This is a genomic window from Armatimonadota bacterium (assembly GCA_016223145.1).
Taxonomy (GTDB): Bacteria; Armatimonadota; Fimbriimonadia; order Fimbriimonadales; family Fimbriimonadaceae; genus Nitrosymbiomonas.
Map to the genome: position 1 here is coordinate 115344 of JACRPN010000012.1, position 55910 is coordinate 171253.

A 55910-nucleotide genomic window follows, 5' to 3' on the forward strand; every position below is an offset into this window, starting at 1 on the left:
TGAAGGGATGAGGAGAAGTGGCAATGATGGGGTGAAGCGATGAGGAGATGAGGGGATCCCGGACTTGAGCCAGGGCACTCTGTTCCCCGGCCCTCAGACCTCAGACCTTGCCCCTCATCGCTTCACCCCTTCATCCTTTCACTGGTCCCCCTACTCCGCGTCTTCGCGGGGCAGATAGGAGAACTTGGTGAACCACGCCCGGGCCACGAAGAGCAGCACCGCCGTCAGCACTCCGATCGTCACCCATCCCGTCGTCGGCGAGATGTAATCCAGGCCATTGTCGCCCGTCATCGCGCCCAACATGTTCTGGCCCCCTGTCGAGGGCTTTTCGGCGATCGCCTTCAGATAGGTGAACACCGACAGCTTGTAGATGTTGCCGGTCATGTTCGTGACCGCCGTTTCCCACCCAAAGCAGAAGATCAGGTTCGCGAGCATCGAGCGGTTCATCAGCAGGCTGGTGAACGTGAACAGCGTTGAATAGGCCACCGCGCCCGCCAGAATCCCCTTGACATCGCGGAAGAAGTAGGGGTTGGCGAATGCGTCCGCGCCATAGATCGCCAAGGAAATCGCCAGCAGCGCGAGGATCGAAACCGCCGCAACCACGATCCACACCGCGATCAGGCGGCTCGTGAGGAGCGTTGCCCTCGGGATCGGGCGCGTCAGCAGGTACACGATGGTCTTCTGCTCGATCTCCTGCGCAATGATCGATGCGCTGAAGATCGCCGCCGCCAGCATCATCGCCCGATACACGAGCAAGCTCGAGAGGCTGTTGTAGGCGTCCGCGGGCACGCCGTTGGGCAGCACGCCGAAATACACCTTGCTCAGGCCGAAAAGCGCGATCACGAGTGCCGTCCAGCCCAGCGCGCGCGGCAGCCGAAGCAGGTCTTTTAGGGTGGCCGAAATCAAATAACCTTCCATCATCCACCCACCAGATAAGCGAACACCGACTCCAGGTTGTTGTCGGGCGAGCTGAAGCCCTCAATTCGCAGTCCATGCTCCATGACGAGTTGCGGAAGGTAAAGGTAAAAGCTCTCAGCCTCTCGGGTCTGGAGCTCGAGCGCCCTTCCACCCGGGTCAAATTGAATGTTCACCACAAACGGCATCCCTGCGAGCCTCGCGGCGACCTCGCGCGGCTGGTCCGATTCGATGCGAATGCGGTGCGGGTGCTTGTCGATCAGTTCGCGGATGACCCTAAGGTCGCCTGCGGCCATCAATCGTCCGCGATGCAAAAGGAGCAGGTTGCGGGTCATCTGCTCGACCTCGAAGAGGATGTGGCTGCTGACAAGCACCGACTTGCCGCGATCGCCGTATTCGGCGAGCACGTCCATGAACTCGCGCCGCCCTACGGGGTCGAGGCCGTTCAGCGGCTCGTCGAGCAGGATGATTTCGGGTTCGTGGAGCATCGCCTGGGCGAGCTTTACCCTCTGCCGCATGCCTTTGGAGTAGCCGCCGATGTGGCGGTCGATGGCGGGGGTCATGCCGACACGGTCGAGCATGGTCTTGGCGCGGTCCTCGGCTTCCGATTTGCCAAAGCCCGACATCCGCGCCATGAGGCTCACGAACTCGAATCCGGTCTGGTGCTCATAGAAGTTGTCGACATCCGGGCAGTAGCCGAGCAGCTTATAGACGTCCGGGTTGGCGAAGGGGTCGTGGCCGAGCACCCTTACGGTGCCAGTCGTCGGGCGCATCTGGCCGGTGACCAGCCGCATCATCGTGGTTTTGCCCGCGCCGTTCATGCCCAGCAGCGCGGTGATGCCGGGTCCGAGCGTGCAGGTGACGTCGTTGAGCCCGATCACCTGGCCGTACCAGCGGGAGGCGTTCACGAACTCGATCATCCGACCACCTCCACCGGCCTGATCTGTCGCCAAGCGATGAACAGGAATCCGGCGGACAGTACCGTCATTACGAGGATCATCAACCAGAACGAAGGCGCCGGGATTTCGGCGATGCCCCTTGCCTGAATGCCAAAGGGAAGCGATCCATCGGTCCCCAGCACCGACTTCGCCATGCCGATCTGCACGCCGTCCACGCTGGCGTAGTAGAGCTTGCCCATCGTCGCGCGGGCGGCCGCCGGCGCGCCATGAGCCTCCCGATAGGCGATCTCCATGCCCTTTGTGAAGAAGCTGGTCAGGAAGTAGATCGCCGCAAGGACCGCACCGGCGATGCGCCCCTGCTTGAACATCGAGCTCACGCCGATGATCAGGCTGCTATAGAACGCCGCGCCAAGGGGCAGCATGAGCAAAAGCTTGAAGAAAAGCAGCCGATCCTGGGAGAAGAACCCGAACTCCGCGTAGCTGAGCGCCGCGTAGCCGAAGAAAAAGAACGTCGGCACGGCCATCACCAGCAACAGGGTCATGAACACGCCGAACCACTTGCCCAGGAGGTAGTCGCGCTTATCGCAGGGCTTGCTGAGATACACCAGCAAGGCGTTGGCCCTCATGTCGTTGGCGATGACGCCCGCCCCCACGAGGAGCGCGAGCATGAAGAGCCAGAGCTGGCCCATGGACCATCCGTGGAGGAACTGGTCCTTCCACACGATGCCCTTCATGAACTGATTGACCATCGGCTGGCCCTGCGGCCCCATAAGGGTCGAGGACTGCTGGTCCATGAAATAGAGCACAAAGATCATCGCCACGTAATAGCCGCTGGAAATGATCGTCAGCCACCAAAACTGCTTGCGCTTGATGCCGAGCAGAAAGGTCTGCTTCGCGATCACCCACCACCGGTAGAGCGGCGGGGCCAGTGGCCCATCGTAGTTGCGATAGCTCAGGTCGGCAATAGGACTAGCCATGGACGGCCTCCAGGAAAGCGTCTTCCAAAGACCGTTCCGCCACGCCATAGCCTCGAATCTGAGCATTCGACATGGCTGCAATCTCGAAGAGCTTTTTCAGAATCTCATCCGGGGTGCCGGGGCCTTTCAGCCGGTAGCTCGCGTGCTTGCTGCTGAGCAGCTCGTAGCCGGCCATCGTCACGCCGTTGATGAAGGCGCCGCTCGGCTCGCGAAGCTCCACGTCCACCGGGTGGCCTTCGATCTTCTTGAGCTCTTGAATGGGTCCGGCGGCTCGCAGCTTCCCGCGTACGACGACCATCGCGTGGTCGCAGACGCGCTCCACGTCTGGCAACAGGTGGCTGCTGAGGATGACGTTCAGGCCCTTGCCGTGCGTGATCGAGCGGATCAGCTCCAGCATGTCTTCGCGGCCGGCTGGGTCAAGGCCGTTCGTGGGTTCATCGAGGAGAAGCAGCTTGGGCCCGTGGACCAGCGCCTGCGCCAGCTTGATGCGCTGCTTCATGCCGGTGGAATAGGTCTCCACATTCCGGTATCGCGCTTCGCCGAGGCCGCAGTATTCCAGCACCTCGTGGGCGCGCCGCAGCGCCTGCTCAGAGGGCATTCCCGCCAGCTCGCCCGCATAGGAGACAAACTGTACGGCGGTCAGGCCAGGTATGTGGCAGTCCTGCTCGGGCATCAGCCCGACCCTCTGCCGGATCTCCTTTGACTGCCGGCCGACCGTGAGCCCGAGCACATGGCCCGAACCCTCCGCGGCGTCGAGGAACCCAAGCATCGTCTTGAGCAGGGTGGTTTTGCCGGCGCCGTTGGGTCCCAGCAGCCCGACGCAGCCTTCCGGGACCTCGACGCTGAAGTTGTCGAGGGCTGTGAAATGGCCGTATCGAACCGTGAGGTTCTGGACTGCTGCGACAGACAAGGGGAGACTCCTTCTCGCTATTCGGCGAGGCCTTCGGAGAACCAGAGCGCCAGTTCGCGCGCGGCCGCCTCGGGGTCGCTGCTGCTGTGGGTGAGGTTGTCTTCGATGCTAAGGGCCAGGTCGCCGCGAATGGTGCCGGGCTCGGCCTCTAGCGGGTTCGTAGCGCCCATCATCGTGCGGATCGCCTTGACGGCGTTGGTACCGCGCACGGCGACGACGGCCACCGGGCCGCTGCAGAGGTAGCTGACGACGTCCTCGAAGAACCCCTTGCCACGGTGTTCGGAGTAGTGTTCCTCGACGAGCGAGCGTTGAGGGACGATGAGCTTGAGGCCGACGATCTTAAGGTCTCGGGCTTCGATGCGGCGGAGGATTTCGCCGTTCAGGTTTCGGCGGACGCCGCCGGGCTTGATCAATACGAGCGTGGTTTCCATGCGTTCGGGGAGTTCCTTAGGGCATGGAGGATACCGGAACTGGGCTGACGCCGATCCGGAGGGCTGGGACCAGAGGTACCGTTGTGCCTAGGACTATGGATTTGGAGCAACACCGTTACGCTCCGTCATTCGTGGCGACGGATGGCAACGCGTAGGTTGCGGTGGGTGAGGTTGGTGAGGGTGGTAAGGATGGAGGCGATCCTGCTGTAGACTGGAGCCACCATGTTCACGGGCATTATTCAAGCCTTGGGTGCCGTCAAGAGCCTGAACGGGTTCTTGCTTACCCTTGAGACCCCTACGGGCGCCTGGGAGGACGAGGTCAAGATCGGCGAGAGCATCGCCGTGAACGGCTGCTGCCTGACCGTCGCCTCGATGGACGGAGGCCTTCAGTTCGCATTGAGCGATGAAACCTTCAAGCGGACAAACCTCGGAGGGCTAGCGCCTGGTTCCAGGGTCAACCTGGAACGTGCCCTGCGGGCGGCGGACCGCATGGGCGGGCATATCGTCCAGGGGCACGTGGACGGCGTCGGAGAGTGCCTGAACATCCGCCAAGAGGAGGAATGCAAGGTGTTTCGCTTCGGCACGCCCGGAGGTGGGTCGGACCGGTACTTGGCGGACAAATGCTCGATCGCGGTGGATGGGATTTCGTTGACCGTGGTCCGGCCAAGCGCGGGCGCCTTCGACGCCTGGATCATCCCGCACACGCTACAGAACACGAACCTCGGCACGATGCAGGTGGGCCAGGCCGTGAACATGGAGTTCGACATCCTCTACAAGTACGTCGAGCGGTTGATTGGGAACCGATAGTTTGGGCGTGGCTGCTGCAGAAGCTCGGTGGGCCCGCTAATAGCTTGGTTCGACCGTAGAGAAACGACCTCGGAGAGGTCAAAGACCGTTAGCCGGTGGTCGAGCGAAGCGAGACCCCGGGTTCGCGGGCACCCCAGCTTCCGCTCCCCGGAGGGGTGTCAGAAGGAGGAGCCGCGCATCCTCTACTCAACTGAAGCGCTGCACCCCATAAAGAAAAGCGCCCCCAAGCCGGGAGGCTCGGGGGCGACGAGATTGGCCTAAGGCAAGAATTACTTGCGTCGGCGAATCAGCGCGAGCGCGCCAAGACCGAGAACCGCGATGGAAGCGGGCTCGGGAACAGGATTGGCTTCGAGCTGCATGTAGAAGTTGGCAAGGAAGGTGCCGCCACCGAAAGATCGGACATCGCCTGAAGTGAACACACCATCGTTTGCGACATCTCGGAAGTAGTTGTCGGCGGAAGAGCCGATCGTTACCCCGCCGCCCGCGAAGAGCGCAGTCGCCCCCGAGGCGAGAAGGGTGTTCGTTCCCGTGGCAACAAAGGCCAGCTCGACGCCACCGGTTCCATCCGCCCAGGCAAAGCCGGAACCGAGGTTCAACATGCCAGTCTCATAGGCGCCGTCGGCCAGGGCTCCGAAGGAAACCCTATACGCCGCCAGAGCGCCGCTAAAGATGTTGACGGTGTTGGTCGTGTCCAAGCCATCGTAGAACGTTACGAGCACATCGAACCCGTTGTTGGCACCTTGGACCGCAAAGCCCATGTTGTAGCCAACAATCTGACGATTCGTGCCGCCCAAGTTGATACCGTCACCAACGTGCGTGCGAGGGGTGCTACCGGTGGTGAACAGAGTTCCAGCGCGATTGTCGTAGACCAGTTCAGCCTGAGATATTGCTGCAACAAAGAGCAGCGAAAGAACTAGAAGCTTTTTCATTTCTCCTCCAAAAAGACAAATGCCAACCGAGAATGCTATTCACGCCTCAGGCGGCACTGGACACATGATAATCGCTAATAGGACAAATACCAGCATTTACCCAAAGAAGTCAGGTACAAATACGTGTCACGAGGAGCACTTTTCCTGCTCTTCGCGCGAGTGGGCAAGCAATATTACCAGGCTACTCTATGGTTTAGCGATCAGAGGTAAAGCTCTTTGATGCCAATCACCGAACCTAAAGCCAGGAGTATCGCTTCCCAAGCCGCCCGCCCAATCCACTCCGCCCGGCGCTTGTTCTCTTGAGCGATGCTTGCGGCAACATCGGCGGGGTTCCCAGAGAGTTCTTCTCGCTTGGTCGTGCCAAAGCGGGGCCCTTTCGCCTCACCGCCAAAAACCTTGCCGTCGATGAGCAGCTTGTTTCCAGGCACATCGAGAAGCCAGAGTCGAACCTTGACCTTCGTGTTGCTTGCAGCCCCACTTAGGTTCGCGAGTACCGCACTAGCCTCGTAGTTTTGCTGGGAGGCGTCGGAGATCGTGGCCAAGATAACGAAGTTGGCTCCAAGCTCATCGCCCAGCTTCTTGAGACCCCGCTGGCCACGGTCTTTGGCTTTTGTCAAATCCAGTTGCAGCTTCTGGATCGCCGCTCTGACGTCGTCCTCGGCGAATCCCTCATAGCGCACCTCCCGGATTGCCTGATGAAGCTTCTCTCGGACCACCCTTGCAGCTTCAGCTCGTACGCTCTCCTTGTCGGCATTGGGAAAGCGAGGCTCAAAAGTGCTCTGGATGCCGGCCACCGCGACACGAATCCGGTCGTCCTGTGCCTTTGCCGCAGGCAAGAGGGCCAAAGTGATGCAGAGAAGTGCGAAGATCTTGCTCAGGGCCATCGCAGTTCAGACGCGCGGCCGATGCGCCGCGTTCCGCCCCGAGACGAGAGAAGCGGAGGCTCGACTGGCATACGGGTGGCCTCTTTTTGGGGCATGTCGGGAGGGGTCCGTCCGGTAACCTGCCCGCATGGCCCAACTCCCCGACCACGTCCTAAGGAACCGTCAGTTCTGGTCGGATATGGCCGGGAACTGGGTCGCCCCAGGAAGGCGCGCCTGGGAGCAAAAGGAGATCACGTGGGGCTGTTTCGAGGTCCCCGAGCGAACGGTTGGTGCGCTTGGCGACCTATCCCAATGGGCCGATAGGGACGTCATCGAGCTCGGCTGCGGCACCGCGTACTTCTCTTCCTGGTTCGCGCGGCTGGGGGCCAGACCCGTCGGCATCGACATCACCCCTCCGCAACTCGAATCGGCCCGCGCTTTTCAGCAGGAGTTCGGCCTGGAGTTTCCCTTAATCGAAGGGAGCGCCGAGGAGGTGCCATATCCCGATGCGAGCTTCGATCTTGCATTCAGCGAGTTCGGGGCAAGCATCTGGTGCGACCCGGCGAAGTGGATTCCTGAGGCGGCCAGGCTCTTGAGGCCCGGCGGCAAGCTTGTCTTTCTGCGGAACTCGACCCTCTCGATCTTGTGCACGGCCCTAACTGGCCCGACGACTGACGGCATGAAACGCGATCAGTTCGGCATGTACCGGTTGGAATGGGACGACGACGACTCGGTCGAATTCCATCCGCCGACCGGAGCGATGCTCAGAATCCTGAGGTCTGCCGGGTTCGAGGTTGAGGACCTGATCGAGCTTGAGCCGCCACCCGATGCACCGGAAACCCGCCACGAGTACATCAGCCTGGATTGGGCTCGACGCTGGCCGGCCGAAGAGATCTGGGTCGGGCGGAAGAAGGAGTGTTAGGGCAGGACTACTGCGCATCTCAAATGTCGCTATTCCGCCCTTACAGGGCTCGATCGCAAACGGCCACCAGGTTCCAGGGCTTTACCCTTCGCTTCAACATTTCGGCCCGTTGGGCCTCCGGAAACGACTTCTGAGATGCGCTCTAGCCTCCACCCCGAAGGGGTGGAGACATCTATTCCTGGAGACTTATTTGAAGCTGCAGGCGACCGTGATCCTGAAGAACACGTTGTTCTTGGGTCCGCTGGAGAGCTTGGAGTCGCGGTAACTCACATACTCGATATTCGGGATCACCTTGACGTCCTGCGAGAGCTTGAACTCGATCCCAGCCACATAGAACGTCGGGATGGCGTCCGGCGAAAGCGCCAGATAGTTGATCTTGTCTGCGCCCGGAACGGGATCGCTCAGGAAGTCCACACGGATGAAGGGCCGGGCGGTCTCGCTGGCCTTGGAATCCAAGTAGAGCGAGGTCACCCTGACCTTGGTGTCCGGCCCGCTGGTGTTCTGCCGCCTCTGCTCCGCGAAGAGCACTCCGGCGCGCGAGGTCTTGCCGACGTACATGAGGTTGGCCTGCAAGGTCCGCCAGTCGGTGTGCCCCGGCTTATCCCATTGGTCCGCATAGGCGTCCAGAGTGACCTCATCGGTGAGCTTGTGGCTCAGGAGGAGGTAGGTCGCCAGACCCTTGGTGGCCTTGCCCTTGGTGCCGCTTCCGTTGCCGAGCATCAGCCAATAGGAGGTCTTCTTGTCGGCACTCAGCGCTCCTCGGAAGCTCACGCCCTGGTCGCGTGCCTCACCCATCTTGTAGAGGTCGAGCGGGGTCTTCTCGACGGGGCGATAGCCGAGCGCATTTTCGACCCCCTCCCAAGTGGGCGTCGGGATCAATCCAAACGCGATCGTGTGGCCGTTCTGGGTGTGGGCCAGGTAGACGTCCTTGAAGAAGGGCTGAAGCGTGGAGGTGCTGGTGAAGTCGCCCGGACTCCCGGCCTCAAGGCGCAGACGGGCCGAAAAACGATCGTCCATTTTCTTGTCGTAGGTCAGGTAGATGCGCCGGAACCAGAAGCCGTTCATTCCTTTGATCGCGGAGTTGTGGTGCTGGCTGACGTTGTAATAGTCGCCAAAGAACAGGCCCGAGATCTGGCCGGGGTCCTTGGCCTGGCCTAGAGAATGGGCGGCCAAAAGTGGGAGGAAGAGTGTGGCTGAGAGCCTGAGCCCTGGTTTCGATGTCTCGTATTTCATAAGTCCTTTCCTTTACTGAAAGACGGAGTTATCCTAACATAGTGGCCTTAAGAGTGGGTTAAGGCTGTGTCATTTGGGGCTGCCCGAAGTCGCCGAAGAGGCGGGCTATGGTGAGGACGCTCAGTCTCCGCCGATGCCCTCATCGAGCATGAACTCCATGTCGTCGGAGGCCTTGTCGTCGAGCGCGGCGCCCATCTCGCGGGCCAAGCGGCGCGCGCCGGAATAGCTCTCCGGCTCCCCAGAGACGTCTATCTGATCGGCAATCTCAGAGAGCCGCGCATCCTCATCGCGCCCCTGGGAAAAGCGGCTGACAAGCTTCTGCAGCCTCGCGGAGCCGCACTTGGGGCAGCGGCCCGCCTCGCTCTCGGCGGTCATGCCGACCAGCAGCTGGAACCGCTCGGAACACTCGATGCACTGGAACTCGTAGATCGGCACAATCCATTGTGGTCTGAAGTGCGGAAGGATGAGGTGGGGTGTCCCATTAGTCGTCGGGCCTCAACGCGCCGCCCCCTTTCCCGGTCCCGACTACATCGGGATCTTCGATTCGCTTCGCTCACCGGCCGCTCCCACGAGGGGCCAGGTGGGTACGGTGTCCCCGGTTTCAAGCTCAAATGAGTCGAGAACCCAGCAAAATCGCCTACAATAAGGCTGTCCTGAAGTCGCACGGATGCGCGGAGGGCTCATGAAAGGAATCGCCGTCGCCACCACCCTACTTGCCTGCGTTGCCATCGGCCGGCCGCAAAGCACCGCGCCGGGCCTCTTTTCGGACGACGAACGCAGCCAGATCCTCGCTTTCTGGAGCGCGCCAGGGCGGACATCGATCGCGCCTTGGTCCGACCCCGCAAGAGGGGGACCCTGGCAGGTTCGCTTGACCGCAGACGGATCGCTCTGGCTCTGGAACTACAACAAGGCGCGCGGCATCGGCAAGACACCGCCGAACCAGGTGCCCGGGGCACAGAATGAGGAGCAGAGGTCCTGGGAAGCCTGGATCGACGCCAAGGTGGCGCGCGACCGGTGGGAAGCGGGCAAGCTCGCCGAATCGATGAACGCCGCGCTTTCCGGAAGGCTGCCCGACGCCAACCCACTGGCCAACCCCGAACCGCCCATCCCCGGCCCCATACCGGATGGCCTCTTCGCCCTCGGAGGAAATCCGCCCAACATGGCTGTCGCCGTCGTGCCGCTGACCTATCAGATCGACCTCGGCGAAGGAAGGCGTTCGGTGCTCACCGATCATCCCGCCATGGCGCCGCGCTACGCCTACTACCGGTTTCCTCAAGGGGTGATGCTTGGCGGAAGGAGACTCAAGGACCTACCTCAAGCAGAACTGAACCGGCTCTTTGAGGCGGCCGGGGTCAGCGCCAAGGAGCGCAAGGCGATGGCGGCGGTGTCCTCGCTCGAGGGCGGATTCGAGTCGGTGAACACCTACGACACCGGGTTCGTTTCCGTTGGCTTTATCCAGTTTGCCTGCCTGCAGGGTGGGAGCGGATCCCTTGGAAAGCTGCTGCTTCAATACAAGGCGAACCAGCCCGAGGCGTTTCAGTCCGACTTCCACCGTTTTGGGGTCGATGTGAGCCCCGAGGGTTCTCTCGTCGTGGTCGATCCCGCCACCGGCGCCGAGGTTTCGGGCCAATCCGCAGCGCGCAAGATCATCGACGACAAGCGGCTCATCGCCGTGTTCCAGGTGGCTGGAGCTTCGAGCGAGCCCTTTCGCGTGGCGCAAATTGCCGCCGCGAAGGGGCAGTTCTTGCCCAGCGCAGACTCTGTGTCGCTCACGATCGGGTCAAAGACCTTATCAGGCAAGCTTTCCGACGTGTTCCGTTCGGAGGCTGGGCTCGCGACGCTGATGGATCGCAAAGTGAACACCGGCAATCTGGAGCCGATCACCGACCTGTTGGCAGTCTGCGCGGAGGAATGTGGCGCAGATAGCCTGGCAGACCTGGCGAAATACGAGCGCGACCTCTGCGTGGCGCTTCGCTACAGGAAGGACTTTCTCGCCGATGCGAGCCTGGGCCAGCCCGGACCGGCGGTCAACTCCGGCCGCGATTACAAGGCTCTGGCCTCGCGCCGCGCATCCCGCAATTCCCGCAAAGGCGGGGGATAAGTAATTTTGGGGATGAATGAGCCCCTCCCTTGTTTTTGCGCAGCGAAAATGAGGGAGGGGTTGGGGTGGGAGACACGGGGCCTTACTTCTGCGCCGGATTCAGCGGCCAAATCTGGATCTGATCGTTCCCATTGGCAGTCACCAGGTATTTGCCATCCCCCGTAAAGCAGATAGGCGCGGCGACCGGCGACTGGTCCTTGATCGTTGCGTCGCAGGCCCCGGTCGCGCAGTTGAAGACCCGCACCGTTCGGTCGATCGAGCTGGTCGCCGCATAGCGCCCGTTCGGCGATAGCCGGGCATGCACCACCCAGTCCTCGTGGCCGGAGAAGGTCTGGAGCTTAGCGCCGATGATGCTGAAGAGCATCGCCTTGCCATCGCGCCCCGCGCTCAGGACGCGGTTGGTCTTGGCGTTGAAGTCCACGTCAAACGAGCTCTTGTCCGAGTGGCCCTGAAGCTTGTAGACCGCGGGACCCTTGCGCACTTGCGGACAGAATCCCAGCGTGCCCACCACAAAGCCTCCAGGAACGAACGTCGCGCTGTAGAGATTCTGGCCCTTGCCCAGGACCGTTTTCTCAACCTTGCCATTGCCGATGTTGATCAGCTTCATCACGTCGTCTTTGCCGGTGCTCATGACACGCGAGCCGTCCTTGTTGAAGCACACGAACTGCACCCCCTTGGTATGCGGCCGGATCTCCTTGACCTTTTGCCCGTTGGCGGCATTCCAGATGATGATTCGGCCTGATTCGTCGCCGGTCGCCACCTGGGAGCCTTTTGCGTTGAAGGCGATCCCGTAGGCCGGCTGAGGCGTGGAGAACTTCCTCAGCGTCATGCCTGTCTTGGCGTCCATGATCCGGACCTCAGAGTTCTCGAATGTTGCTGCGATCCGCGAACCCGTAGACGCGCCAGTGACCGCCATCACGTGGGGGCCCTGGATGGTGCGGGGTGTGCCGAGGGAAAGGGCGAAGGGAACCGCCTCGCCCCCCGCGGGAGGGGCCGACGAGCGAAGCGAGTCGGGTGAGGGGGCAAGCGAAGACGCTGTAGCGACGGCAAGAACTGCGGACAGAAACATGGCTCCTCCATGAGCGGCCCCGTATGGGACGGCTCCCTATTGTGATACGCGTGGGCCGGCAGATCGCATCCCCCTGTGCAACAATTCGGTTACCTTGCCTACGCCCCCGCGATTCATCACCGACTGGACCGTCGACTATGGCCAGGGTCCGATCCCGGTCTCCGTACCCCACGCCTGGCGGCAGGAGGTAGACGTGCGCTGGGAAGGTCCGGCCATCTACGAGACGACGATCGAGGTCCCTCAAGGCAATTGGTGGCTGGTGTTTCATGGGGTCAGCTACTCGGCGAAGGTGTTCCTCGATGGCGAGTTGGCGTACGAGCATCACGGGATCTGGGATGCGTTTTCAGTTCCGCTCCCCAGAACCTCCACCCCCCACCCCCCTCCTCCTCCGGGGCAGGAGGAGGGGGAGGCATCTCGCGTCGCTCTCCGCGTCGAGGTCACCAAGAACGGCGGCGCGACCTACCCGGTCCGAGACGTCGCCAGCGGCTTCTTGCCGTTCGTCTTCAACACCTTTGGTGGGATCTACAAGGAAGTCGAACTGATCGAATCGGTCGAGGATCCGATGCTGAGGATCTGGGGACAGTCTTCCTCACAACCCTCACCATCCTCACCATCCTCACCCTCTCACTCTCTCACCCTCTCATCCCCTCCCCCCTGCCGCGTCACGGTCAAGGGCACCAAGATCTTCGTCGATGGCAAGCCGTTCTACCTGCGCGCGCCGCTGACCTGGGGCTGGTACCCCGAATTCGGCCACACAAACCCCGATGAGGAGACCGTCCGCAAAGAGGTCCGGCAGATGAAGTCCATGGGCTTCAACACGGTGAAATTCTGCCTGTGGGTGCCGCACCACCGCTATTTCGAGATCCTGGAAGCGGAGGGCATGTTCGCTTGGCTCGAACTCCCCCTCTGGGACCCAACGCCCGATCCCGAAAAGCAAGAGGCGATGTTCGAGGAACTCCGGCGGATCGTTCTGGAGTACCGGCGGCACTCGAACATCATCGTGTGGACGTGCGGCTGCGAGCTGTCCTCGAACACCTCGGCCGAGTACCGCGAGCGGCTGTACAAGATGGTCAAGGAGCTGACCGGCGCGGCGCTGGTGAAGGACAACTCGGGCGGCTCGGAGATGTACGGCGGCGACCTGCGCGAGTTCGGCGACTTCTACGACTTCCACCCATATTGCGACCTGCCGTTCTATCCCCTGGTGCTGGATTCGCTGCTGGTCGGCCCTCGTAAGAAGATGCCGATCCTTCTGGGGGAGTTCAACGACTATGACGTGCACCGTGACCTGGCAAGACTGAAGCGGGAACGGCCGTATTGGACCTCTCAAGACCCCTATCTGAACGATCAGGGGGCGCGGTGGCAGCATGACTTGCCGGGGATTCTGGATACGTGCCGGTGGGCGGAGGAATCGGTTGGTGACCCTCTCGATTTCGGGGGAAGAACCAAGCACGAAGTTCTAATGTTCAACTCCCTTTGGCGTTCGGTTTTCATTCGCCACAGGGTTCAGGAGGCGGTTCGCAGCAAGAGCGACATTGCTGGCTACGTCATCACGAGCTGGAGAGAGACTCCGATCGCAAGCTCCGCTATGGTGGACGATTGGGGCGAACCTCGCAAGGAATTCCATCTTTGGAATTCCGAAGATGCTCTATTCTTGATTCCAGATCGTCGCCCGCCCTGGAAATGCGGTGGAAATCGAGCAGGCTGGACCGATCCTTTGAGCCACTTTGTTGGGCCAGTCCACGTTCGGATTGGACTACACAGTCCTATGCCGTTTCAAGGCGTCGTCAAGTGGCGTGCGGCATATCGTCCGTCAGAAGGAGAGAATGTAGTGAGGGAGGCTGGTGAATGGTCCGGCGTCTTGGTAGAAGCCAACGAATCCACGGAGGCGGGCTCGCTTGTTCTACAAGCTCCTTGGCCTGGACGCATCGACCTCAATGTCGTCTGGGGGAATCGAATTGCGGCTTCGTGGGAACTCGAAGTTTTCGGAAAGCCGAATTTCGGTAGCCATTCGACGTGGGGAATTGTGGATGGCCTGGGCCTGTTAGAAAGTGTGGAACTTCTTGGCGAGCCTAACTTGATTTGCACACACTGGCACTCCGAGTTCCTGGAACTACTTGGGCAAGGTTCAAACTGCGTTCTACTTCTTACACAGAAGCTAACAGCCCCAATGCCGTTTTGGCGCGAAGCAATTGAGGAGTTTCATCTTCTAAAGCGTGGTCTCGCAGAGGCGTTGCCTTTGCCGCCGCTGCCGAACAGCCGTGATCTTGAGGGTGTTAAGCGGTTCCGAGGCAAAATGCACGAATGGCAGTCCGGCACGTTTGGACCGCTCAAATGGCTCGCTGGGAACACCTCGGCTCTCCTCGCAGTCTCCCCGGACCGGGTCATCGACCTCGACGCCCTGCAGGAAGCCGTCGGGAAGCTCGAGGACCTCGAAATCCTCATCAACCGCATCGACACTCGGACCTACCGCGAAGACCCGATTCTGATCCGCGCCAAAGTCGGCAAAGGGACGCTCGTCGCCACCACGCTCCGACCCTACGGCGGTCTGGGAATTCAGCCCGTCGGCGTCATGAACAACCCCGCCGGAGCGGCGCTCCTCGAGTCGCTGATCAAGCTGGCGGAGGAGAGATAAGGCGAGAAGCGAGAGGCGAGGGGCGAACTGCTTTTGGACTGTGGCGACTTGTCGCCGCTATGCAGGAGGGAGGAAGTGTGAAAGGGTGGAGGAAAAAATGGGGCTCCATTCCCCTCATCCCTTCATCTCCTCATCTCTTCACTTCCGCTCTTCCACCCCTCCAAACTCCCCCTCCCGGGTACCTTTCACCCGTGCCCGAGACCCTCACCTTTCCCATTCGCTCCGACAAACTGACGATGTCGGTTCAGGTCAAGAGCCATCTGCTCCACGAGCAAAGCGCCTTTCAGACGATCGACTTCTACGACACGGAGGCCTTCGGCAAAATGCTCTTCCTCGACGGGCACGTTCAGCTCGCCGAGCTCGACGAGCACGTGTACCACGAGTGCCTGGTGCACATCCCACTGTTCAATGTCGTCGAACCGCGCCAGGCGCTCATCGTGGGGGGCGGCGATGGCGGCGTGCTGCGGGAACTGCTCAAATGGCCTCTCGAACGCGTGGACATGGTCGAAATCGACGAGCATGTCATTGCCGCCTCCAAAAGAGCCTGGCCCGAGCTCAGCGCCGGTGCTTTCGAGGACCCCCGCGCCAACGTGATGATCCAGGATGCGTTCGAGTTCGTGAAGACCTGCCGCGAGACCTACAACCTCGTTGTGATGGATTCCACCGATGTGTATGAAGAGGAAGACGCCTCGCTCTCGCAGATGCTGTTCACGCGAGAATTCTATGCCGACCTCTTGAGGCTGCTCTCCGACGATGGTTTCGTCGTGACCCAGGCCGACAACCTGGTGTTCTGCCCCTACTCGCTCCTAGCGATCCAGCAGGAGTTTGGCGCGGTGTTTGCGCGGACGGGCTCGTATCACGCGGTGATCCCGAGTTTCGGGGGCTACAGCGGCTATTGCTGGGCGAGCAGGGGGGCAGAGGTGTCACCCACTTTGCCAAAGGGAGCGGGCGTAGAGGGGCTCCGGTTTCTCAATCAGGCGCGCTATGCGGCGGCTTTTGAGGCGCTGCCGTTTCCTGCATTGGGATAGGCAGGCGTCAAGGCTGCATGTCTCGCTGACATGCTTGGCGCGCGTCCCTAGGCTCAGGTATGCAATCTTTGATTGCGGCGCCCCCTCCCCCCAAGTAAACTGTCCCCCACATCCCGGAGCAACCCACCATGCGCTATCACCGCCTAGGCCAACTTCCTAAAACCCGCCACTTGCAGTTCCGCAACCCCGAGGGCGGGCTCTACCCCGAGGAGCTCATCAGCACCATCGGCTTTTCCAGCATCTTCTCGTTGCTGCACACCCACTATCGCCCCACCGAAGTAAAAGGATTTGAAGACAAAGGGAGTGCGGAGGTCGAATTCTTACCCGAAGGGCCGCTGCACCACCGCCACTTCAAGACAGCGCGCCTGACCCCCAGGGGCGACGCCGTCAGCGGCCGCGTGCCGCTGATGGGCAACTCGGACTGCCTGTGGAACCAGGTCTACGCCGCCGAGCAAATGCCGACCTTCTACAAGAACGCCGAGGCCGACGAGATCGTGTTCGTCCACGACGGCGAGGGCGAGCTTCAGTCGAACTTCGGCACGGTGCCTTTCCGGCCGGGGGACTACCTGGTGGTTCCGCGCGGGGTCATCTGGCGGCTGGGGTTGTGGAATTTGCCGGTGCGCATGATCATCATGGAGAGCCATGGGCCGGTGGAGATCCCACGACGCTACCGCAACGAGTACGGCCAGATGCTGGAGCATGCGCCCTACTGCGAGCGCGACTTCCGGCCGCCGACAGAGCTGGTCACCCACTCCGAGCGCGAGGACCATCAGGTGCTGATCAAGGCGCGCAACCGCTACACGATGTACACCTACCCCTATCACCCGCTGCAGGTGGTCGGGTGGGACGGCTACGTGTATCCGTACGCGTTCAACATCCACGACTTCTGCCCGATCGTCGGCAAGGTGCACATGCCGCCGCCGATCCATCAGACCTTCCACACGCCGGGGTTCGTGGTGTGCTCGTTCTGCCCCAGGGTGCTGGACTTCCACCCCGAGGCGGTGCCGATCCCCTACAACCACTCGAACGTGGATTCGGACGAGGTGCTGTATTACTGCAACGACAAGTTCGGGTCCCGCAGGGGCATCGAGGAGGGCTCGATCACGCTGCACCCGCTGGGTATCCCGCACGGCCCGCAGCCGGGGGCCGAGGAGGCTTCACTCGGAGCGACGCGAACCGAAGAACTTGCGGTGATGATGGACACGTTCAAGCCGCTCAGGTTGACCAAACAGGCTCTGGAGATCGAGGACGGGGAGTACTGGAAGAGCTGGCAGAGCCGATGAGAGACGTGAGAATGGCGAGTGTGGTGAGAATGGTGAGAGTTGATCATCCTCACAGCTAGTCACTTAGGGAGTGACATAGGATTTGAAGGGAATCCGGAGTCGGAGGGCGAACCCTTTAGCGGAATGTAGCCTCTCGCCATTCGCGTCTCGCAAATCGTCAATCGTCATTCGTCAATTCCCTCTCATGGTCCAATTCCAGGTCTTTCCCCGCTCGAAACGTGCGTCCCGGCGATGGAGGCGGTGGCGGAGGTGTTCAATCGCCATGCCGAATAGTGTCCTTCAGTGCCCGGCCAAAGAAGGTGAAACACATGCCAAGTTCAGGCTGCCATGGAATTGAGCGCCGCTATGCTGTGATCGTATGCCATCTTTGAGCAAAGGCGTTTATGATGAACTGGTTACGGCTGCATTGCGCGTCGAACTCGAGACCTTGCCACCGACGCTCAAGGCACGGATAGATCAGCTCGCACCCGAGGATGCGACAGACTATCTCGCCCGCCACATAGCGTCCCGCGCTCGCGAGTACTTGGTTGCGATTAGAGAAGCGGCGCCGGAGGACAGCCTGATCCGTTCGGCGAACGCCATCCTAGGGTTTGCCGGCTCCCAGCAAAACGCTGAGGCGGCCGTTCTTCGCGCGATCCATGACGCAGTCGTTGAGAAGGTCAACTTCCCCTTGATTCCCCTGGCGCAGAGCGCTCTGGTGACGAACGACCAAGGTCTGAACTATCACACCGTATTGCGCTCTGAGATTTCTTCGGCCGATCGAATAGATCTCATTTGCCCATTCATTGGCAATCAAGGGCTGAATCTCATTCTCGACCTCTTGAAGGACTATGGGAGCCGGTTGCGGGTGATCACGACGACGTACCTTGGCGCTACTAATCAGCGAGCTCTCGACAGACTTGCCCAAACTGGCGCCCAGATCAAGATCGTGTACGAAAGAAGTGAGCAAAAGACCGGACTCCATGCCAAATCGTGGATTTTTCATCGCAATACCGGCTTCACTACAGCTACAGTAGGCTCGTCCAATTTGTCGCCAAGGGCTCTAGTTGATGGCTTGGAGTGGAATATCCGCTTGTCGCTGAAGGATGCTCCTCAGGTACTCCAGGAACTAATCGTCACTTTCAACAGACTTTGGGAAGATCCACTCTTTGAGTTGTTCGATCCGGAAAGGGATGCGGATCGACTGAAGAGAGCGCTGAGGTCTCAAAGGGCTGACCAAGACTCGATCGCTTTCTTTGCTGACCTTCATCCGCTACCGCACCAGCAAGAGGCGATGGACGAACTGGCGTATGCTCGGCTTGAGGGCAAGACGGAGAACCTAGTTGTCGCAGCAACCGGCACGGGGAAGACCTTGCTGGCTGCTTTTGACTACAGTCGGCTTTGCCGCGAATACGGCGGACGACCTACCTTGTTGTTCGTGGCGCACCGTGAAGACATCCTCAAGCAGTCCATTGGTGCATTCAGAGCTGTAATGAAGGACAGCGATTTTGGCGAGCTGCACGTTGGTGCGGAACGAGCAGATGACTGGCGACATTTGTTTGCGTCCGTTCAGTCGCTATCTCACAGGAATCTCGTTGAGATCTCACAATCGCAGTTTGATGTGATCGTTATCGACGAATTCCACCATGCCGAGGCGCCGACCTATCTTCGGCTCCTCGATCATTTCAGGCCGAAGCAACTCGTCGGCCTAACCGCCACCCCCGAGCGAGCTGACGGACGTAACGTCATAGAGCGGTTCGGCACGCCAACCTACGAACTTCGGTTGTGGCATGCGCTTGACCGCAAGCTTCTCTGTCCCTTTCACTACTTTGGGATCGACGATCAGACCGATCTAACAGATGTGACTTGGGTGGGCGGTCATTACGCCGACGCCGAACTTGACCTTCATCTTGTCGATCGAGGCGCAGATCGGGCTCGAATCATCATCCGCGAACTGTTGGAGAAGGTTGAGGACGTGGACCGAATGCGCGTCGTTGCGTTTTGCGCGACCATTAGGCATGCGGTGTTTATGGAGGCTCAGTTCCGATCCGCCGGGCTGGACGCTCGCGCACTCCATTCTGGCTTGCCTCCAGAGGAACGGAAAGCGCTCGTTCAGAGCTTTCGAAGAGGAGACCTCTCGATAGTTTGCACTGTGGATCTGTTCAACGAGGGTGTCGATATTCCTGAGATCAACACAGTTCTATTCCTGCGGCCGACGGAGAGTGCGACAGTCTTCATACAGCAACTCGGCCGCGGGCTACGCAATCACTCTGAGAAGGGCGCCCTGACGGTTCTTGACTTTGTCGGGCAGCAGAACCGGCGCTTCCGAATGGATCTGCGGTTTCGTGCCATGACCGGACTAACGCGTGTAGACCTGGAAAAGGCGGTTAGGGGCGAATTCCCGATGCTTCCTCCAGGATGCCATATCAGACTTGACCGAGAGACGCAAGACCGCGTGTTGCGCAACGTGCGGGAAGCGATTCCTTCAAGTACCAGAGCCATTGTGGACGAACTGCGCCGGATGCATGCGGCTGGGAAGGCCATCACGCTGGGCTCATTCCTTCAAGAGTCGGGGCTCGAGCTTTCAGACCTGTATAAAGGCCGGAGCTTCAGCATTCTGAAGTATGCCGCGGGACTGACATCGCGCGAATCGCAGGATAGCAAACGCGTGGGTTCCTTCACGCACATTGACGATCTTAGGCGTATTGATGGATATCGAGCTTGGCTTGAAGGCGCAGAGGGTGATCCCCGATGGGAACGCATGATAGCCATCCCGCTAAATCGGTCGACGTCCCTGGACGGACTCGATTCCATCGCGAAGGACGAGTTGCTTGAGCTGCTGTCGGTCGTCGAAGAGCGAGCCCAGCACCGTCCGGCAATAGGCAGCGATCTCCCATTTTCGCTTCATAGTCGCTACACGCGCGACGAAATTGTAGCGCCCTTCCGCGAGAGACCCGACTCAATGAGGCAAGGAACATTCTACGTTGACGAACTGGGACTGGACGTACATCTTGTCACGCTTCGCAAGTCCGAGCGCGATTTTTCGCCAACGACTCGATACGCCGACTACTTCATCGCGCCAGATCAGCTTCACTGGGAAAGCCAGTCGACCACTACCGCGTCTTCGCCTACAGGTGAGCGGCTCTGCAAAGGACTGGGACGGCACCTGTTCTTCGTTCGTGAGCAGAAAGTGGAGGACGGTCGCACCTCCCCGTTCACTTGCCTGGGCCTTGCAAATCCCATAAGCAGCGAGGGAGAGAAGCCGATAAGTCTCCTCTGGAAGCTAGAGCACGTCGTTCCAGATCACATCTTCGTGCGCTTTCGTGCAGCGGCGGGCTAGCTGCAGAAGACGAGCGAACGGCGGGACGCGAGAAGGCAGAGATCGGCCCATAATCCGTTCAGATGTTCTGGTTGGCGGTTGGGAATGCGGCGTTCTTCGTGTTTCACACGGCGCTGATTCTGTTCAACCTGTTCGGGTGGGTGAGCCGGAAGACGCGGAAGTGGCAGCTCGTCACGCTGGGGCTGACGGCGTGCTCGTGGCTCGTGTTCGGATTTTGGCGCGGGTGGGGGTATTGCCTTTGCACCGACTGGCACCTGCAGCGACCCCCCACCCGGTTCGGACTGCGTCCTCACCGACCTCTCCCCCAGGGGGCGAGGTGATGACAAAGACCAGTCGCGGATGTACGTTCAGCTCATGATCCAGACGCTGACCGGCTGGCGGCCCTCGGACGAGGCGACGATGTGGATCACGGGCGGGGGGTTTGTGTTTGGGCTGGTGATGGGGGTGGGGATGGCCGTGCGGGACAAGAAAGCGATGCGCGATACGCGATGAGCGATGGGGAAGGCGAGAGGCGAGAAGCGAGAAGCGTGGGGATTGACCATTGACGAATGAGGGAAGCGCTAGGGAATTGACGATTTTCGATTTACGATTTACGAATGTGGGAGGCCCTAGGGAATTGACGATTTACGATTGACGATTGACGAACGGAGAGGGAATGCCGCCCCTCGCAGGGGGTTGAAGAGGCAATAGACATTAGGCATTAGGCATTAGGCATTGGGCATTGGGCATTAGGCGTTGGGCGCAGGGCACTACACGTTAGGCAATGAGGTGGCGAGTTAGGCCCTGACGCGACCGGCGCCCCCTACTTCTTCGGACGTGAAAACGAGATGCCCACGCCGTCGAGAGCGATCTTGGCGCGCTCGGCGGAGAGAGCCTTGTTCGGCTTGCCATCGAACGTGCCTTCCCAGCTCACCGGCAGCTTCAGGCCGCCAAAATCGCCAAAGGCCGTGTAGCGCAGCACGATCTCGCCGACAAGCGCACCCGTGCCTCGGCCCGTCGTCTTCAGCGACAGCGGCTTGCCGGTTGTGGGCTCAAGGGTTAGCACCGCCGAAGTGCCGCCAAACCAAACTTCGACGTTGGCGCCATCTTGCGACGCGGCGCGCTCGATGGCCACGAAGTCCTTGTGCTTTCGCGCCTTCAGAAGGGTCAAGAGCCTTAGGTCTCGCACCCTTTCCATGGCGCGCCGTTGAACCGGGTGCATCGGTTCCACGTCGCTGCCTGCGGCAAAGAAGCCGTCCTTTGGCGTGGAGACGGAGGAGTATTCGCTGCTGTTCCACTTGCTGATCATCGCGACCTCGCCAGGGAACCTGACGGCCAATACCTCGCTGTGGTCGAACTTGTTTCCGCCGGATTCGACGACTTCTTCGGTCAGCTCTCGATACCAGTTGGTCCCGTCAACCCTGCTTGATCCACCGCACCAGGTAACGGCCTTCTCGACCCAGCTCCTCCCTGCGGCAAGCTGTGGGGCTGTGCCGCTGGGGCGGGGCGCATCGCGATCTACCAGGCGGTCTGCATTGGCGAGAAAGCGGGTCCGGCAACCGTCGGATGCGAAAACGTAGAGCTTGCCTGCGTGGACCGCAAACCGTTCGGTGGACCCTCGGCCCGAGAGCGGCCCCATGCTGCCACAAGCGCCGCCGAGCTGGACTTCGTACCTCTCTGGAGCGGCAAGAAAGGCGCGTCGGTTCGCCTCGTTGGCGAAGAAGTAGCGGTACCCATAGCGATCGGCAAACAGGGTTTCCCTGCCGGGGGTCTCGGCCTTGCGCTCGATCAGCTCGACGACGTCCTTTTTGAACGCACCAATGGAGTGGTCTTTGAGGTTGGCTGGGCCCTGAATGGGCGCAAGGGCGATGGCGGCGACGAGATTTAGCATGGCGACACTTCCAGATCCGACGGTCTCAGCATTCTAACACAGTTTTTATTGAACGATCAACTAAGTTGATTTTCCGCAGACGATTTGTGGTGCTGATCAGGCCCTTCTGGGTTGCGCCCAGGCCGTGCCGTCGGCGATCAGGCGGTCGTAGTGGTCGCGAAGTTGGGAGATGGCTTGGTCGAAGGGATCGAGGCTCCGATACGATTTTGAGAGCATGACGGCTCCCTCCATGACGGCCAGGGTATAGGCTGCGAGCGCCGCACCTTCGACGTCCTCTGGGAACCGTCCGGCCGCGGCCTGGATGCACTCCTCGATGGTTTTTCGCCAATTGTCGAAGTTGGCGGAGACCAATTGCATGGCCTTTGGATGGCTGTTGGCGAGCTCTAGCGCAAGGTTGCCGATGGGGCATCCGTACTGGAAGTCCGTCATCATGATGACTTGTCGGTAGCCGTCCAGGACTCCAAAGATGCGCTCAACGGGATCGTCCACGCGCTCAAACACGGGCTTGAGCAAGCCCTCGTAGATGTTGTCGCGATACCATTCGAGCACGGCAAGAAGAAGGTCCTCTTTGGTCGGGAAGAAGTAGTAGAGGCTTCCGCTATTGACGCCCGCTTGCTTGAGGATTTGAGCGACGCCCGTAGCGTTGTAGCCCTGAATCAGAAACAGGTCACGTGCCGCCTCGATGAGGCGTTCTCTGGTGTCGGCGTGATGTGCCATCTGAGTTGAACGATCACTCAACAGGATAGCACAGGATTACGGGAATGCTCTTGTGAGGAGCATTCTTTCTGCCAGGCCGCGGCAGTGCCTCAGACTCTTCTGAGGCCCAAGGCGAGGCTAAGGGCCTCGTCGACCTGTTTCATCGCCTGATCGGAAAGGGTTGCGTAGACGCCGACAACTCGGCTCTTATCAATCGTCCTCAGTTGCGACAGCATGACCTTCGACCGGCGGTCCAACCCTCTATCCGGCGGTTCGATCAGAGCCTCGAATGGGTAGATCCGTTCGGTCTTGCGGCTGGTAATTGCCGCAACGGTCACGACCGGGCTGTGCTCGTTCATTATGTCCGGCGAGATCACGAGCGCCGGGCGCTCACCAGCTTGCTCGGAGCCGGCGACGGGGTCCAGACGGACCCGAACCACATCACCCCTTCGGATTGGACCCACGCTCAAGCTCCTCCTCGAGGGGCAGATACTCGCGCGCCGTTTCGCGGGCGATATCGGCCATCTCCCTGCATCCTGCCGCAATTTCGTAACGGAGCCGATCTCGCTGCCGGCGGTCCAGCCATTCGGTGATCAAGCTCCCGATGACCGCGCTTCGCTTTCCTGGCTCGACCACGGATTCAAAGGTCCCCACGGCTTGTTCTGGCAGAGAATACGTACGCTTGACTTGCCGGTCCATCCCACTACTCTACCATACGTTTATTGGTATGAATCTATGAACTCACGGAAACGCCCGGGGCAAGAGCTTCCTTTCGGCAAGGCCGCGGCAATCGAGCTGGGTGAAGGGGACGAAGCCGATTGTGAGCGCCGGGGAGCCAGGTTTGAGGCGGAAGTCGCCTTTGGCCGGGTCCATGAACATCGGGTCGGCGATCAGGGAGTGGACGTCTTGGCCTTTGCTGCGCCAGGCATCGAATGTCATGCCCGCGAAGTCGAACGATTGCGGATCTCGGATTGTGGATTGCGGATTGGGAACCCGCCAATACAGGTTGTTATCGAGCCTGAAGTTGTCGCCGGTCCAATTGCTGCCGAGCAGCGGAGCGTCGCCGAAGAGCACGAGATTGCGCTCCATCGTGAACGAAAGGTGAGGCTCGGCGCGGGTGCGCATGAGCTGCGCTTCCTTGCCGAAGGCGAACACGTTGTTCCGGATCACGTTCTCCTTGCCGTAATGCTGGTGGAAGCCCGCGCTCTTGGTGCGGAACGCGACGTTTTTCTCGACCAGGATGCCGGTGCTGCCTTCGTCCGGGTAGATTCCCCATCCGCCGTAGCTGAAGCTTTGGATGTCATGGATCTGGTTGCGCTGGATGACGGTGCCGGCTTGCGGGCCAAGCGTGTAGATGCCGCCCATATCCGACAAAACTCCCTGTCCGATGTGGCCGATCCGGTTGCCTAGGATCGTGTTGTGGTGCGCGCCGTTCTCCTGGTAGCCCCACGACCACCCTACCGAAATGCCTGTGTAGTAGAGGTCCCAAATGAAGTTGCCGCCGACGTGATTGTGGGGGTTCTGGCCGATCCACACGCCCACCGCCGCCGGATGGAGGCGCCCGCCGCCGTGGATGGAATTGGCGACGACCTGGCAACGCTCGGTGAGCAGTTCCGGATCCTTTTGCCAACTCATTTCGCCGATCTTGACGCCGCCCGCGCCGAGGTCGGACAATTCGTTCTTTGCGATCGTGATGCGCTTGCAGGCGGGGCCGATGTCGATGGCGTAGGTTCCCGTGCGAGCGATCGTGTTGCCCGAGAACGCGCAGTCTCGCGTGCCGGAGAAGTTCACCGCGCCGCGCAAGTCTGCTTCGGCCTGAGGGAAGTTGCGGCCTTCGGGTGGCGCTACCCAGTTGGTGCCCTCGAGGTGCAGGCCCGTGAAGACGACGTGTTCCACCCATTTGCGCTTGTCGGTATCGCCTCTGAACTCGATGAGCGAAGTGGCGATCGGCGCCTCGACTTTCAGGACGGCCAGCTTCTCGCCGGGTTTTGGGATGTAGGTCAGATCGCCGGTCGGCTTGTCGAGATACCACTCGCCCGGCTCCGACAACGCCTCCTTCACATTCTCGACCAGGAAGCGGTAGCCCTTGTTGAAGTCGCGCCACCACGCATCGGTGCCGGTGGGAGCCTTGAAGGTGACAACGTTGGCCTGCGCGTCCACCGACTTGATGCGATTGCGCGACATGATCCACTCGTGGAAGTTGAGCACGTCCACGTCGTCGCGGTTCGCCCAATCGCCTCGAATGTCGCCCGGATGAAACTGAAACCGGTCGTTGCCCTTGCCCTTGGATTCGGGCGTGGGGTCCACGTGCTCGGCGACCGTGTGATAGCCGTTCTTCGGAAGCCTGGGCCGGTAGCGCCGCTCGCCGTTGACAAAAAGCTGGATGAAGTCCCACTTGCCGGCTTTGACTTCGGGCAGGTTGGTCCGGAACCAGCCGTTGGGGAGCTTTCTCCAGCCCGAGATCGGTTTCATACCGGAGATCACGGCTGGCCTCTCCTTCATCGAGCGGGCAGCGGGCCCTTCCCAGCGGCGGGGGGCTGCCTTCGTCCCGGAGTCATCGGGCTCGAAAACCAGGGGATTCGCCAGGCGATAGAGGCCGGAAGCGACGTGGACCGTGGCGGGCGAGGATCTGGGTACCAGACGAAGCCTGAGGCGCGCGGCGTCCAGCGTGGCCAGCGGGCCGTCGGTCTTGGCACGGTTGGGTCTGGATAGCCGTCCCGACCATCGGTCGTTTCCCGTGGGATCAACGTAAAGGGTCACCCCGGCTACCGGGGCGGCTGCGAGGATGCAGAGCGCGGCGATCATGGCGTTCGCTTTTGAGTTCGCTCTGGCGTGTCGGTGATCCTGCACGCGCCCAAAGTGAAGCAGGTCAGGCTGCGCAATAGATCGAATCTTGGGTCATGCTTGCGATCCTAATCGGTGCTAGCCTTTCCATCATGGGAGCTCAGACCGCCCCTCAGCCTTACCGCGAACTGGTGATCACCAAGGACACGGTGCTCACCGCCTCAGACGTGTTGCGTACGCGGATCGTGGTCAAGGCCGACCACGTGACCCTGGATGGGGGAGGGCTGACGCTAAGCGGACCTGGCAAGCCTGGAGACCTCAAGACCTTCGAGGAAGCGGGTATCGGCGTGCTCGTCGAGGGCTGCACCAACGTCACGGTCAAGAACCTGAAGGCTAAGGGCTTCGCCATCGGTCTGAAGGTGAAGGACTGCACGGCGCCGGTGGTGGAAGGGTGCGACTTCTCGACCAACTACCACAACCCGGAGCACGGTTGGGGCGAGCTTCCCGCGCGGGGCGGGATGATCCTAGAGGGTGTGAAGCTTGGCGTGTTCCGGAACAACAAGGCTAATCAAGTTTGGGACGCGCTGAGCCTCACGAACTGCGACGACAACCTATTCCTCGACAACGACTTTTCGCACACGTCGAACACGTGCGCGAAGCTCTGGACCTCGAGCCGGAACAAGTTCCTGAACAACGACATGAGCTACGGCATCCGCATCGACCGCGACAAAGGCGAGGTCCACGCGAGGGACTCCACTAGCGTGCTGATCGAGTCCGGTTCGAACGACAACACGTTTTATCGCAACAAGATCACGCATGGCGGCGACGGCGTGTTCATCCGCCCGCTGAACGGCTGGATCTCGAAGGGGAACGTGTTCATTGAGAACGACACGAGCTTCGCGAATAACAACTGCGTGGAATCGTGGAGCCCCGGCAATACGTTCATCCGAAACGTCGCGAACAGGGGGTCGTACGGGTTTTGGCTCGGCGGCAGCGACCAGACGACCCTGATCGGCAACGAGGCGAGCTATAACGGTTTGCCGACCGGATATCACAACGCGCCGGAGGGAGGCTTCGCGCACGGCGGGATCGTGATAGTCGGTGGCACAAGCTCGCACAGCTTGATTTCCGGGAACAAGCTGGTGGGCAACAACGGCGGCGGGATCGTGTTCCGGGGCGACACGGCCACCAAGGGCGCCGCCTGGAGGACGTTGCATTGGGTGGTTCAGCAAAACCGCATCGAGGACAACAAGTTCGGGGTCTGGGGCAGGTATGGCGACTGGATTCACCTTGGAAACAACGTGCTGATCGGAAACGACAAGGAGGACGAGATATCCGACACCGAGCACCTGATCCGTGCGCCTTGGGACGAGAAGATCACTCGGGCGCCGATCGCGCGGCTCCGAGGGCCGGAGCGGGCCGAGGCCGGGCAGGAAGTCGTGTTCGATGCGAGCGGCAGTTCCGATCCGGCGGGGCTCGCCTTGACCTATTCTTGGCGGTTCAATGCGGAATCCGCCGAAGGCCCGACCGTGCGCCGCAAGTTCGACAAGCCCGGCTACTACCGTGTGGGGCTTAATGTGTCGAACGGGGCATTGGCCGGGATGGCGTTTCGCGACCTAATTGTGGCGGAAAGCCCCACCCTTGTTTCGGCTCGGCGAAATGAGGGAGGGGTTGGGGTGGGAGACCCGATAGGCCGGGAACTCGGTACCGAGGGCTCTGCCGCCCAGTGGACCGGTGAGCAGCCGGGCGCCACGGAGCCCGACGGCGGCCTGATCTTCGCCGACGATACCGATTCGGTGATGGGCAAGACCTCGCTCAGGTGGAGCCCAAACCCCTATAAGGGACTCTATGCGACCGCGATCTTCCCTCGCGACCGAAAGGCGGATTGGGACCTGAGCAAGAGGAAGTCGCTGGTATTTTGGATGAAGGCCGAGAATCCGAACATCCCCGGATTCCAGGAGCCGGGTCCAGTGGTGCGGCTCTACACGGCAAAAGGCACCATCAAGATCCAGCCCTCCAAAGGCGCGAACCTCTATGTGAACCGAATGCCCTACAGCGAGGCGCGTTATTTGTGGATGCGCGTGGAGATTCCGCTTGCGGGCAACGACGATTGGGAGCGGACGGTCGAGGGCACGCCCGACCTGAAGCACGCAAACGCCTTCAGCCTGTCGATGGACGCTTGGGGCGGCGACCCGTTTACGATTTGGCTGGACGGATGGAGGTTTGAGTGAGGGACAAAAGGCGAGAAGTGAGAGGCAAACGATGATCAAGCTTGCCATTCAGGGCGGGGAGCCCATTCGAAACACCCCCTTTCCACGGTGGCCGGTGTGGGACTCGGCTGAGGAGGAAGCTGTTCTTCGCGTTGTGCGGAGCGGCGCTTGGTGGCGGGTCGGCGGGCATGAGGTCGAGCGCTTCGAGCAGGAGTTCGCCGAGGCGCACGGAGCCCGGTTTGGGATCGCGAACACCAGCGGCACGGTGGCGCTAAGGCTGGCGCTATGGGCGTGCGGCGTGAGGGCCGGCGATGAGGTGATCGTGCCGCCGTACACGTTTCTGGCGACGGCGACGGCGGTGGTCGAGCAGAACGCGACGCCGGTGTTCGTGGACATCGACCCCGAGACCTATAATCTCGATCCCAATAGAATCGAGGCGGCGATCACGCCGAGAACCAAGGCGATCATCCCGGTTCACTTTGCCGGTCGAGCGGCGGATATGGAGCGGATCCTTGATATCGGCCGACGACATAAGTTGTCGGTGATCGAGGACGCGGCACACGCGCACGGTGGCGCTTGGAAGGGAAAGGGGCTGGGTTCGATCGGCGCAATGGGATGCTTCAGCTTCCAGGACAGCAAGAACATGACCTCCGGCGAGGGTGGGATCGTGATCACGAACGATGAAGCACTGGCCGAGGAGTGCCGCTCGATACACAACTTCGGGAGGCGGCCCGGCGGGGCCTGGTATGAGCACAACCTGATGGCCTCGAACTACCGGATGACCGAGTTTCAGGGGGCGGTGCTGCGGTGCCAGCTTGGGAGGCTTGCCGATCAATCTGCCACCCGAGAGACCCATGCGGCGCGGCTCACTTCGCGGCTATCCCAGGTTCCCGGAATTGCCCATCAACCCAGGGGGGAGGATGAGACCGTGAAGGCATATCACCTTTACCTTTTCAGGTTCGATGACGAGGCCTGGGGGTTCTCGCGGGAGACGTTCGTCAAAGCGATGAACGCGGAGGGGGTTCCGGTGGCTGCGGGATACCAGATTCCTCTTTACCGACAGCCGATCTTTTCCGGTCCTGACTTCGGGCCATACACGGCGGCGTTCGAGCAGAACCCGACGCTCGACTATCGACAGGTGCATTGCCCCGTCGCCGAGCGGGCCTGCTCGACGGAGGGTTGCTGGATGCACCAGTCGGTGCTGCTGGGTTCTGAGAGGGATATCGACGACATCGCGGATGCGTTTGAGAAGGTGTGGGAGGGCCGAGCATCGCTCCAGACTGACTCCCTCTCTCCCCATGGGGAGAGACCGTAAGCGTCAGCGAACGGAGTGAGGGTGGAACACGGCAGAAAACCTCCGTCATGTTCGGAGTTTCCATCTCTCCCCATGGGGAGAGACCGTGAGCGTTAGCGAACGGAGTGAGGGGGTTCTCGCGTGGCCAATCATCGTATTGCCCGGGTAGTCGGAATCTTGGCGGGGGTTCACCCTCACACTGTTCCCCCGATGATCGGGGTCACAGCCTCCCCCTCGAGGGGGAGGAGATAGCGGTGGAATCATCGAAGGTCACTGAGAGGACTGATCATGTTCAAAGCAGGAGCATCTCAGGTCGACATCAGCCCGCCCGTCGGTGTTGAGTTGTCGGGGTTTGTGGCGCGGGAACAGCCGTCGGTTGGGGTGAATGATCCGCTGTTTGCGAATGGGCTGTACCTCGACGATGCCGAGGGTGGGACATTTCAGTGGCTCCACGCAGATTTGCTCGGATTCGATGGTCCAACCTGTTCGTGGATTACCGATGCCACGCGTGGGGCAGTGAACTACTGGCTATTGAGGCGCTTCGCGATTTCGGCGACTCACACCCATTCGGGACCACCTCTGGCTCAGCTTAACAACTGCGGGGCGTGGGAACCTGGTGACCCATTTTCGGATCGGGATCTTCAGTACATAAGCGACCTTTGGGAGAGCTTTCCGCGGGCATCGGTATTGGCGTCGACGCGACCCCAGCCGGCCACCCTCCACCTCGGCCGGGCGGAGTGCACCTTGAGCAAGGACCGCCGCGGGTTTGCCAGCGCGCATGTGGACCATCGGCTCGGTGCGCTGGGGATCAAGAGAGAGGATGGGAGCTACCTGGCAGTTCTCGCGAACTACCCGTGCCACCCGGTCGCGCTGGGCGGGCAGAACCGCAAGATCAGCGGCGACCTGCACGGTTTTGCCGCCGACCACTTGTCGCGCAGCCTGCCCGGGCGGCCGGTGGTGCTGTTCACGAACGGCGCCTGCGGCAACCTGAACCCTCCCGACGTCGGCGTGGACTTCACAACCTGTGAGGCCTGGGGCAAGCAGATGGCGGACTCCGCCCTCGAAGCGCTTGAGCACGCGGAGGAGATCGAGGGGCCCATCAAGGCCGCCGACGAGACGATCCGGCTCCCCGTGGAAGAGCTTAGCGACGCGGAGCTTCGAGCGAGAGCGGAAGCGCTGCGCGCCGAGATTCGGGACTGGAACAACGAGTGGGTGGGGCGTGCCTGTGAAGCCGTGGACATGTGGGAGCGGTGGATGGAGCCGCTCGACCACCGCTGGGCGCCCCAGGAATTGCCGCTTCAGGCGATCCGCATCGGGCCGCTCAAGATCGCTTGCTTCGGGGCGGAAGTGTTCTCGACCATGGGCGACCACCTGCGAGCAGATTGCGGCGATCCGCTGTGGGTCGTGGGTTATGCGAATGGTCTGATCGGCTATGTGTGCCCTGAAGTCGCTTACGACGAGGGCGGCTATGAGCCCGCAAGCTCCTTCGTCTACTTCAACAAGCCGCCCCTCAAAAGGGGGTGTTTTGAGATGGCGAGGGAGAGGATGGCGGCGCTGTTGAATGGCCTGTAGGTCGGTTGGATTGGTTGCGCCGGCACGGAACCGGCGGCTACATTGATCCCAACCTTCGTGTGGGACCCTGGTTGCGCCGGCACGGAACCGGCGGCTACGCTGTTCTTGACATACAGACCAAGAACCCGCGCACCCGCACCGACAGACCTACTTCACCGGCCACTTGGCGAAGGTGACCTTCTTGATGATCGCCGGGTTGCTGGCGAGCGGGTTGTCGTTTCGGTCGCGCTGCAGGTTGACGATCTTGTCCACCACGTCCATGCCAGTGACCACCGCGCCCCAAACCGTATAGCCCTCTGAACGAGGAACCAGCTTACCGCCGGAGAACTTCGGGTTCAGGAAGGGGACATCGGCCACGCAGATGAAGAACTGGCTGCCGGCAGAGTCGGGATCGGGCGTGCGCGCCATGCTGAGGATGCCGCGCAAGTGCGGAACGTCGTTCATTTCGCCCTTGATCGTGAATCCCGGGCCGCCCATGCCATCGTTCATTCGGTTGTCGTCTTTGGAGTTCGGGTCGCCGCCCTGGATCATGAACCCGGGGATGACGCGGTGAAACTTGGTGCCGTCATAAAATCCCTTCTTGGCGAGCTTCTTGAAGCTCGCGACGTGCCCGGGCGCCTTATCTTGGAAGAAGCGCAGCACGATCTTGCCGAGGTTTGTGTCGAGGATGGCGACCTCTTCGCCTTTGGCGGGCTTAGCGCCTGGCTTGTACTGGGCGTCGGTTCCAGGCTTGGGCTTAAGGACCTGCGCGAACGCCGAAAGGGCAGCGAGCGTGAGAAGGGAGACGAACAACAGCTTCATGGCTACAGATTCTGAACGAATCGAGCCCTGTTTTGGTTTCCCGGGTTTTTCAGGCGCGTTTCAGAAGAACCCTGTAGGGTGGGCGTCTCGCCAGCGAAACCTAGGCCTCGGCCCGGCAGGCCACCGTACCCGATGCCCCGATGCGGCAAGCGGCTAGACGATCTGAACGTCGTGTGGCCCGCTCTGGATCTGTCCGATCACCGCCGCCGCCTCGCCGCTTTGGTTGAGCTGCTGTACGACCGCCGCCGCCGCATCGGCGTCTACCAGGAGGACCATTCCGATCCCCATGTTGAATGTGCGAAACATCTCTTGATCGGGAACGTTTCCGGCCTCTTGGATGAGCTGAAAGATTGGGAGCGGGGTCCAGGTGCGCCGATCGACGATGCCCTGCATATCGGTCGGAAGCGCGCGCGGCAAGTTGTCGTAGAGGCCGCCGCCGGTGATGTGCGCCACGGCCTTGACCCCGAACTCCTCTTGGAGCAGAGGATAGACAGACTGGAAGTAACACTTGTGGGGCCGGAGCAGCTCGGCGCCGATGGTTGAGTTGAGCGTTGGGATTTCGTCGCGCACAGAATAGCCCGCGATCTCAAAGAGTGCTTTGCGTGCAAGCGAGAAGCCGTTGGTATGGAGCCCGGTGCTGGCGATTCCGACCAGCGCGTCGCCACTTTGGGCCAGACCGCGAGGGAAGCGCCTATCGAAGTCTACGACGCCCACGATGGAGCCGATGATGTCTATCTCTTCGTCGTGATAGACGCCGGGAAGCTCGGCAGTCTCGCCTCCAAGAAGCGGCATCTGAAGCTCGGTGCAGGCCTTGGCGATGCTGCCCACGACCTGTTGGAACTGCTCCGACTGGATCATGGAGGTCCCAAAGTAGTCCATGAAGAACAGGGGCCGGGCGCCTTGGCAGAGGATGTCGTTCACACAGTGGTTGACGATGTCGAAGCCGAGCCCCGAAAAGTCGCCCATCATGGCGGCCACGCGGGTTTTTGTCCCTACGCCGTCGATGCTCGACACCAGAACCGGTTGCTGAATGCCCGGAAAGCTGGCGTGAAAGAGGCCCCCAAACCCGCCGACGCCTGCCACGACGTTTTCGTTGTAGCTGGCTCGAATATCCGGCAGGACCGCCCGCAAGGAACGGTGCGCCGCGTCGATATCGACACCCGAGCTCTGGTAGGTCAGCGTTTCATCCGGCATCGGAGGGACTGTACCCCGCTTGGCCGTATCGGAAAGGACCACCTCCGCTTGGAAGGGAAGGGGTGGCGCCGCGATGCCGGTCGGGGGCAGCCATTGTGCCTTTGCCGCTGCTCCTCAGGTACCCTACGCCCCGGTGTGAGCCGGTAGCTCAGTCGGTAGAGCAACGCCCTTTTAAGGCGTGGGTCCTGGGTTCGAGTCCCAGCCGGCTCACCAAACCTACTTGAGAGTCGCTAGTTTTCGGACTCGCCCATCGAGGATTGGCTTGTCGTGATGCGCTCCCGCCATGCCTTGGTCTTCACGGTGTAGTACTTGTTGTCGCCGGGCATTCCGGGGGGAAGGTTGTAGGTAAGCGTCGGCACCTGGTAGATCTTGGGGACGTTTGTGCCCATATCGAAGTAGTTCGAAACGAACGTGCCCAGCACTTGGTTCTGCTTTCTGCTAACGACCTTTCCTTGGGCGTAAAACGCGCCGGCAAGGCTCAACTGGGCATCACCCGATCCGCAAGCCAGGTTCAGATTCCCAAGGGCCAGCAGGCCGATGCGGGCCTGGGTCGGAAAGAGCTTGCCAGAGACCGGCAAGAGGCTGCAGCTGATCGAGATGTCGCTTCGGCCATAGATGGTGCCGTTCCCATCGTAAGTGATGAGCTCCTTGGAGTCGCCCAACTGCAGTCCGTTCGCAAAGCGCACAATTCCGTTGACGGTGAGTTTGGCAGGGGTAGTGCTCGTCTTGGGAACAAAGGACATGCTGTTGCCATAGGCGTCTGGACCGTAGCTGAAAGCGGTTGTGGTCGCCGTGATCATGGTCTTGGGGATGGTCATGGACCGTGCCTCCAGATAGGCTTCCTGAGTGTCCCAAACGGTCCCATAGGAGTCTTTATAAGCCTTTGCCCCCAGACCGTTGACGAACGGAAATTCGATCCCAAGGAACCCAAGGTCATAGGTGTTGCTGGTTCCGTTGTCGCTGAAGACCTGGCTCGCGCCCTGGTTACCCGTGTAGCCGTCGCTCACGTACGATCCGTCGATCTTGCCTTTGGCGAGTCCCCCGTTCAGGTCGGCGGCTTCGCCGATGTTGGCGGATCCATTGATCGAGATGCGCCCGTGCTTGGCGCGGACCTCGGTGCCAAGCTGTTCGACGCCGTTCAGCGATGGAGGAGGAGGCACTTTCGCCAGCAAGCCTGAATCGATCCCGTAGTAGTTGTTGCCGATATAGGCGCTGCCAGACATCGTGCTGTTCAGGTCCGTTTCGGTCAGCGGAGGATCGTAGCTTCCGTTCTTGTTGTAGTCCTGATAGGGCTCCGCAGCATTCCAAATGTGGTCGCCGTTGGCGTCGGTGAAGGGTTCGCCTGGGTCCCACACGCCGTTGTGGTTGGAGTCCGTATAGGCCTCTGCCGCGTCCCAATGGCCGTTGTGGTTGACGTCGGAATAGGGCTCGCCTTCACCGAGAATATGCACGGACCCGCGGATGTCCACGTTGCCGTTGATGGATTGGCCGAGCGCGCCAGTCCCCGCGAAGATCGCGTTGTTCCAGATGCCTACGTTGCGGCTGTCCACAAACATGCGCAGGCTCTTTTTGAAGCCGTTATAGGTGCAGGTCGAGGTGATCCAGGCCTTTCGGGCGTCGCTGGTCGGCTGGACCTGAACCGTGACCGCAGCCCCAGGGGCAATCTCCGCGATCGCCGAGTTGATGCTCGACTCCAGCGACTCGAAATTGCCCTGGTTTTCGTCCATCTCGGAGTAAGACTTGGCGATCTGGTACTCCAGGCCCGCTTGGGCTGCCTGGAACGCCATTACGGCATCGCCGTCCCTCATGGAGCGCTTCATCGACTGCACGGCGAGGCCCGAGACTCCGACGCAAAAGACGAGCAGGACCGTCATGCCGAGGAGCAAGAAGGCCGACATGAACCCTTTGGTGCGGTGGAATTTCATTGTGCGTTCCTCAACAAGACTGTGGATTTCATGCGTTGAGATCTCCGTTCGCCACCCACCAGCTCGCTGGTGATCAGGTTCACCGTCACCGCACGTCCAGAACCGATGGTGTTCAACTGGAATGGAGGCACATACTCTTGATATTGGGAGGAGCCGGAATCGGGATCTTCGAGAAGCAGGTTGTCCACGAGCACGCGGTCCGTATCGCCATCGTAGAGCTTCCCATCCAGGACGTAGAACTCGTGCGACACCCCGTCCGAAACCACGGGAATCAGGATTTCCCTTTCACCCGTCACCGTGTCAGAGGCTGAGGCGCGTTTCGGGAGGTTGTAGACGATGGTCGATCCATCTTCGGAAACGCTGACGTTGACGGCTTCGCGGATCGTCTCAAGCACGTGCCGTATGCCTTGCGCGTTGGACTGCGAAAGGACCGTGTCCTCGTTGGCACGAGTCATGGAGCGAAGCCCTGATATATAGAGCGTGGTCATCCCGAACAGGACAAACGATAGGAGCGACGTGCCGATGAGCAGTTCCACCAACGTGATGCCCCGTTTTCTCATTTGTAGCCTCCCACGATGGTGCCGGTGGTGAAAGTCTGCGACTTGCCGGATGTGCTGGTCCACGAAATGGTGATCAAGACCTTCTTTGATCCGGCTGCGATGTCGGAAATCGTCAGCGTTCCCTCTCCGTCTTTGAGCATCGTCGCCGGGCTGTAGAGCGAGGCGTCGTCCATGGGGATGTTCGTGAAGCTGAACGGCTGGCCGTATTGGCCGTCATCGATCAGGTGCAGGCCGGAAAGGGTCTCCGCATTGAGGTCAGAGGGCTTTAGGAGCTGAAGGTGCTCGGACATCTTGGAGGCGAGTTGGCTCGCGACCGAGTGTTCATGGGCGATCTTCTCTGAGCGGTCGAGCACCGGATAGAGCGAGTAGAAGGCCGCAGCGCCGAGCGCAAGCACGAACACAGCCGCGAGCACATCGAGGAAGAACACGCCGCGATCGCGACGAGGACTCCGTCTCGGCATGGGACTAAGGACGTCTATCAGCGCTCGGCTCTGCGCGGCCACGATAACCTTATTCCATGCTTGTCCCGACCCATCACGCCATGATAAACACGAAGTCTTAGATGCCACCACAGGTGTTGTTGGAACAGTCAGGCCAGAACGTTATCGCTACGGCGAACGAAATGCCGAGAATGCCTCCGAATACTTCGATCCTGAGCCCGTATTGAAAAGCACCACTCGCTCGCCGAACTTCACGTCGCCTTGGGCGACCAGAGCCTTGAGGGCGGCATAACACGCTCCTCCCTCGGGACAGGCGGCGACGCCCGAAGCGGCGCCGAGTTCGTAGGCGCCCTGCATCAGTTCGGCGTCCGTGACGGTAGGCGTACCCCCGCCCGTCTTTCGCAGTATGTCGAGCATGATGAAGTCGCCGATCGCTCGGGGAACACGGAGGCCCGCGGCAATCGTGCGCGCGCCCTTCACTTCCTCGGCTGACGTGGCGCCCGACATGAAAGCCGGCGCGAGGGGAGCGCAGCCTTCGGCTTGGACAGCATAGAATCTGGGCCGCTTGGCGCCGATCCAGCCCATGGCCTGCATTTCGTCAAATGCCTTTGCCATGCCGATCAGCCCAGTGCCCCCGCCCGTGGGATAGAGGATTACGTCGGGCAGCTCCCAGGCAAATTGCTCGGCGATCTCATAGCCCATCGTCTTCTTGCCCTCGACACGGTAGGGCTCCTTCAGCGTGGACATGTCGAACCATCCTTCTGATTCCTTGCGCTGCTGGACCTCTCTTGCGCAATCGGTGATGAGGCCGTCGACGAGGACTACCTTGGCTCCCGACACTTCACATTCGAGGCGGTTTGCCAGGGGCACGTCTTTCGGCATAAACACGTGGGCTTCCAGCCTATGGTTCGCCGCATAGGCCGCCAGAGCCCCGCCTGCGTTTCCTGCGGAGGGAACTGCGAGCTTTCCCGCCCCCAAGTGCTTCGCCATCGCAACCGCCGCCGCCATCCCCCTGGCTTTGAACGAGCCCGTCGGGTTCACCGACTCATCCTTCACCCAGACCTGGACATCCGGAAACGAGTCTGGATCGGCGAGCGGAACGAGCGGGGTCATGCCTTCTCCCAGCGTGGGCAACTCCGCGCCCGCGGGCAGTGGAAGAACCTCACGGTATCGCCACATTCCACCGTATGGCCGTTGTGCGAGGGCATCAGGGTTGAGAGTACGGCGGGCAGCCGCGAGGTCGTAATCGACCCTGAGCGGCTTACCGCAGGAACAGAGGTTGATCAGGTGGCCGGCGGGATAGACCGCCCCACAAGCGAAGCAAGAAAGACCGAGAAGATGCACGCTCGTTGGTTTCGACAGGGAATGTGGAAAGACCTTCGTTGAGCGGCGCTTGTTGTCGGCGGCGTGGCTTTCAGTCGGCCTGGCAGATTCAACCTGACGTCTCGCTCTAGGTTCTTGAACCTGGAATCTCGCGATCGTCTTCAGGAGAGCCAAAACCCCGCAAAAAGCCCTGAGTACCTCCTCGGGCGACTGCCGACAATCTTCCTTGGAGCCGACGCACATGGTTTGAACGGAGACGCTCCTCAGAAGGGAACCGATGCCTATCTTTACCTTTACCGCCGTCGACTCGACCGGTCGGACCATTCGGAGCACGACTGAGGCCGAAAGCGAGCAAATGGTGCTCGCCAAGGTGCGCGACCAGGGCCTTCACCTGACCGACATCAAGCAGGTCAACCGCATGCCCAAAGCAAAGGTCGCCAAGGGCAAGATGAAGGCCAAGAGCCTTGTCATCTTCGCGCGGCAGTTTTCCACGATGATCGACGCGGGCATTCCGATCCTTCGGTGCCTGGATATCTTGTCTGGCCAGACCAAGGACCCGATCCTGAGGACGGCGATCGAGGCGGTCTCAGAAGATGTGAAGGGTGGAATCGCCCTTAACGAGGCCTTGGCCAAGCACCCGCACTGCTTCAACAAGCTGTTCGTGAACATGGTTCGCGCGGCAGAAGTGGGCGGCATCCTTGACGTCATCCTGGATCGCTTGGCGGGGTTCCTCGAATACGAAAACGAGGTCAAGGGCAAGATCAAGAGCGCGATGATGTACCCGGTGTTGGTGCTCATCTTCTCGATCGTCATGCTTTTCGCCCTGTTCAGCTTCGTGCTGCCCAAGTTCAAAGAAATCTTCACGGGAATGGACGTGGAGATGCCGCCGGTCACCGCCGCGCTGTTTGCGATGGGCGACTTCATGAACAAGTTCTGGTGGATGATCCTGCTGATGGCCTTCGGCGCGTTCGTCGGCTTCAAGGTTTGGGTCAAGTCCCCCAAAGGACGCTATCAATTTGATCACGTTAAGCTCCGGCTGCCGATCATCGGCGAGCTTTCGCTCAAGATGAGCCTTGCGCGCTTCAGCCGCACCTTCGGTGTGCTTCTGAATAGCGGCGTGCCCGTCATGCGCAGCCTGGAGATTACGGGTGAGACCATGAACAACATGGTGCTCACTAGCGCCGTCGAATCGGCGCGCATCGGCATTCGAGAGGGTCAGAAGCTCTCCCAACCGCTGGTCGCCAGCGGCCTGTTCCCGAACATGGTCACCTGCATGATCGACGTGGGTGAGGAGTCCGGACGGATGTCGGAAATGCTCGTGAAGGTCGGCGACTTTTACGATCAGGAAGTGGAAGCCACGGTGAAGGGCCTGACGTCGATGATCGAGCCGATGCTCATCATCTTCATGGGCGTGATCGTCGGCTTCATCGCAATTTCGGTCATGACGCCGATCTTCAAGCTGGTCAACAGCGTGAAATAGCCGTCAAGCCCAAAACCGGCTCGTGACGCCAGGACGGCGAAGCGGGCCAGGCTCGAGTGGATGTCGGGCCGCAACGATAGCAACGGAGTGATGCATGGCAATAGAAAAGGGATCTATGGGCGATCCGGAAGTGTTGGTGCTGCGGTATCTGGATGATCCGCGCCCGGACCTGAAGGATTTGGTTCTTCTCGAATGCGCGCCGCTCGTCGAAAGAGTGGCTCGAAGGTTCGCAGGAATCGAGGCGTTCGAGGACCTCGTCCAGGTGGGCTATATCGGCCTCTTGAACGCGCTCACGAAGTACGATCCTAGTGCCGGAGTCAAGTTCAACACCTATGCGACCTATCTCGTCGCGGGAGAGATCAAGCACTACCTTCGCGATCGATCCCAGACCATCCGGCACCCCGCCTGGCTCCAGGAGCTGCGCCACAAGGTCAACAAAACCAGCCGCGTGCTTCAATACAGGCTCGGACGGGAGCCAACGGAAGCCGAGATCGGCTACGAGCTGAAGATCCCCGAGACCACGGTCCACGAGGTTCTCCTCAGCGCCGAAACCACGCGGGTCGCCTCGCTAGACGCCATGCCCGCTGACGACGACGGGGACAGCGAGGTCGAGAGGCTAGATGCCTCGGATTTCTGTCCGCAGCAGCTTGGCGTCGAGGACCGACTGCTCCTCGAAAGCGCCATGCGGCAGCTCCGAGACCTCGAGCGGCAAGTCCTGGTGCACTTCCACTTCGACGCGATGAACCAGACCGAGATCGCGGCAAAGCTCGGCATCTCCTGCAACTATGTCTCCCACATCCTGCGCCAGTCGCTGGGAAAGCTCAGAGCGATTCTGGTGAGCGAAGAGGAAAAGGACCGCGTGCTTCGTCGCCAGTCTGTCTCGCTGGACTATGACGTCATCGATAGCGCGACGGGGGTCTATACCGAGGCTTGTTTCCGCTCAAGGCTTGAAGAGGAACTCCACCGCGCCAGTTGCGATGGCGGGGCGGTGGCCGTTGTCCTCATCGACGTGGACGGCCTGGACAGCCTCAAATCGTTTTATGGCAAGCAGAGCGTGGACGATTTCATGGTCGATGCGGCCGAGTTTCTTAAGAGCCAAGTCCGCCGGCTCGACATCGTTGCGCGCTGGGGCGCGAACGGGTTCGCGATCCTGCTGCCCACGACCGGCAGCAGCGCCATGCACCTTCGCAAGCGCGTGGAGAGCCGCATCGGCACGTGGATCGCCTCGCGGTTCTCGGCAGCGGGCAGCCTGGCGGTCCGACTGGGCACGGCCAGCTTCCCCGAGGACGGCCGAAGCGGCAAGGACTTGCTCGAGTTTGCCAAGGCGAGTACGTTCCTTCAGGAGCAGTCCCGAAAGGCTGCGTGACCAATCAATGTCAGAGGAGCCAGGGCAGATGCCTTGGCTCCTTTTTGGCGTCTCGGGCCGCTCGTCGGAGAAAGACGGTAGATGTGCCCGTGGCCTCTTGGGCGCCTTAGGGAAGATCACCGTTGGCTGGCAAAGGGCCCGGCAGGATCGGGAACAAGTTCAGGTTGAATCTGTTCAAAAAGGTATCCTATCCGCCATCCGGCCTGGCAGCGTAGCCAGAGGTGTTGGAACGATGATGTTTCGAAAGCTATATTGGATCACCGAACAAGCCGACCCAGCGGGCGCATGGCGCTCCACCGGGGTCTACACGTCCATCCACGATCTCGTCGACCACGGCCTGAGGTTTGTCGGCCACCACAACGGCGGATTCCGGATCACCCTGGTCAAGCTCGACTGCTGCAAAGACGTTCTTGGCAGTTGGAGCGCGCCACAGTTTGAAGGGCTGAGCGAAGCGCTTGGCGAGTATGTGGGCACGGGCGAGTTTGGGGTGGATGAAATCCACCAGCTTTCGCAAGCGCTCATCGGATTCTCTGCTGCGAAGGTCGGCTGAGCTCTCCGCCTCACAAACGAAAAGCCCCGACTTCTGTTGGAAGTCGGGGCTTTTCCATTGTCTTAGGAGGTCGAACTACTTTGCCGGTGCGCCCGTTCCAGTATCCGGACTGGTGCCTGGCGCGCTGACCTTGCGGTCCTTCTTGGCGCGCTCGATCGCCTTCTCCCAGACCGACTGCAAGTCTTTGGGCTCCACCTTGACGTCGCTGCTCAGAAGGAAGTCCGCGAGCCTGGCGTCCAGGTCCTTGGCCTTGGCGCCCTTCGATTTGGCGAGTTCCCTCTTGAAGTAGGTGCGCTTCTCGGGAGACAGAGCCTCCTTCTTGTCCGCCGACTTCTTCTCGACGTAGAACTTCGCCCAGCCGCCATCTCCGGCGATCCACGCCGTCGTGCCGCCTTCGGCAACCTTCGCGATGGCGTCCTGAACAGGCTTGGGCATTCTTGCAATCACTCGCTCGCCAAAACGGGCGCCGGTCTCCTCTTTGTCGCGAGCATCGGAAAGGCGGCGCGCTACCGAGGTGAAGCTCTGGCCCGAAAGCAGCTCCGTGTCCACCTGCTTCTTCTTCGTGTCCGTGAGCACAAAAACCCAGACGAGGTCTGCCATGGCCGGCGTGACGTCGAGCTTGTTGGTCTGGATCAGTTGATCTAGCTCGGCATCCGATACGGTGACGCCCTTGGTGAGCAGTCCCTCAGACGCAAGCTCGACGCGAAGCTGTTCCTTGATGCGGTCCAGCGTCAAACCGGTCGAAGTAGCTTTGGTGACGAACTGCGGATCTAGTTTCTTGCGAAATTCGATTTCGGCGGCCACCTTCGCGTCGTCAGGATAAACGCCTTCCTTCTTGGAGAGCTGGACCACGACCTTTCTCAGAACCAGCTCCTGCAGCGCCTGATAGCCGAGGCTCTCAGCGACACGGGCCTGCTGGACGCCCTGATTGGTCATTACCCGGACCGTGTCTTTGGTCTTCAGGTAGTTCAGAAAATCGTCCATCGAGATGGCGTCGCCGTTGACGTTTGCCAAGGTTCCGCCGGCCGCGCCCTTGCCCCCGCATCCGGCGATCAAGGCCACGCTGGCCAGGGCGATCCATTGCCACTTCACTTTCATACTGTTAATTCTCCCAGGTGGTGCTTTGTCGAGGATACCAGTCGGGCACCCGCGCACCGTTGACATCGTGTCCAAACACGCTTGGCGCACAAATCGTGCCAGGAAGGGGATTCATACCGCGATATCCAGGCGGTTTTCTGGGCCTTGGGAAACATGGTATTCCTGGTTGGGTCGCTCGCTGTTCTCGGCCGATTCCGGCTCCAAACCCTCTTTCTGGCCGTGCAGGTCCACTTGGTCCCTTTGTCCCTCGTCCCCCTGTCCCTTGTCCCTCTCAGGGTGGTCGCCCGCACGGGCTACGCGCAGATGCTGCGCGATCGGCGGCGACGGATCGACTCGGTGGATCCGAGGGATCTCCCCCATGACGCCCCTCTACCGGGCGGGTACGCCGCCCTCCTCGTGCATGTGGTGTCGAAGCCGGTTCATGGCTTGAGTATGGAGCTGATAGACTCGGGACTCGGAAACCCCGAGCACCTTGCCAATCTCCTTGAAGGTCAGCCCCTCGAAATAGTAGAGCGCGACCACGAGCCGCTCGCGGTCGGGCAGCTTGTCCACGCCGGATGAGAGGATGCGGCGTATCTCGCGCCCCTCGATCTCTCCGCCAGTGTTGGATTGTTCGTCCACGATCAGCTCGACAAAGTGGATGCTGTCGTCACCGTCGGAGGTCGTCAAAATGTCGTCCAAGCTGTAGACGTTGGTGCGTCCCATGCGCACCATGAGCTCGCTGACCTCGCTGACGGAGAGGCCCATGTGCTCGGCGATCTCGACGTCGGTTGCGGGCCTGCCAAACTTGGTTTCGAGCGACATCGTTGCCCGATCAAGGGCTTTGAGCTTCTCGCGGATGGAGCGCGGCACCCAATCTTCGTCGCGGAGCATTTCGAGAATTGCGCCTCGAATGAGGGCGATGGCATAGGTCTCGAACTTCACGTCGCGTGTCGGGTCGAACTGGTCCACGCTCTTGATGAGGCCGATGACTCCCGCGCCGACGAGGTCTTCGCGGTCGAGCCCTCCAGGCACGCTGGTCACCAATCGGCCAGCCGTGATCTTGACCAGATACGAATAGTGGTTGATCAGCTCCAGCCTCGCCTCCGGCTGTTTGTAGACCTTGAAATCAACCCACGAACGCTGTAATTGCTCCGTTGAAAGTGGCACGACCTCGCTCCTTCCTTGTCACCCTTTTGGCCGGTCCAGACTCTAGGCGGCTTCCTGATCGGCTGCCCCCGAGATGCTCCCCGTTTCGGCGTTCTCCCGTTGGATACGCACCGTAAAAAATACGTACCACACCTGCGTCGCTACGAAACCCAGCAAGAATGCCAGGCCGGCCCGTGAAACACACGTCACAGGCTCAACCTTCGCCAATATCCCGGCCGCCAAAGCGACCAAGGCCGACATTCCTCCAACCAGTTTCGGCACTGCCAATCGAGTTCAACCCTCCCCAAAAAGGCGGTCAGATACTCAAATACTGGCGGAAATGCGGGGCGGCTTTAGGCCGAACCTCACGAATTCCACAAAGTTGCGACGAAAGAAACCTAGAGTGAGATGCGAAGGCCGTCGAAACTGAGTGAAATTCCCTTCGGAAGCGCCGCGTCGACCTCGTCGTGGTCGTAGTCGTGGCTTAGGTGGGTGAAGTAAGTTTGCCGCGCGCCGATCTGCCGCGCCACCTCCACCGCCTGCTCAAAGTGAAAATGGTTAGGGTGGGGCTCATAGCGCACGGCGTCCAAGATCAAGGTGTCGAGCCCTTTGAGGAACGGCCAGGCCTCACTGGGAATCTCGCTGACGTCGGTCAGGTAGGCAAAGTCGTTCACCCGGAACGCGACCACGGGCCAGGGTCCGTGTGTTACGCAGAAGGTTTGGAGCTTGAGGCCGCCGACTTCAAGAACCGGGGGCACATCTCTGAGTTCAAAACGCGGGACCTGAATCCCTTCCGGGTGGTCCTTGAACGCATAAGCAAAGATGCGCCGGATGTCGGCTTGGTACTCGGGCAGGGTGTACACCGGCATCGGCGCCTTTTGTGTGATGCAGAACGACCGCAGGTCGTCCATCCCCATGATGTGGTCGGCGTGGGTGTGGGTGATGAGGGTGGCGTCTACCCTGTAGACCTTCTCGCGCAGAATCTGCAGCCTGAGCTCCGGCGCGCAGTCCACCAGGAGATTGCCTTCTGGCCCGGCAAGCAGCAGGCTGGGGCGGGTGCGGTGGTTCTTGGGGTTGGCAAGGAAGCTCTCGGGGTAGCGGACACCGAGCATCGGCACGCCATTGCTGGTACCTGACCCCAGGACGATGGCCTCAGGAGTCACAGCTCGCCTGCGGCCCTCAGAACGTCGGCCGCCACGAGGGCGCTCGGCACTTCGCTATATTGCGACGCCCGTTCGAGGCACCGTGCGAAGTTGCGCTCGGCAAACTCGTCGTGCGTGGTTTGTTCCTTCCGAGCCGAGCTCAAGATTGCGATCGCCTCCTTGTAGTACTTGGCCCGGTTCTGGGGCAGCGACTTGTTAGGGAGGCTGGAGTACATTCGCCCGAGCTGCTCGTAGACGGCTTCCCAATTGGATCGCGCGGCCTGGGCGGTCCGGTCTTTTGCGGCCGCCTGTTCTTGGAGTCTTCGGCTTTCGAGTTCGCGGCGCTTGGAGCGTTCCCAGTCCTCACGCTCGGTGCCATCGATCACCCTCACGGCGACCTTTTGCCCGGCGACCTCCGAGACGATCTGCTCGATCAGCCTGGCGGTGGAGACCATTTTGAGGTGCCCGGCAAGCTGGGCCGATTCGTGGGGCATGCCGATGGCGAGCACGCCGTCTTCTAGCGCGACGGCGCGGCAGGCGTTCAGCGCCGCCCAAATGCCCTGGCCGGTCACGCTTTGCTTGACCCTGGGCAGCGCAGTCCCCCAAACCTCGGCAACTTCAGGCATGTCTTCAGGATTATAGTCGGTGGAGGGGGCTGCAGAGGTAACTGTATCTGCGCCTATGGAGCCGAACGCTCTTGTGATGGCCATGGACGGACACGGACGACCCGTCAAGAACACGGATTGAACATGCTCGATGGATCCGTGGGTGGGTCCGCTCCCAGGTACACTCTGCCCCATCGCACAGACTCTGAGGCGGCCGCTAGGCGTCGCCTAACCCATGTGCACACGATTTTGAACACACACAGGAAGGTTTATCTAAGTTGATGCGCAAGGCCCGGGCGGGCAAGCGCGGACCGACGACAAGAAACACCCGGTCCGCCCCCACGACTTCCGCCGCCAAAGTCGAAATCATCGTCAACTGCTCGAACCGCGAGACCCGCATCGCCGTGCTGGAAGACGGCGCGTTGATGGAATATCGCGTCGAGCGCGAGGAGCGCGTCGTCGGCTCCATTTTCAAGGGCATCGTCCAGAACGTGCTGCCTGGCATGGACGCGGCGTTCGTCGACATCGGCCTGGAGCGCAACGCGTTCCTTTACGTGGCCGACATCCTGCCCGATGAGGGCAACGACAACTCGCCGGCCTCGCTCAAGCGCAGCGAATTGAGGCGGCGCAAGATCGCCGACCTGCTCAAACCGGGGCAGCAGATCATGGTCCAGGTGACCAAGGGCCCACGCGGCACCAAGGGCGCCCGCGTGACCACGCGCGTGTCGCTTCCGGGGCGCTACGTGGTGCTCATGCCCGAATCCAACCACGTGGGAGTGAGCCGCAAGATCGACGATCGGTCTGAGCGTGAGCGGCTCCGCAAGGTTGGCGACAAGATTTGCCCCTCTGGATTCGGCATGATTCTGCGCACGGAATGCGAAGGGCGCACCGAGGCCGAGCTGAAAGCCGACACGGCGTTTCTCGTGGAGCTCTGGAGCCAGGTGCTCAGCAACGCCAAGCGCATGCGGGCTCCAGCCTGTGTGCACCGGGACCAGACGCTTCTCTATCGCACTGTCCGCGACATGTTCGGCGAAGAGATCGATCGTATGGTGATCGACGACCCGGATGAGTATGAGAAAGTGCAGCTCGTCGCACGGCTGGTGGCGCCGGCGATGCGGGAGAAGATCCAGCTTTACGACCGGGACACGCCCATTTTCGATGCGTTCAATATCGAGCGTGAACTGGAGCGGCTTCTGCAGCACAAGGTGTGGCTGCGATCGGGTGTGTACCTGGTGGTGGACGAGATGGAGGCCCTTACCGCCATCGACATCAACACCGGCAAGCTGGTTGGAAGCACCTCGCTCAGCGACACGATCTTGAAAGCCAACCTGGAGGCGGCCGATGAGGTCTGCCGTCAGCTCCGGCTAAAGGATATGGGCGGCATTATTGTCATCGACTTCATCGACATGGAGAGCGAGGCCGACAAGAAGAAGCTCCTTGAGCACTTCAAGGGCCAGCTCGCTCGCGACAGAGCCCGCACCCGCGTCGGCAGGATCTCTTCGCTGGGCCTTGTCGAGATCACGAGGAAGCGGACTGGCGAATCGGTCACCGAAGCGATCACGGACGTGTGCCAGATGTGCCTTGGGCGCGGAAGAACTCCGAGCAAGGAGACCGTCTCTCTCTGGATCGAGCGCGACATGTGGCGCAAGACCGAAGAGGAGGGCAATGCGTTCCTCGTCGAGTGCCACCCGGCGGTGGTCGAGGCCCTGATCGGGGCGGACGGGGAAAACGTCGAGATGCTCGAGCACGAGATGCAGCGGGGGATTTACATCCGCGCGAACTTCGACATGGAGTACGAAGAGTACGAGATTACCTGCGGCACAATCGAGGAATTCGACCGGCAGCATATGGGCTACCGGCGCGCGCAGGTGGTGGAATGCAACCTGCGAAGGTCGGCCTACGAGAGCCTCGGCAAGATCGTGGGCTGGACCGATAACGGCTACTACATCGAGCTCCTGGACGGCGAGCAGTACATCGGCCAGCGGGTCAAGGTGTGCCTGCAGGACATCCGGCGGTCCTATGCCGTGGCCGACGTGATCCTGCCGGGCAGTCCTCAGCTTGCTCGCAGCGCCAGTTGAGCGCTCTTCCGGAGTCTCCCACCCTCCCGACTTCGCTTCCCTCGCTCTGCTCGGCGGGATCTTCGACATCCCCTCCCTCAGTTTCGCTTCGCAGAACCAAGGGAGGGGCTCTTGTTCATTTCTCCCTTAGCTTCCAATCTCGACATTCATCTGCGCGACGAGGGCCTCTTGGCCGCGCTGGAACTCAGACAGCTTCGCGGCAATGCCAGGATCGGAGGAGCCGAGGATTCTGAGCGCGAGAAGCCCGGCGTTGCGGGCATTGCCGATCGCCACGGTGGCGACGGGGATGCCCGCCGGCATCTGGACAATCGAATAGAGCGAGTCCACGCCGCTAAGCGCCTTGGTCTGAACCGGAACGCCGACCACCGGGAGGGTGGTCAGCGAGGCGACCATGCCGGGAAGGTGCGCGGCGCCGCCGGCCCCAGCGACGATCACTTTCAGTCCACGGTCGCGCGCCGACCGCGCATAGTCGAACATCTTCTGTGGGGTTCGATGGGCGCTCACGACGCTCAGTTCATAGGGAACCCCGAACTCCGTGAGCAAGTCAGCGCAGGCCTGCATCGTCTCGAGGTCCGACTTGCTGCCCATGATGATCCCGACGACAGGCTGAGGCATATCAAGAGGATACCGAGGATGGAGAGCCCTATTGAGTGCGCGAAGCTTGCTTCGCGCTGTTCCCTAGGCGATGCTTGCATCGCCGTGCACGGCGGGTCCTAGGCGAGACGGTGCTTCTACCCCCACGATTTCAAGGATCTCCCTAATCTCAGCCACTTGAGCCTCCGGCGCCATCTTCTCTTTGGGCGGCAGGTGCAGGAAGCCGATCCTCTTTTCAGGAAAACGCATCAGGGCGCCGAACAGGATGTAATTGCAGAGGTAGCCTCCGGCGTCGGTCGAGGCACAGCGTTGGGGTGTTTCCTGCTGAAGATCAGGCGACTGCCAGAGCGATGCGGCCAATTGGCCCGGCAACTTTGGGTCGATGGGGCCGGGCCCCTGCACGGAGCCGCGAACGTCGGCCCGGTCGCAGATCGTGTTTCGGCCCACCGTTTCGATCCGCACCCGCTCGCCACGAGGGTCGTGGCCAAGTGAAACCAGCACGTCGAAGGACTCAGGATCCAGATTATCCAGATAGGCGTCGACCGCTTGGTAGCTGACCTCGATCACCTCATACGGATAGCCGAGGAGGGGTGCGACCAGGCCGGTCACGTTCTCGGTGACCTGCTCAAACGGGCCGTAGGCGGTGACAAGAACTCTCATCGCATTCTCAAGGTCGATGCCCAATCCAGTAATACGAAGTACGCAATCCGCAATCCGCAATCAACCTGGTGCCCGGGGCGGGACTCGAACCCGCACGGCCTTTCAGCCAACGGATTTTAAGTCCGCTGCGTCTACCATTCCGCCACCCGGGCAGGCGGAGCGAGTGTACCTAGGGAAGGAACAGAGGGACGAAGGGACTGGGGACGCTGGGCCAGGGGCGAGAGGCGAGAGGCGAGAGGCGAGAGGCGAAGCGCGAAGGGCAATGCGCGAAGTGAGAGCAGGGCTGCAGCCGGCAAGTTCACACGGTTGAGTCTCCCTCTTTGTCATGCCCGCTTGACCCTAACCGCAGTCTTGAGCCATAATATTGGTCCTGTCCGGCGCGCCGGGCGGCAAGAAGGCATCCCCATGGCGAAGAAAGGCGAAGCTCGAGAGATCATCCGGCTGGTTTGCACGGAAGACGGCAAGAGCTATTACACCACCACGAAGAACAAGAACAACACGAAGGATCGGCTTGAGCTGATGAAGTTCAACAACAACCTTCGCAAGATGACCCTGCACCGGGAGAAGAAGTAATGCCGCTACCGAAAAGACGCCACAGCCACCAGCGCACCGCCTTGCGCCGCACGAACTACATCACGGAGCTGCCTGAGGTCACCGAGGAGAAGAGGGTCGGTGGGGAATCGCATCACCTGAACCACCACGCCACGCCAGACGGCTTCTACAAGGGCCGCAGGCTCCCTGGGTTCAAAACCAAGCGACAAGCAGGCTAAAGCCCGCTGAAGAAATCAATAGGCCGTATACGTCCAGTTGGACCTATACGGCCTATATGCATTTGAGATGCAGCCCCCAGTGAAGCCTGGCAGCCTGTGCTAGGCCTTCTCCAGATCGCCGCCTTTCACCAGAAGCATGTAGTGGGCGTCGAAGTTGAGTTCTTCCGGGGTCAGCGCCTTCTTTTGCTCCTCGCTGATCGAGGAAAGGAACTTGTCGCGCATGCGCTCGACCGCGACCTTGTGGACGTCCTTCGGGATGGCCGAGAGCCCCTTCTTCTCAACTTTGACCGCGATCTGGTCAAAGGGATAGATGTTCTGCACGGTCCCCGTCAGCCCCGCCATGTGGTCGAAGTAGGCGCCTGCAGCGCGATCCTCCGGCGTGACTTCACGGGTCACGATGCGGACGGTGTCTCCCTCTTTGAACTTGGCCATTGAGCCGATTTTACCTTTCCGGCCCCTGTCATAATGCCGTTAGCGTGAAGCTCGCCGTCTGCATCGTCCATAACCGCGACAAAGCCAAGATCGCCGAAGAACTGGTCCGCGCCGGATTCAAGTTCACCGTGATCGGCTCGACAGGCGGCTTCCTTCGCGAGGGGAACACCACCATCCTCATCGGCTTTGAGGAGGGTGACCGGCAATCGCTTCTCAAGATCATTTCGACCAACTGCCAAACCCGCGAGCAGTTGGTGAATGTGACCCCCATGGAGGCTGGGCCGACCGGAGGATTCCTCGCCAGCCCGGTCAAGGTTCCTGTGGGCGGAGCGGTGGTGTTCGTCATGGACGTCGAGCAGTTCGAGCGGTACTAGACCATGGTTTGCCCAACGCTCGATGAACTCGAAGGCCTGGTGGCCGCCAAGCGCGCTGCGAAGAAGCTCGCGTTAGGGTCGGGGGTACACGCCGTCCTCTATTACGGGGCCGATGGATCCGGCAAGACGAGCCTCGCCCTCTGGTCGGCACAGTCCTGGCTGTGTAAGGACGCTACGGACGGGGGTCCGTGCGGGGAGTGCAAGGCTTGTGCGTCGTTTGGGAGAGGGGTGAACCCGGATTTCCTGGTGCTTGAACCGCAGGGCCTTAGCTACATCCTGACACAGGGCGCCATCGTTCCTGACAAGGACAGCCCCTACCCCCTTTCCTCGACCGAGTTCCTTCGCACCGCGCCGCTTCAGTCCGCCCACAAGGTGGTGCTGCTCAAGGACGTGGACCGCCTCAACGCGGCGGCATCGAACGCTTTCCTCAAGTTGCTTGAAGAGCCCCCGCCTTTCGCCAGGTTCTTGCTGACCACCTCGGAAGTGCGCCGCGTGAAGGACACGATCCTTTCGCGATGCCTTTGCCTGGCCTGTGAGACCAGCCCATTGGATTCGGGTTCGCCAGAGTGGGTGACGGCGCTTGGCGGCGCCACCCCAGGGCGGCAGCGCGAGCTCGAGCGCAAGCCGGAGATCTATGAACCGTTCTTCCAGTTCGCCGTTCGGCTGTCCGCGCGGCCTCGTGGTGCGGCGCTTCGCGCTTCCGAGGAGTTTCGGGCGCTCTGCGATGCTCTGGCGAAGGACCGCGAGGACGGCGCCCGCCGCGCGAATGCCGAAGGGCTTTCCCTGCTGGCTCATGCGCTGAGGGCCCTGGAATGGCCCCCCGAAAGCTTGCAAGTGGTGGCGCGCACGCACACTAGGGTGGTGGGCAACGCCGCCATGGGCCTGGCGTGCGATGCGATGTTTGCGCGGATTTTGGGGTAGCGGCGGCGTCAGCCCGGAACCGCAGCCACCGGTGTCGGCTTCCCTGACTTCAGCGACTCCACCACCGCGCACATCACGTTCAGCGTTTCGAAGCCCTCAACGAGATCGGGGCTGTTGGGTTCACCGGAGAGCAGTTTCGACGCGAAGTAGTCGGCATAGCTGCAGAACTCGCCGTAGTGCATGCCCCTCAGTTCGTGGCGGTAGTGGTAGCCCGCCATGGCGTGCTCGTAATCCTCGTCCAGCTCGATCCCGTTTGTGTCGTGACGGGTGAAGCGCAGTTCCGGGTACCGGGCCAGCGAGGATCCGTTCGAGCCCATCAAAAGGCACTCGATGTTCGACCTCGCGCGGCTGAGCTCGTGGAGTCCATAGTTTCCGAGCACGCGAGCAACCCGTCCTGATTCTGCGAGCAGGTTGACCACGATCGCGTCGGGGGTCTCCATCTTATGTGATTGGCCGAGGCTGGTGCGTGTCCCGTAAGCGTGGACCTCTCGGATCGGGCCGAGATACCACCGGACCAGGTCCAGCGGATGGCTAAGGCCGAGGAACGCCCAGTGCGTGCTTGATTGAGTCCAAGGGCTCTTTTCGTACCACCAATCCATCCGGTGGTTGTAGTGGGCGTCGAGTACCTCGACCTCGCCAATGTCGCCGGCCTCATAGAGCTCGCGCTGGCGCTGAAACGGCTCGTAAAAGCGGGTGGACTGCCCCACCTGGAGCCTCCTTCCCGTCGTTTTTGCGAGGCCGATCAGGCGAGGCGCGACGCTTGGATCGTTGACCATCGGCTTCGTACAGATCACGTGCTTACCCGCCTTGAATGCCTGCTCGATGTGCCCAGCGTGCATCGGGTCGGGGGTGTAGATGGCGACGATCTGCACGTCCTCACGCGCCAGCATCGCCTCGTAGTCTGCGGTCACGAAGAGCCCCGGGCAGGAGTCGAGGGCCGCCAGGCGCTTGCCTTCATTTAGGTCGCAGCCGGCGACGGCCCGACAAAGCCCGGAGGCCCGCAGACCGACGAGCATTGTGTGGCCCTCGTGCAGCCCGAGCACCCCAATGCCGAACCGCCTCTCCACCGGCACCGACCCAAAGGAGCGCCGGTGGCCGACCGTTGGCTGCCCGGTTGGCTGGAAGTCGGGGTGGGTCATGAGGGACATTCTAGCCGCTCACAGATAGAGGACCTGCGACGAGGTTGTCGAACCACTACGCATCTGCAAATGGGTCCGATCCTTCTCAGAGTCGGAGCTTTCGCCTTGATGAATGCCCTTCTGGTTGGCATGCTCGGTGGCACGATGTACTCCGGGGCGAGGAGAAACAGACGGACCAGGGCCGTGATGGGCGACTTTGGCAGAGGTGATCTCTTCGTCGAAGTGCTTTGGCGCGTCCTCCCACCTCTGACGTTGCTTGCATTGATGTCCTCGGTGGGTCGACAACTCAAGGGCGTGGATATGGGGTGGCGTTTTTTGGCCATAGCCTGGTTAGGCGGCCTCACCGTCTTTTGCCTTGGAGCATGGGTTGGAGTGCGGTGGGACCCGATGGAGAAGCTGCTAACTAGGCTTGTCAAACGCCGTCCGGTCGCGAAATTCCTCGTAATTGTCGATGAGTCCCTACTGCGAGCTGCGATCACTTCGGCAGGATGCGCTACCCAGAAGATGATCGAGGATCAGGTGCTTGGATTGAAGGCGTGGGGCTATCGTGTCGTTGTCGCTACGCTTCAGGATCAGGTCAGTTTGCCGCGTCGCCTCCCGCTTGATTCCGTCGTGCTTCGGTCTCCGACGAGCTCACCTTCCGAGGCATTGGCACAGGTGAGGGCAGAGCAGGGAGTTCCGAGGCACAAGGCCGTTGCCGTTACAGGCGACCCCAATTTCGTTCGATTGGCGCACGAGGCCGAGATGGCATGCATCGCTTACGCCCGTGATGAAGTTTCCCGGGAGCTGAGTGAGGCACACGGCGCTGTTACCGTCTGTACTGATCCCCGAGAGCTCGGGTACTCCGTGTTTGTGTGGTCAATGGACATCGCAGATATCGATCCCTAGTGTTCGTGATGCCAAACTGGCCTCATGATTGGAGCCTGCTGCGTTACACTACTCACCTTGCGCGCGATACACCATATCCCGTTCCAGCCCGCCCCCATCCGACTCTGGGAGGGTGATGCGCCATTGGCCCGTGGGAAAGCCTCCGAAGATATTCCAACGCTCGCACCGTTCCTCGCGCCGCGCCCGATCGGCTCGGCGGTGATTGTATGCCCCGGAGGCGGATACGGGATGCTAGCGGACCACGAGGGCTCCGCGTACGCCAAGTTTCTCAACCTGCACGGCGTTCAGGCGTTCGTGCTCAAGTACCGGCTGGGCTCGAACGGTTATCGCCATCCGGCGATGCTGCTCGACGTCTCGCGGGCGATCCGCTATGTGCGGAGCCACGCGAAGGAGTATCAAATCGACGTGAGCAAGATCGGCGTGATGGGCTCCTCCGCGGGCGGGCATTTGGCTTCGACGGTGGCGACCCACTATGACGCCGGCATAACCGAATCCGCCGATCCGGTCGAGCGCGTCAGTTCCCGGCCCGATTTTGCGATCCTCTGCTACGCGGTGATCACCTTCGGGGGCAAGGGGCATTCTGGAAGCCGGGAGAACCTGCTCGGCAAGACCCCGGACCCTGCGCTTGTGCAAAGCCTGAGCAACGAGCTTCAGGTCACCAAAGACACGCCTCCCTGCTTCCTTTGGCACACGATGGACGACGGCGCGGTGCCGGTCGAGAACTCGATCCTCTTCGCCGACGCGATGCGCAAAGCGGGAGCTTCGGCAGAGCTGCACCTCTATGCGCACGGCGCGCACGGATTGGGCTTAGGTGGCGACCCGGAATCGAACCACCTGCTGCCCTGGACTCGCGCCCTGATGGACTGGATGCGCGCTCACGGCTGGGCTTAGGTCTCGAAAGGCGGCTGGTATCCCGGGCTCTGAGGTTGCACGGGAGCCCCAGATTGAGCCATCGCCTGCATCTCACGAATCCTCTCCTCGACCTGATGCCGGCGAATTCCCATAAATCCGGGCTTGACGCCGTATCGCTTCATCTCCGTGTAGGCGATATGCTGGACGGCGACATACCCGATGATCCCGCAACAGAGGGCGGAATTCAGACCCATTAGGACCGAGGCCAAGAGGGATCCGGACGGCCCCCAGTCCTTGCCGAAGCCGATCATGCGGTTCGCCGGCAACGTGAGAAAGGTGATGGCGAGGAACATGACGCCGATCCCAATTACGTAGGCGCTCCAAGCACCGGCAGGTGAATCTGGACTCAGCGAAGCCAACCCCCCGGTCGCGACATTGATGGCAATGGTAAGAACGATGTTGATCAGAAAGACGATGGTCAGGCGGTTGTAGCCTTGATACAGGGCCCAGAGCTTGTCGACGCTGCCGTAGAAGGCGGGACCTCGGTAATAGGGCACGTATCCCTCAGCAGGGCCGCTTTTATCTCCAGGCGGTGGCACGGCAGCCATGTCGTTGTACGTTCAACGGATGCCGGCCGGTTTCCTGCAAACCTGTAGACGTTTTGTTCGGTTGCCCTACGGGATCTTGGGATTTGGGATGAAGGCAGACTGAGAGTCTGCCCTACGGGACACCTAATCATTGAGGTCCAGTGGCCGATTGCGTTCCCAGGCCAATTCGGCGAGGTCGATAAGCCGAATGTCCGCGTCGCTCACCTGTTTCACCGAGGTATCCAGCATGATCCGGCAGAAGGGGCATCCCACCGCGATTGTCGACGCGCCGGTAGCCAGGAGTTCCTCCGCCCGACGGACCCCTGGACGCTGATTGGGCTCCTCGTCCATCCACATCCTCGCGCCGCCCGCACCGCAGCACAGGGTCCTGCGGCCCCGGTTCCCAGGCTCGGCGAGGAGGTCGCCTTTCGCGCTTCCGTGGGGGTCACGGTTCAGCGAGGTTGAATCCCCCAGAACCGACCTGGGAGCGTCGCTCTCGCCGTTGACCCGCGCCAGGTAACAGGGGTCGTGGTAGGTGACGGAGCCCGCCATCGGCAGTGCCGGATCGAGCTTTCTTTGGGCGATGAGGTCGGCGATGAGTTGGGAGTGGTGCGACACCTCGAGTTCTGCGCCGAACTGCGGGTACTCGTTCTTGAGCGTGTTCAGGCAGTGGGGGCACGCGGTGACCACCTTCTTCACGCCGTAGCGCTTGAAGGTTTCAATGTTGGCCTGAGCTTTCTCCTGGAAAAGGAACTCGTCACCGGCCCGTCTCGCTGCGTCGCCTGTACAGGTCTCCTCGCGCCCCAGACAGGCGAACGATACGCCCGCCTTTTGAAGGAGCTGCGCCGTTGCCCGAGTTGCGCGCTGAGCCCCGGGATCCATGGCTCCAGCGCACCCCACCCAGAACAGCACGTCGAAGCTCTCGACCTCCCTCGCCAGCGGAACGTCGAGCCCCTTCATCCAGTCCTCGCGCGAGTCGGGCTGTTGGCCCCAGGCGTGGCCCGTGCTGCCAAGCTGTCGCAGCATCGTCGCCCCTGAACCCGAGAGTTTTCCCTCTGCCACCAGGTAGCGCCGCGCGTCCACGATGAGGTCCACATGCCGGATGAGAACCGGGCAGGCTTCGACGCAGGCATTGCAGGTGGTGCAGGCCCACAGAGCCTCCTCCGAGACCGCTTCTGCCACCACACCGACACCCGCATTCAGGGCCCGGATGTCCTGCACGATCTTCTTCGGGTTCAGGATTTTGCCCACGCCGTTCGCAGGACAGACGTCGGTGCATCGGCCGCACTCCATGCAGGCGTCGAGCGACATTAGGTGCCAGCGCGAATAATCGCTTGCCTCGGCGACGCCGATTTTACCGGTCGCCTCAACCTCCTCCATCGTAATCGGCTTCAGCGTTCCCATCGACGCGGACTCGGCCCCGTAGGAGGAGAAGACGGCCATGGCGATGTGGCGCAGGCGCATCCGGGGCATCAAGGCGATAAAGGTGAAGGCAAGGACGCCGTGGAACCACCAGAGGCTCTTGTAGAGTGTTGCGGGTACGGGGCCCCACCAATGAGCCAACGCGTAGCCGACGAACGAAAACCGGTCGAACGACTCGAATCCGCCCTGCCCCGACTCGCTTGCACCCACTGCGAGCCTGGCTGCCTCCACAAGATAGCCCGTGATGCCAAGTGTGAACAGCATGACCAGCGCCCAATCATCTTGGGGCGCTTTCGCCATGTTCTTTGGGAGCCAGAAGGCGCGCCGGAACAGCGCCCAGCCTGTACCGATGACGAACAGCAACCCGAGCGCGTCGAAGGTGGCTTCGTAGACGATGTAGTAGGTTCCCTGGTGGAACTTGACGGGCGAATAGGTGTTGATCGAGAGCAGGGTGGTCGCCAGGAATAAGGAGGCGAACCCATAAAATATCAGCAGGTGCATGGGGGCGCCGCTGCGCTTGCGCGAGGTCTTGACCTTGCGCTGCCCGATGACATAGGCCAGCACCCCCTTGAGGCCGAGCGGCTTCCAGGAGAGGGGCTTGCCCTTCATCCAGACTCTGGATCGCTGCCAAACCTGCCATCCGAAGAGCCCCAGCGCGAGGAACGCCAAGACGTAGAAGAGCGCCTTTTCGGGCGGTGTGATGAGATAGAACTCTTCTCGGGTCGGAACCACTTCGTTCGGTCTCCTTCAGCGCTGCTGCGCGCGCATTCGCTGCCATTCCGCCTCGCGCCGCTGCCTTATGCCGTAGGCCGCGCGCAAGACGGGCTGAACCTGTGC

At 61.1% G+C, this 55910-nt stretch carries 55 protein-coding genes and 2 tRNA genes (1 of these 57 only partly in view); 23 read left to right on the plus strand and 34 right to left on the minus strand.

Annotated elements, in window-relative coordinates; translation table 11 throughout:
- Window positions 1–150: 150 nt before the first annotated feature.
- Genes HZC36_10730 through ndk form a run of 5 tightly spaced genes read right to left on the minus strand, consistent with a single transcriptional unit; the run spans window position 151 to window position 4132 of the window.
- Window positions 151–921, minus strand: coding sequence for an ABC transporter permease subunit (locus HZC36_10730; GenBank protein MBI5707448.1), 771 nt, complete (start codon window positions 919–921; stop codon window positions 151–153).
- On the minus strand, window positions 918–1835 hold the full coding sequence (locus tag HZC36_10735) for an ABC transporter ATP-binding protein (GenBank protein MBI5707449.1): 918 nt from the start codon (window positions 1833–1835) through the stop codon (window positions 918–920). The genes HZC36_10730 and HZC36_10735 overlap by 4 nt, the downstream gene beginning before the upstream one ends.
- Complete coding sequence (locus HZC36_10740; GenBank protein MBI5707450.1) at window positions 1832–2791, minus strand: ABC transporter permease subunit; 960 nt, start codon at window positions 2789–2791, stop codon at window positions 1832–1834. Before HZC36_10740 ends, HZC36_10735 begins: the two co-directional genes overlap by 4 nt.
- Window positions 2784–3701 (minus strand): ABC transporter ATP-binding protein, encoded by a 918-nt coding sequence (locus HZC36_10745; protein MBI5707451.1) that lies wholly within the window; start codon window positions 3699–3701, stop codon window positions 2784–2786. Before HZC36_10745 ends, HZC36_10740 begins: the two co-directional genes overlap by 8 nt.
- Window positions 3702–3718: 17 nt before the next feature.
- Complete coding sequence (ndk, locus tag HZC36_10750) at window positions 3719–4132, minus strand: nucleoside-diphosphate kinase (protein ID MBI5707452.1); 414 nt, start codon at window positions 4130–4132, stop codon at window positions 3719–3721.
- Window positions 4133–4354: 222 nt separating this feature from the next.
- Here ndk and HZC36_10755 point away from each other — a divergent pair, with 222 nt between their 5' ends.
- Window positions 4355–4939 carry a riboflavin synthase gene (locus HZC36_10755; GenBank protein ID MBI5707453.1) on the plus strand — a complete coding sequence of 195 codons (585 nt, stop codon included), beginning with the start codon at window positions 4355–4357 and terminating at the stop codon, window positions 4937–4939.
- 269 nt (window positions 4940–5208) lie between these two features.
- Here the strand turns inward: HZC36_10755 and HZC36_10760 are convergent, their stop codons facing one another.
- The gene (locus tag HZC36_10760; protein MBI5707454.1) at window positions 5209–5868 is read right to left on the minus strand and encodes a PEP-CTERM sorting domain-containing protein; all 660 of its coding nucleotides are present in this window, start codon (window positions 5866–5868) and stop codon (window positions 5209–5211) included.
- Between the two features lie 200 nt (window positions 5869–6068).
- Window positions 6069–6752 carry a hypothetical protein gene (locus HZC36_10765; GenBank protein MBI5707455.1) on the minus strand — a complete coding sequence of 228 codons (684 nt, stop codon included), beginning with the start codon at window positions 6750–6752 and terminating at the stop codon, window positions 6069–6071.
- A 127-nt stretch (window positions 6753–6879) separates the two neighbouring features.
- Here HZC36_10765 and HZC36_10770 point away from each other — a divergent pair, with 127 nt between their 5' ends.
- On the plus strand, window positions 6880–7653 hold the full coding sequence (locus tag HZC36_10770; GenBank protein MBI5707456.1) for a class I SAM-dependent methyltransferase: 774 nt from the start codon (window positions 6880–6882) through the stop codon (window positions 7651–7653).
- A 186-nt stretch (window positions 7654–7839) separates the two neighbouring features.
- Here HZC36_10770 and HZC36_10775 read toward each other — a convergent pair whose 3' ends face one another.
- Entirely contained in the window at window positions 7840–8886 is a 1047-nt protein-coding gene (locus HZC36_10775; GenBank protein ID MBI5707457.1) for a hypothetical protein, read from the minus strand.
- Between the two features lie 120 nt (window positions 8887–9006).
- Window positions 9007–9321, minus strand: a complete 315-nt coding sequence (locus HZC36_10780; protein MBI5707458.1) for a zinc ribbon domain-containing protein — start codon at window positions 9319–9321, stop codon at window positions 9007–9009.
- Between the two features lie 247 nt (window positions 9322–9568).
- On the opposite strand from HZC36_10780, the gene HZC36_10785 reads away from it, so the two are divergent.
- Window positions 9569–10987, plus strand: coding sequence for a hypothetical protein (locus HZC36_10785; protein ID MBI5707459.1), 1419 nt, complete (start codon window positions 9569–9571; stop codon window positions 10985–10987).
- An 82-nt stretch (window positions 10988–11069) separates the two neighbouring features.
- On the opposite strand, the gene HZC36_10790 is transcribed toward HZC36_10785, so the two are convergent.
- On the minus strand, window positions 11070–12056 hold the full coding sequence (locus HZC36_10790) for a hypothetical protein (protein ID MBI5707460.1): 987 nt from the start codon (window positions 12054–12056) through the stop codon (window positions 11070–11072).
- 94 nt (window positions 12057–12150) lie between these two features.
- Here HZC36_10790 and HZC36_10795 point away from each other — a divergent pair, with 94 nt between their 5' ends.
- The 6 genes from HZC36_10795 (at window position 12151) to HZC36_10820 (ending at window position 20810) form a co-directional block, all read left to right on the plus strand.
- The gene (locus HZC36_10795) at window positions 12151–14688 is read left to right on the plus strand and encodes a hypothetical protein (protein MBI5707461.1); all 2538 of its coding nucleotides are present in this window, start codon (window positions 12151–12153) and stop codon (window positions 14686–14688) included.
- A gap of 191 nt (window positions 14689–14879) precedes the next feature.
- Window positions 14880–15716 (plus strand): hypothetical protein, encoded by an 837-nt coding sequence (locus tag HZC36_10800; protein ID MBI5707462.1) that lies wholly within the window; start codon window positions 14880–14882, stop codon window positions 15714–15716.
- Between the two features lie 128 nt (window positions 15717–15844).
- On the plus strand, window positions 15845–16999 hold the full coding sequence (locus HZC36_10805; protein MBI5707463.1) for a homogentisate 1,2-dioxygenase: 1155 nt from the start codon (window positions 15845–15847) through the stop codon (window positions 16997–16999).
- A gap of 367 nt (window positions 17000–17366) precedes the next feature.
- The gene (locus tag HZC36_10810; GenBank protein ID MBI5707464.1) at window positions 17367–20318 is read left to right on the plus strand and encodes a DUF3427 domain-containing protein; all 2952 of its coding nucleotides are present in this window, start codon (window positions 17367–17369) and stop codon (window positions 20316–20318) included.
- 62 nt (window positions 20319–20380) lie between these two features.
- Complete coding sequence (locus tag HZC36_10815) at window positions 20381–20638, plus strand: DUF2784 family protein (protein MBI5707465.1); 258 nt, start codon at window positions 20381–20383, stop codon at window positions 20636–20638.
- Between the two features lie 19 nt (window positions 20639–20657).
- A complete protein-coding gene (locus HZC36_10820; protein MBI5707466.1) occupies window positions 20658–20810 on the plus strand; it encodes a hypothetical protein in 153 nt (50 codons plus the stop codon).
- Between the two features lie 310 nt (window positions 20811–21120).
- Here HZC36_10820 and HZC36_10825 read toward each other — a convergent pair whose 3' ends face one another.
- The 5 genes from HZC36_10825 to HZC36_10845 form a co-directional block, all read right to left on the minus strand.
- Window positions 21121–22188, minus strand: a complete 1068-nt coding sequence (locus HZC36_10825; GenBank protein MBI5707467.1) for a hypothetical protein — start codon at window positions 22186–22188, stop codon at window positions 21121–21123.
- 96 nt (window positions 22189–22284) lie between these two features.
- Complete coding sequence (locus HZC36_10830; GenBank protein MBI5707468.1) at window positions 22285–22905, minus strand: TetR/AcrR family transcriptional regulator; 621 nt, start codon at window positions 22903–22905, stop codon at window positions 22285–22287.
- Between the two features lie 89 nt (window positions 22906–22994).
- On the minus strand, window positions 22995–23348 hold the full coding sequence (locus HZC36_10835) for a type II toxin-antitoxin system PemK/MazF family toxin (protein MBI5707469.1): 354 nt from the start codon (window positions 23346–23348) through the stop codon (window positions 22995–22997).
- On the minus strand, window positions 23326–23583 hold the full coding sequence (locus tag HZC36_10840; protein ID MBI5707470.1) for a hypothetical protein: 258 nt from the start codon (window positions 23581–23583) through the stop codon (window positions 23326–23328). The genes HZC36_10835 and HZC36_10840 overlap by 23 nt, the downstream gene beginning before the upstream one ends.
- A gap of 42 nt (window positions 23584–23625) precedes the next feature.
- Window positions 23626–25734: a right-handed parallel beta-helix repeat-containing protein gene (locus HZC36_10845; GenBank protein ID MBI5707471.1), complete on the minus strand. Its 2109-nt coding sequence runs from the start codon at window positions 25732–25734 to the stop codon at window positions 23626–23628.
- Window positions 25735–25784: 50 nt separating this feature from the next.
- On the opposite strand from HZC36_10845, the gene HZC36_10850 reads away from it, so the two are divergent.
- The 3 genes from HZC36_10850 to HZC36_10860 all read left to right on the plus strand — a co-directional run bounded on the left by HZC36_10850 (window position 25785) and on the right by HZC36_10860 (window position 30744).
- Window positions 25785–27899, plus strand: coding sequence for a right-handed parallel beta-helix repeat-containing protein (locus HZC36_10850; GenBank protein ID MBI5707472.1), 2115 nt, complete (start codon window positions 25785–25787; stop codon window positions 27897–27899).
- A gap of 31 nt (window positions 27900–27930) precedes the next feature.
- Window positions 27931–29193 (plus strand): DegT/DnrJ/EryC1/StrS family aminotransferase, encoded by a 1263-nt coding sequence (locus HZC36_10855; GenBank protein MBI5707473.1) that lies wholly within the window; start codon window positions 27931–27933, stop codon window positions 29191–29193.
- Window positions 29194–29460: 267 nt separating this feature from the next.
- The gene (locus HZC36_10860) at window positions 29461–30744 is read left to right on the plus strand and encodes a hypothetical protein (GenBank protein MBI5707474.1); all 1284 of its coding nucleotides are present in this window, start codon (window positions 29461–29463) and stop codon (window positions 30742–30744) included.
- A 147-nt stretch (window positions 30745–30891) separates the two neighbouring features.
- Here the strand turns inward: HZC36_10860 and HZC36_10865 are convergent, their stop codons facing one another.
- Complete coding sequence (locus tag HZC36_10865) at window positions 30892–31545, minus strand: peptidylprolyl isomerase (GenBank protein MBI5707475.1); 654 nt, start codon at window positions 31543–31545, stop codon at window positions 30892–30894.
- 153 nt (window positions 31546–31698) lie between these two features.
- Window positions 31699–32739, minus strand: a complete 1041-nt coding sequence (locus HZC36_10870) for a phosphoribosylformylglycinamidine cyclo-ligase (GenBank protein ID MBI5707476.1) — start codon at window positions 32737–32739, stop codon at window positions 31699–31701.
- Window positions 32740–32876: 137 nt separating this feature from the next.
- Here HZC36_10870 and HZC36_10875 point away from each other — a divergent pair.
- A tRNA-Lys gene (locus tag HZC36_10875) sits at window positions 32877–32952 on the plus strand.
- A gap of 17 nt (window positions 32953–32969) precedes the next feature.
- On the opposite strand, the gene HZC36_10880 is transcribed toward HZC36_10875, so the two are convergent.
- The 4 genes from HZC36_10880 to HZC36_10895 form a co-directional block, all read right to left on the minus strand.
- Entirely contained in the window at window positions 32970–34664 is a 1695-nt protein-coding gene (locus HZC36_10880; GenBank protein MBI5707477.1) for a hypothetical protein, read from the minus strand.
- Entirely contained in the window at window positions 34661–35224 is a 564-nt protein-coding gene (locus tag HZC36_10885; GenBank protein MBI5707478.1) for a hypothetical protein, read from the minus strand. Before HZC36_10885 ends, HZC36_10880 begins: the two co-directional genes overlap by 4 nt.
- Window positions 35221–35685, minus strand: coding sequence for a hypothetical protein (locus tag HZC36_10890; protein MBI5707479.1), 465 nt, complete (start codon window positions 35683–35685; stop codon window positions 35221–35223). The genes HZC36_10885 and HZC36_10890 overlap by 4 nt, the downstream gene beginning before the upstream one ends.
- 147 nt (window positions 35686–35832) lie before the next feature.
- Window positions 35833–37230: a threonine synthase gene (locus HZC36_10895; protein MBI5707480.1), complete on the minus strand. Its 1398-nt coding sequence runs from the start codon at window positions 37228–37230 to the stop codon at window positions 35833–35835.
- Between the two features lie 34 nt (window positions 37231–37264).
- Here HZC36_10895 and HZC36_10900 point away from each other — a divergent pair, with 34 nt between their 5' ends.
- The 3 genes from HZC36_10900 to HZC36_10910 all read left to right on the plus strand — a co-directional run bounded on the left by HZC36_10900 (window position 37265) and on the right by HZC36_10910 (window position 40383).
- Window positions 37265–38467 (plus strand): type II secretion system F family protein, encoded by a 1203-nt coding sequence (locus HZC36_10900; protein MBI5707481.1) that lies wholly within the window; start codon window positions 37265–37267, stop codon window positions 38465–38467.
- A gap of 94 nt (window positions 38468–38561) precedes the next feature.
- Complete coding sequence (locus tag HZC36_10905; GenBank protein MBI5707482.1) at window positions 38562–39833, plus strand: sigma-70 family RNA polymerase sigma factor; 1272 nt, start codon at window positions 38562–38564, stop codon at window positions 39831–39833.
- A 232-nt stretch (window positions 39834–40065) separates the two neighbouring features.
- On the plus strand, window positions 40066–40383 hold the full coding sequence (locus HZC36_10910; GenBank protein MBI5707483.1) for a hypothetical protein: 318 nt from the start codon (window positions 40066–40068) through the stop codon (window positions 40381–40383).
- A gap of 75 nt (window positions 40384–40458) precedes the next feature.
- Here the strand turns inward: HZC36_10910 and HZC36_10915 are convergent, their stop codons facing one another.
- From HZC36_10915 to HZC36_10935, 5 genes are all read right to left on the minus strand, one after another.
- On the minus strand, window positions 40459–41481 hold the full coding sequence (locus tag HZC36_10915) for a SurA N-terminal domain-containing protein (GenBank protein ID MBI5707484.1): 1023 nt from the start codon (window positions 41479–41481) through the stop codon (window positions 40459–40461).
- 111 nt (window positions 41482–41592) lie between these two features.
- Window positions 41593–41841 carry a hypothetical protein gene (locus HZC36_10920; protein ID MBI5707485.1) on the minus strand — a complete coding sequence of 83 codons (249 nt, stop codon included), beginning with the start codon at window positions 41839–41841 and terminating at the stop codon, window positions 41593–41595.
- A 9-nt stretch (window positions 41842–41850) separates the two neighbouring features.
- A complete protein-coding gene (locus tag HZC36_10925; protein MBI5707486.1) occupies window positions 41851–42630 on the minus strand; it encodes a FliA/WhiG family RNA polymerase sigma factor in 780 nt (259 codons plus the stop codon).
- A gap of 377 nt (window positions 42631–43007) precedes the next feature.
- Window positions 43008–43727 (minus strand): MBL fold metallo-hydrolase, encoded by a 720-nt coding sequence (locus HZC36_10930; protein ID MBI5707487.1) that lies wholly within the window; start codon window positions 43725–43727, stop codon window positions 43008–43010.
- A gap of 41 nt (window positions 43728–43768) precedes the next feature.
- Entirely contained in the window at window positions 43769–44377 is a 609-nt protein-coding gene (locus HZC36_10935; GenBank protein MBI5707488.1) for a hypothetical protein, read from the minus strand.
- A 260-nt stretch (window positions 44378–44637) separates the two neighbouring features.
- Between HZC36_10935 and HZC36_10940 the strand changes: the two genes are divergently transcribed.
- The gene (locus tag HZC36_10940) at window positions 44638–46434 is read left to right on the plus strand and encodes an Rne/Rng family ribonuclease (protein ID MBI5707489.1); all 1797 of its coding nucleotides are present in this window, start codon (window positions 44638–44640) and stop codon (window positions 46432–46434) included.
- A 126-nt stretch (window positions 46435–46560) separates the two neighbouring features.
- Here HZC36_10940 and purE read toward each other — a convergent pair whose 3' ends face one another.
- The 3 genes from purE to HZC36_10955 form a co-directional block, all read right to left on the minus strand.
- Window positions 46561–47049 (minus strand): 5-(carboxyamino)imidazole ribonucleotide mutase, encoded by a 489-nt coding sequence (gene purE, locus HZC36_10945; GenBank protein ID MBI5707490.1) that lies wholly within the window; start codon window positions 47047–47049, stop codon window positions 46561–46563.
- 63 nt (window positions 47050–47112) lie between these two features.
- On the minus strand, window positions 47113–47688 hold the full coding sequence (locus HZC36_10950; GenBank protein MBI5707491.1) for a hypothetical protein: 576 nt from the start codon (window positions 47686–47688) through the stop codon (window positions 47113–47115).
- A 66-nt stretch (window positions 47689–47754) separates the two neighbouring features.
- Window positions 47755–47840 (minus strand) — tRNA-Leu (locus HZC36_10955).
- Between the two features lie 253 nt (window positions 47841–48093).
- Here HZC36_10955 and rpmG point away from each other — a divergent pair.
- The gene (gene rpmG / locus HZC36_10960) at window positions 48094–48261 is read left to right on the plus strand and encodes a 50S ribosomal protein L33 (protein ID MBI5707492.1); all 168 of its coding nucleotides are present in this window, start codon (window positions 48094–48096) and stop codon (window positions 48259–48261) included.
- Window positions 48261–48458 (plus strand): 50S ribosomal protein L32, encoded by a 198-nt coding sequence (gene rpmF, locus HZC36_10965; GenBank protein MBI5707493.1) that lies wholly within the window; start codon window positions 48261–48263, stop codon window positions 48456–48458. The genes rpmG and rpmF overlap by 1 nt, the downstream gene beginning before the upstream one ends.
- Before the next feature lie 99 nt (window positions 48459–48557).
- Here rpmF and HZC36_10970 read toward each other — a convergent pair whose 3' ends face one another.
- Window positions 48558–48890: a hypothetical protein gene (locus HZC36_10970; protein ID MBI5707494.1), complete on the minus strand. Its 333-nt coding sequence runs from the start codon at window positions 48888–48890 to the stop codon at window positions 48558–48560.
- Between the two features lie 44 nt (window positions 48891–48934).
- Between HZC36_10970 and HZC36_10975 the strand changes: the two genes are divergently transcribed.
- Both HZC36_10975 and HZC36_10980 read left to right on the plus strand, forming a co-directional pair.
- Window positions 48935–49264: a cyclic-di-AMP receptor gene (locus tag HZC36_10975; protein MBI5707495.1), complete on the plus strand. Its 330-nt coding sequence runs from the start codon at window positions 48935–48937 to the stop codon at window positions 49262–49264.
- 3 nt (window positions 49265–49267) lie between these two features.
- Window positions 49268–50185, plus strand: coding sequence for a hypothetical protein (locus tag HZC36_10980; GenBank protein MBI5707496.1), 918 nt, complete (start codon window positions 49268–49270; stop codon window positions 50183–50185).
- Window positions 50186–50193: 8 nt separating this feature from the next.
- Here the strand turns inward: HZC36_10980 and HZC36_10985 are convergent, their stop codons facing one another.
- Window positions 50194–51324 (minus strand): Gfo/Idh/MocA family oxidoreductase, encoded by a 1131-nt coding sequence (locus tag HZC36_10985; protein ID MBI5707497.1) that lies wholly within the window; start codon window positions 51322–51324, stop codon window positions 50194–50196.
- A gap of 108 nt (window positions 51325–51432) precedes the next feature.
- Here HZC36_10985 and HZC36_10990 point away from each other — a divergent pair, with 108 nt between their 5' ends.
- On the plus strand, window positions 51433–52212 hold the full coding sequence (locus tag HZC36_10990) for a hypothetical protein (protein MBI5707498.1): 780 nt from the start codon (window positions 51433–51435) through the stop codon (window positions 52210–52212).
- Window positions 52213–52236: 24 nt separating this feature from the next.
- Window positions 52237–53103, plus strand: a complete 867-nt coding sequence (locus HZC36_10995; protein MBI5707499.1) for an alpha/beta hydrolase — start codon at window positions 52237–52239, stop codon at window positions 53101–53103.
- Here HZC36_10995 and HZC36_11000 read toward each other — a convergent pair.
- The 3 genes from HZC36_11000 to HZC36_11010 all read right to left on the minus strand — a co-directional run.
- Entirely contained in the window at window positions 53100–53672 is a 573-nt protein-coding gene (locus tag HZC36_11000; GenBank protein ID MBI5707500.1) for a hypothetical protein, read from the minus strand. The two genes, HZC36_10995 and HZC36_11000, sit on opposite strands and share 4 nt — an antisense overlap.
- A gap of 123 nt (window positions 53673–53795) precedes the next feature.
- The gene (locus HZC36_11005; protein ID MBI5707501.1) at window positions 53796–55805 is read right to left on the minus strand and encodes a (Fe-S)-binding protein; all 2010 of its coding nucleotides are present in this window, start codon (window positions 55803–55805) and stop codon (window positions 53796–53798) included.
- 15 nt (window positions 55806–55820) lie between these two features.
- Window positions 55821–55910 carry the final stretch of a hypothetical protein gene (locus tag HZC36_11010; GenBank protein ID MBI5707502.1) on the minus strand. The gene runs 660 nt beyond the window's last position, so the window shows 90 of its 750 coding nt (coding positions 661–750); the start codon falls outside the window, past its right edge; its stop codon occupies window positions 55821–55823.

What these genes read in the sequence shown, in the direction of transcription:
- HZC36_10730 (MBI5707448.1), bottom strand. Translation starts at nt 921, where the DNA reads ATGATGGAAGGTTATTTGATTTCGGCCACCCTAAAAGACCTGCTTCGG.
- HZC36_10735 (MBI5707449.1), bottom strand. Translation starts at nt 1,835, where the DNA reads ATGATCGAGTTCGTGAACGCCTCCCGCTGGTACGGCCAGGTGATCGGG.
- HZC36_10740 (MBI5707450.1), bottom strand. Translation starts at nt 2,791, where the DNA reads ATGGCTAGTCCTATTGCCGACCTGAGCTATCGCAACTACGATGGGCCA.
- ndk (MBI5707452.1), bottom strand. Translation starts at nt 4,132, where the DNA reads ATGGAAACCACGCTCGTATTGATCAAGCCCGGCGGCGTCCGCCGAAAC.
- HZC36_10755 (MBI5707453.1), top strand. Translation starts at nt 4,355, where the DNA reads ATGTTCACGGGCATTATTCAAGCCTTGGGTGCCGTCAAGAGCCTGAAC.
- HZC36_10760 (MBI5707454.1), bottom strand. Translation starts at nt 5,868, where the DNA reads ATGAAAAAGCTTCTAGTTCTTTCGCTGCTCTTTGTTGCAGCAATATCT.
- HZC36_10765 (MBI5707455.1), bottom strand. Translation starts at nt 6,752, where the DNA reads ATGGCCCTGAGCAAGATCTTCGCACTTCTCTGCATCACTTTGGCCCTC.
- HZC36_10770 (MBI5707456.1), top strand. Translation starts at nt 6,880, where the DNA reads ATGGCCCAACTCCCCGACCACGTCCTAAGGAACCGTCAGTTCTGGTCG.
- HZC36_10775 (MBI5707457.1), bottom strand. Translation starts at nt 8,886, where the DNA reads ATGAAATACGAGACATCGAAACCAGGGCTCAGGCTCTCAGCCACACTC.
- HZC36_10785 (MBI5707459.1), top strand. Translation starts at nt 9,569, where the DNA reads ATGAAAGGAATCGCCGTCGCCACCACCCTACTTGCCTGCGTTGCCATC.
- HZC36_10790 (MBI5707460.1), bottom strand. Translation starts at nt 12,056, where the DNA reads ATGTTTCTGTCCGCAGTTCTTGCCGTCGCTACAGCGTCTTCGCTTGCC.
- HZC36_10805 (MBI5707463.1), top strand. Translation starts at nt 15,845, where the DNA reads ATGCGCTATCACCGCCTAGGCCAACTTCCTAAAACCCGCCACTTGCAG.
- HZC36_10815 (MBI5707465.1), top strand. Translation starts at nt 20,381, where the DNA reads ATGTTCTGGTTGGCGGTTGGGAATGCGGCGTTCTTCGTGTTTCACACG.
- HZC36_10820 (MBI5707466.1), top strand. Translation starts at nt 20,658, where the DNA reads ATGTACGTTCAGCTCATGATCCAGACGCTGACCGGCTGGCGGCCCTCG.
- HZC36_10825 (MBI5707467.1), bottom strand. Translation starts at nt 22,188, where the DNA reads ATGCTAAATCTCGTCGCCGCCATCGCCCTTGCGCCCATTCAGGGCCCA.
- HZC36_10830 (MBI5707468.1), bottom strand. Translation starts at nt 22,905, where the DNA reads ATGGCACATCACGCCGACACCAGAGAACGCCTCATCGAGGCGGCACGT.
- HZC36_10840 (MBI5707470.1), bottom strand. Translation starts at nt 23,583, where the DNA reads ATGGACCGGCAAGTCAAGCGTACGTATTCTCTGCCAGAACAAGCCGTG.
- HZC36_10850 (MBI5707472.1), top strand. Translation starts at nt 25,785, where the DNA reads ATGCTTGCGATCCTAATCGGTGCTAGCCTTTCCATCATGGGAGCTCAG.
- HZC36_10855 (MBI5707473.1), top strand. Translation starts at nt 27,931, where the DNA reads ATGATCAAGCTTGCCATTCAGGGCGGGGAGCCCATTCGAAACACCCCC.
- HZC36_10860 (MBI5707474.1), top strand. Translation starts at nt 29,461, where the DNA reads ATGTTCAAAGCAGGAGCATCTCAGGTCGACATCAGCCCGCCCGTCGGT.
- HZC36_10865 (MBI5707475.1), bottom strand. Translation starts at nt 31,545, where the DNA reads ATGAAGCTGTTGTTCGTCTCCCTTCTCACGCTCGCTGCCCTTTCGGCG.
- HZC36_10870 (MBI5707476.1), bottom strand. Translation starts at nt 32,739, where the DNA reads ATGCCGGATGAAACGCTGACCTACCAGAGCTCGGGTGTCGATATCGAC.
- HZC36_10880 (MBI5707477.1), bottom strand. Translation starts at nt 34,664, where the DNA reads ATGAAATTCCACCGCACCAAAGGGTTCATGTCGGCCTTCTTGCTCCTC.
- HZC36_10885 (MBI5707478.1), bottom strand. Translation starts at nt 35,224, where the DNA reads ATGAGAAAACGGGGCATCACGTTGGTGGAACTGCTCATCGGCACGTCG.
- HZC36_10890 (MBI5707479.1), bottom strand. Translation starts at nt 35,685, where the DNA reads ATGCCGAGACGGAGTCCTCGTCGCGATCGCGGCGTGTTCTTCCTCGAT.
- HZC36_10895 (MBI5707480.1), bottom strand. Translation starts at nt 37,230, where the DNA reads ATGTGCGTCGGCTCCAAGGAAGATTGTCGGCAGTCGCCCGAGGAGGTA.
- HZC36_10900 (MBI5707481.1), top strand. Translation starts at nt 37,265, where the DNA reads ATGCCTATCTTTACCTTTACCGCCGTCGACTCGACCGGTCGGACCATT.
- HZC36_10905 (MBI5707482.1), top strand. Translation starts at nt 38,562, where the DNA reads ATGGCAATAGAAAAGGGATCTATGGGCGATCCGGAAGTGTTGGTGCTG.
- HZC36_10910 (MBI5707483.1), top strand. Translation starts at nt 40,066, where the DNA reads ATGATGTTTCGAAAGCTATATTGGATCACCGAACAAGCCGACCCAGCG.
- HZC36_10915 (MBI5707484.1), bottom strand. Translation starts at nt 41,481, where the DNA reads ATGAAAGTGAAGTGGCAATGGATCGCCCTGGCCAGCGTGGCCTTGATC.
- HZC36_10920 (MBI5707485.1), bottom strand. Translation starts at nt 41,841, where the DNA reads ATGGGGGAGATCCCTCGGATCCACCGAGTCGATCCGTCGCCGCCGATC.
- HZC36_10935 (MBI5707488.1), bottom strand. Translation starts at nt 44,377, where the DNA reads ATGCCTGAAGTTGCCGAGGTTTGGGGGACTGCGCTGCCCAGGGTCAAG.
- HZC36_10940 (MBI5707489.1), top strand. Translation starts at nt 44,638, where the DNA reads ATGCGCAAGGCCCGGGCGGGCAAGCGCGGACCGACGACAAGAAACACC.
- purE (MBI5707490.1), bottom strand. Translation starts at nt 47,049, where the DNA reads ATGCCTCAGCCTGTCGTCGGGATCATCATGGGCAGCAAGTCGGACCTC.
- HZC36_10950 (MBI5707491.1), bottom strand. Translation starts at nt 47,688, where the DNA reads ATGAGAGTTCTTGTCACCGCCTACGGCCCGTTTGAGCAGGTCACCGAG.
- rpmG (MBI5707492.1), top strand. Translation starts at nt 48,094, where the DNA reads ATGGCGAAGAAAGGCGAAGCTCGAGAGATCATCCGGCTGGTTTGCACG.
- rpmF (MBI5707493.1), top strand. Translation starts at nt 48,261, where the DNA reads ATGCCGCTACCGAAAAGACGCCACAGCCACCAGCGCACCGCCTTGCGC.
- HZC36_10970 (MBI5707494.1), bottom strand. Translation starts at nt 48,890, where the DNA reads ATGGCCAAGTTCAAAGAGGGAGACACCGTCCGCATCGTGACCCGTGAA.
- HZC36_10980 (MBI5707496.1), top strand. Translation starts at nt 49,268, where the DNA reads ATGGTTTGCCCAACGCTCGATGAACTCGAAGGCCTGGTGGCCGCCAAG.
- HZC36_10985 (MBI5707497.1), bottom strand. Translation starts at nt 51,324, where the DNA reads ATGACCCACCCCGACTTCCAGCCAACCGGGCAGCCAACGGTCGGCCAC.
- HZC36_10990 (MBI5707498.1), top strand. Translation starts at nt 51,433, where the DNA reads ATGAATGCCCTTCTGGTTGGCATGCTCGGTGGCACGATGTACTCCGGG.
- HZC36_10995 (MBI5707499.1), top strand. Translation starts at nt 52,237, where the DNA reads ATGATTGGAGCCTGCTGCGTTACACTACTCACCTTGCGCGCGATACAC.
- HZC36_11000 (MBI5707500.1), bottom strand. Translation starts at nt 53,672, where the DNA reads ATGGCTGCCGTGCCACCGCCTGGAGATAAAAGCGGCCCTGCTGAGGGA.